This is a genomic window from Pseudomonas sp. TE3895, from assembly GCF_056278855.1.
In genome coordinates, this window is sequence record NZ_JBWBQE010000001.1 from 1791389 (window position 1) to 1849059 (window position 57671).

General features: G+C 63.8%; 27 protein-coding genes and 2 pseudogenes (2 of these 29 running past the window's edge). 17 read left to right on the plus strand and 12 right to left on the minus strand.

The features are described from left to right. Positions 1-1123 (plus strand): IS3 family transposase gene (locus ACZ889_RS08130; RefSeq protein WP_085983016.1). Its coding sequence is split into 2 segments (ribosomal slippage): positions 1-242 and positions 245-1123, totalling 1353 coding nucleotides; it begins 232 nt to the left of the window's first position; the frame shifts between segments, so codons are not numbered across the junction. 92 nt (positions 1124-1215) lie between these two features. Here ACZ889_RS08130 and ACZ889_RS08135 read toward each other — a convergent pair. Further along, positions 1216-1437, minus strand: a complete 222-nt coding sequence (locus tag ACZ889_RS08135) for a DUF3820 family protein (protein WP_003247308.1) — start codon at positions 1435-1437, stop codon at positions 1216-1218. Positions 1438-1638: 201 nt separating this feature from the next. Here ACZ889_RS08135 and ACZ889_RS08140 point away from each other — a divergent pair, with 201 nt between their 5' ends. Next, positions 1639-2115: a ferritin-like domain-containing protein gene (locus ACZ889_RS08140; RefSeq protein ID WP_003247307.1), complete on the plus strand. Its 477-nt coding sequence runs from the start codon at positions 1639-1641 to the stop codon at positions 2113-2115. Here ACZ889_RS08140 and ACZ889_RS08145 read toward each other — a convergent pair. The 11 genes and pseudogenes from ACZ889_RS08145 to norR all read right to left on the minus strand — a co-directional run bounded on the left by ACZ889_RS08145 (position 2112) and on the right by norR (position 41149). Then, a complete protein-coding gene (locus tag ACZ889_RS08145) occupies positions 2112-3602 on the minus strand; it encodes a sensor domain-containing diguanylate cyclase (RefSeq protein WP_476257303.1) in 1491 nt (496 codons plus the stop codon). The genes ACZ889_RS08140 and ACZ889_RS08145 overlap by 4 nt on opposite strands. A 200-nt stretch (positions 3603-3802) precedes the next feature. Next, positions 3803-5137 carry an OprD family porin gene (locus tag ACZ889_RS08150; protein WP_064492570.1) on the minus strand — a complete coding sequence of 445 codons (1335 nt, stop codon included), beginning with the start codon at positions 5135-5137 and terminating at the stop codon, positions 3803-3805. A gap of 205 nt (positions 5138-5342) precedes the next feature. Continuing rightward, positions 5343-5567 carry a hypothetical protein gene (locus tag ACZ889_RS08155; protein ID WP_180688834.1) on the minus strand — a complete coding sequence of 75 codons (225 nt, stop codon included), beginning with the start codon at positions 5565-5567 and terminating at the stop codon, positions 5343-5345. Positions 5568-5767: 200 nt separating this feature from the next. Then, positions 5768-6502: a YkgJ family cysteine cluster protein gene (locus ACZ889_RS08160; RefSeq protein WP_121782872.1), complete on the minus strand. Its 735-nt coding sequence runs from the start codon at positions 6500-6502 to the stop codon at positions 5768-5770. Then, complete coding sequence (locus tag ACZ889_RS08165; protein WP_003247302.1) at positions 6499-6810, minus strand: hypothetical protein; 312 nt, start codon at positions 6808-6810, stop codon at positions 6499-6501. The genes ACZ889_RS08160 and ACZ889_RS08165 overlap by 4 nt, the downstream gene beginning before the upstream one ends. 88 nt (positions 6811-6898) lie before the next feature. After that, positions 6899-7798, minus strand: coding sequence for a chemotaxis protein (locus ACZ889_RS08170; protein ID WP_003247301.1), 900 nt, complete (start codon positions 7796-7798; stop codon positions 6899-6901). A 92-nt stretch (positions 7799-7890) separates the two neighbouring features. Then, positions 7891-9076, minus strand: a pseudogene (locus ACZ889_RS08175) (HlyD family type I secretion periplasmic adaptor subunit). Next, a pseudogene (locus ACZ889_RS08180) lies at positions 9073-11242 on the minus strand (type I secretion system permease/ATPase). The pseudogenes ACZ889_RS08175 and ACZ889_RS08180 overlap by 4 nt, the downstream one beginning before the upstream one ends. Further along, positions 11239-12675: a TolC family outer membrane protein gene (locus tag ACZ889_RS08185; protein ID WP_047605356.1), complete on the minus strand. Its 1437-nt coding sequence runs from the start codon at positions 12673-12675 to the stop codon at positions 11239-11241. Before ACZ889_RS08185 ends, ACZ889_RS08180 begins: the two are co-directional and overlap by 4 nt. Positions 12676-12738: 63 nt before the next feature. After that, positions 12739-39402 (minus strand): BapA/Bap/LapF family large adhesin, encoded by a 26664-nt coding sequence (locus tag ACZ889_RS08190; protein WP_476257304.1) that lies wholly within the window; start codon positions 39400-39402, stop codon positions 12739-12741. Positions 39403-39592: 190 nt separating this feature from the next. Next, a complete protein-coding gene (norR, locus tag ACZ889_RS08195) occupies positions 39593-41149 on the minus strand; it encodes a nitric oxide reductase transcriptional regulator NorR (RefSeq protein ID WP_476257305.1) in 1557 nt (518 codons plus the stop codon). Positions 41150-41303: 154 nt separating this feature from the next. Here norR and hmpA point away from each other — a divergent pair, with 154 nt between their 5' ends. The 15 genes from hmpA to ACZ889_RS08270 form a co-directional block, all read left to right on the plus strand. Continuing rightward, positions 41304-42482, plus strand: coding sequence for an NO-inducible flavohemoprotein (gene hmpA, locus ACZ889_RS08200; RefSeq protein WP_012051223.1), 1179 nt, complete (start codon positions 41304-41306; stop codon positions 42480-42482). A gap of 456 nt (positions 42483-42938) precedes the next feature. Then, positions 42939-43445: a disulfide bond formation protein B gene (locus tag ACZ889_RS08205; RefSeq protein ID WP_003248609.1), complete on the plus strand. Its 507-nt coding sequence runs from the start codon at positions 42939-42941 to the stop codon at positions 43443-43445. 559 nt (positions 43446-44004) lie between these two features. Beyond that, positions 44005-44946, plus strand: coding sequence for a ubiquinol oxidase subunit II (gene cyoA, locus ACZ889_RS08210; protein ID WP_003248605.1), 942 nt, complete (start codon positions 44005-44007; stop codon positions 44944-44946). Positions 44947-44949: 3 nt separating this feature from the next. Continuing rightward, positions 44950-46968, plus strand: a complete 2019-nt coding sequence (cyoB, locus tag ACZ889_RS08215; RefSeq protein ID WP_003248603.1) for a cytochrome o ubiquinol oxidase subunit I — start codon at positions 44950-44952, stop codon at positions 46966-46968. Positions 46969-46971: 3 nt separating this feature from the next. Beyond that, positions 46972-47598 (plus strand): cytochrome o ubiquinol oxidase subunit III, encoded by a 627-nt coding sequence (gene cyoC, locus ACZ889_RS08220; protein ID WP_012051225.1) that lies wholly within the window; start codon positions 46972-46974, stop codon positions 47596-47598. Then, positions 47598-47930 carry a cytochrome o ubiquinol oxidase subunit IV gene (cyoD, locus tag ACZ889_RS08225; RefSeq protein ID WP_003248599.1) on the plus strand — a complete coding sequence of 111 codons (333 nt, stop codon included), beginning with the start codon at positions 47598-47600 and terminating at the stop codon, positions 47928-47930. Before cyoC ends, cyoD begins: the two co-directional genes overlap by 1 nt. A gap of 11 nt (positions 47931-47941) precedes the next feature. Continuing rightward, entirely contained in the window at positions 47942-48829 is an 888-nt protein-coding gene (gene cyoE / locus ACZ889_RS08230) for a heme o synthase (RefSeq protein ID WP_003248596.1), read from the plus strand. 309 nt (positions 48830-49138) lie between these two features. Next, the gene (gene alaC, locus ACZ889_RS08235; protein WP_014861452.1) at positions 49139-50347 is read left to right on the plus strand and encodes an alanine transaminase; all 1209 of its coding nucleotides are present in this window, start codon (positions 49139-49141) and stop codon (positions 50345-50347) included. Between the two features lie 114 nt (positions 50348-50461). Continuing rightward, on the plus strand, positions 50462-51589 hold the full coding sequence (locus ACZ889_RS08240) for a PH domain-containing protein (RefSeq protein WP_230064862.1): 1128 nt from the start codon (positions 50462-50464) through the stop codon (positions 51587-51589). Positions 51590-51749: 160 nt separating this feature from the next. After that, positions 51750-52133 carry a YkgJ family cysteine cluster protein gene (locus ACZ889_RS08245; protein WP_180688831.1) on the plus strand — a complete coding sequence of 128 codons (384 nt, stop codon included), beginning with the start codon at positions 51750-51752 and terminating at the stop codon, positions 52131-52133. Positions 52134-52398: 265 nt separating this feature from the next. After that, positions 52399-52962, plus strand: a complete 564-nt coding sequence (locus ACZ889_RS08250; RefSeq protein WP_003248588.1) for a GNAT family N-acetyltransferase — start codon at positions 52399-52401, stop codon at positions 52960-52962. A 56-nt stretch (positions 52963-53018) separates the two neighbouring features. Next, the gene (locus tag ACZ889_RS08255; protein WP_180688830.1) at positions 53019-53546 is read left to right on the plus strand and encodes a sigma-70 family RNA polymerase sigma factor; all 528 of its coding nucleotides are present in this window, start codon (positions 53019-53021) and stop codon (positions 53544-53546) included. After that, a complete protein-coding gene (locus ACZ889_RS08260; protein WP_476257306.1) occupies positions 53543-54514 on the plus strand; it encodes a FecR family protein in 972 nt (323 codons plus the stop codon). The genes ACZ889_RS08255 and ACZ889_RS08260 overlap by 4 nt, the downstream gene beginning before the upstream one ends. Positions 54515-54590: 76 nt before the next feature. After that, entirely contained in the window at positions 54591-57116 is a 2526-nt protein-coding gene (locus ACZ889_RS08265) for a TonB-dependent siderophore receptor (protein WP_476257307.1), read from the plus strand. A 67-nt stretch (positions 57117-57183) separates the two neighbouring features. Then, positions 57184-57671, plus strand: the 5' portion of a protein-coding gene (locus ACZ889_RS08270) for a hypothetical protein (RefSeq protein WP_047603271.1). Its footprint extends 52 nt past the window's final position; the window shows 488 of its 540 coding nt (coding positions 1-488); the start codon lies at positions 57184-57186; its stop codon lies beyond the right edge, outside the window.

The window sequence follows — 57671 nt, forward strand, 5'->3', positions numbered from 1 at the left end:
TGCGCCAGACCGCTGCCCACTTTGGTCTTGGGCAGTCCTCTCAGATAGGCATTTGGCAGCGGCAGTACTACAGTGGCAGTCCTGCACCCTCTACTGCCATCAAGCCAAGAAAGCCAATCGACGTGTCGAAGAAGATCAAGCCTGCCAAACCCACCGATACCAATGATGATCAGAAGTCTCGAGATCAGCTGATGGCTGAACTTGAGTACCTGCGCATGGAGAATGCTGTCCTAAAGGAGCTCAAGGCTCTGCGCGAGGAAAAGGAACGAACACGCGGGAAAAAGTCCTGATCGTTTCCAAACTCAAGCGCAGATTTCCTTTGCCTGACCTCCTTCAACTGGTCGAGCTGGCGCGCAGCACCTTCTACTACCAGCTCAAAGCTCAGCAGAAGCCAGATCGGCATGCTGAGCTCAAGGCATTGGTGCATCGCGTCTACCACGAGCAGAAAGGGCTTTATGGTTATCGCCGTATCGCACTCGTAATCAGGAAGGAAAAGCGGGTGAACAAGAAGGTCATTGAACGGCTGATGGCTGAGCAGGGATTGAAATCAGTAGTGCGCCCCAAGAAATATCGCTCCTATCGAGGTACCGTCGGTAAAGTGGCAGCGAATGTACTGGAGCGAAATTTTATCGCTCAACGCCCAAACCAAAAGTGGGTGACTGACGTAACCGAGTTCAAAGTAGCTCAACAGAAGCTCTATCTGTCGCCCGTGATGGATTTGTACAACGGCGAAATCGTGGCCTACGAAATGGCCAGCCGCCCGTGCTATAGCCTGGTTGGGAACATGCTTGGCAAAGCGCTCGATTGCCTGGGAGAGAAACCGAAGCTCGTGCTGCATTCGGATCAGGGATGGCATTACCAGCAGGCGCAATACCGCCGTAAGCTAAGCGAATGTGGGGTAAAGCAGAGCATGTCTCGAAAAGGCAATTGCCTGGACAACGCGGCCATGGAAAGCTTCTTCGGCACGCTCAAGTCTGAGTTTTTCTACCTGAAGCGTTTCGAGAGCATTGATGAGCTGAGAGCGGGTCTGGATGAGTACATTCACTACTACAACCATGATCGCATCAAGCTGAGGCTCAATGGCCTGAGCCCTGTGGAGTACAGGGCTCAGGCTGCAGCTTAAAACTGTCCAACTTTTGGGGGGCAGTCCACGGATCGCGCCAGCTTTCAGAAATTGAGCAAGACAGTTGCTCCCACAGAGCCCTTGTTGGCCTTTCAACGGCGATGCTTCTGCCGCAACGGCACCAGTAGATCACCCAGCCCGTTGTGATCGATCTCATGCATCAACGCCAGCAACCCGCCCAGTTCCCCTGCCGGGAAGCCCTTGCGCGCAAACCACGCCAGGTAGTCCCCGGGCAGGTCGGCAATGATCCTTCCCTGGTACTTGCCGAACGGCATGCTGCGGGTCACCAGTAGTTCGAGGGTTTCCGGCTTCATCTGCGCGCACCTGGCTGTGGAAAGGCGCCGACCATACTGCAATCTGCACGAAGCCCCAAGCGGCAATCATGCAGAACGCCGTAACCAGCAGTCGCCAATCTATACATAAGTTATTGAATAGTAAGTAATTTGTGTTTTTTAAAAGCGTGGCACGAACACTGCAACTCTCTAGAGGACTATCACCTGCCAAGGAGTTCGACCATGAGCAACCCCAACAAAGACGTGATCGACGTACTCAACGACCTGATCGAGTACAGCAAGGATGGCGAGAAAGGTTTCAAGGCCTCGGCCGATGATGTAAAGAACCCCGAACTGAAAGCGTTCTTCGTCCAGCGTGCGGGCGAGTGCGCCAACGCTGCCAGTGAATTGCAGGGCGAAGTGCGCCGCCTGGGCGGTGATCCGGAAACCTCTACCAGCATCAGTGGCGACCTGCACCGCGGCTGGGTCAACCTCAAGTCGATGGTCACCGGCAAGGACGAAGAAGCCGTGCTGAACGAGGTGGAGCGTGGCGAGGACCACGCCCTCAAGGCCTACAAGGAAGCCCGCGAAAAGCTGGTGAAACTGGGCCGCACTGCCAGCGACATGACCTACAGCCTGGTGGAAAAGCAGCTGCAAGGCGTGCAGCGCAACCATGACCAGGTCAAGGCCCTGCGCAACGCTGCCCGCGCCCGCTCCTAATCGAGCGGGCCCTCTACCCGATTTCGGCCATTGGCCTTGGCGCGGTAGAGCGCTTCGTCCGCAGCACCCAGCACCCTGCCAAGGTCGTGCTGGGTGCCGGACAGACCGATACCGATGCTCACGGTCACTGCGTGGGCGTCATCCGCAAACGGTGCCAGCGCCTCGACGCTGGCGCGGATGCGTTCAGCCAGTAGCTGGGCCCCGGCCAGATCGGTTTCCGGCAGCACTACCTGAAACTCCTCCCCACCATAGCGCGCAGCCAGGTCTGCCGGGCGACGAATGCAGGCTTCGATGGCCTTCGCCACTTCGCGCAAGGCATGGTCGCCACCGGCATGGCCATGGCGCTGGTTGAATGCCTTGAAGTGGTCCACGTCCACCATCAGTATCGCCAACGGCTTACGGCTGCGTTGTGCGCGGGCCCATTCCTGGCGCAGCACATGGTCCAGCCTGCGGCGGTTAGCCAGGCCAGTCAGGCTATCGGTGGAAGCGAGCATCGCCAGGTTTTCTTCGGCTTCGTGGCGGCGGCGCAGTTCGCGGCCAAGCAGCAACGTCAGCCACAGAATGCCCACGCACAGACCGCCGGTGGCGACGCTGACCAGAATGGCGGTGCGGCGCCAGGACTGAAACACCTCGTCGGCCGAATGCACCACCAGTACGATCAGGGGCAATTGCGCGACCCGGGCGAAGGTGAATATGCGCGGCTTGCCGCTGCTGTGGGAGCGGGCGGTGAAGCTACCGCTCTGTTCACTGAGGATGCGCTTGAAATTGGGCCGTTCGGTGTAGTAAGTGCCAATCAGCGGGTCTTGCGCGGGGGAGGGCTGGCGGACGAGCAACTGCCCGTCGGTATTGAACAGGTTGATGCTGCTGTCGTGGCCAATGTCCAGGCGCTGGAACAACTTATTGAAGTACGACAGGCGCAGCGCACCCGCTGCCAACCCGGCGAACTCGCCATTGGGGCCCGAGATGCGTCGGCTGAAACTGATACACCAGTCCAGGTCGCCAAGCTTGGCCTTGAACGGGGGGCCCACCAGCAAGCCGAGGTTGGCATTGTGCTGGTGGGCCTTGAACACCCCGGTGTCGCCGAAGTTGGCCTTGCGTGGCACGTTGCTGGTGGAGTCGCCGACGACATTGCCTTGCTTGTCCAGCCACAGCACGTCACCGCGCTTGCGGTCGACGAAGGCTTCATTGAACAGCAGGCGCTGGCGTATCGGGCCGGGAATTTCCGGCAGTTCCTTGCGCCCGACGGCCCAGATCAGGCCTTGCAGTGATTGGTCGTAGAGTTCGACGTTGCGCAGAATGTCGCTTTCGATCAGCTGGACGATGTTGTTCGACGAGCGCACCGCCGACTGCTCGACACTTTCGCGCTCGCGGGCAAGCAGGTAGCTGACGATGGCCACGATGGCGAGCACGGCAAGGCAACTGCCCAGATTGAGGATCAGCTCGGGGTGCGACCTGTAGATTGCGAAACGCGGGGATTGGGTGGGCATGCTCGCTACTGCGTGGGCAGGGCCATTCGCGGCGGCGGTATTCTAGGGAAGCAGGGATTGTCGGACAAGATTTGTCCGACGGAAGCACGGTGTACTGTTCTTTTCGATTTGCCGTGTACCCCTGTAGGAGCGGGTTTACCCGCGAAAACCGGCGAAGCCTTCTTCGCGGGTGAACCCGCTCCTACACTGGCAGCAAAAGATCAGAACACGTTCAGTGGGTAATCGACGATTACCCGCAGTTCATCGTTGTCGCTGTTGCTGTCGATCGACGCATAACCCTGGCTGCCGCGGTGGGTGGCATAGCGTACCAGCACCGACAGGTCCTTGAGGTCACCTTCCTGGAACACGTATTTCACGTCCAGGTCACGCTCCCAGTGCATGGCGTTCTTGCCATCTTCACGGTAGTAGTCGTAGTGAGTAGTGTCCTGAGTGGCCTTGGTCAGGTCAGCCTCGCCGCGCGAGTAGGACAGCGAGGTGGTCAAACCAGGCACGCCGACACCGGCGAAGTCATAGCCGTACTGCAGTTTCCACGAACGCTCGTTCGGCGCGTTGAAGTCCGAGTACATGCGCGAGTTGTCCAGGTACACGCTGTCGCCCAGGTTGATGTAGTCGAATGGCGTGTTGCCGTTCACTCGCTGGTAGGCGGCGGTGACGCTGTGGAAGCCAGCGTTGACGGTGAAGTGCACGCTGTAGGTGTTGTTGTCGATCTTGCCTAGCAGGGCCTGACCGGTGTCCTGGGTGTGATAGAAGTGCACGCCTGGGTTCAGGCTGACCAGGTCATTGACCACATAGGTGTAGTCGAAGTCCGCGTAGTACTGGTTCCAGATGTCCTTCAGCTCGGCGGCGTACAGGTTGGCGGTGATGTGCTCGGTACCGCTCCACGACGCGCCGGCCCAGTTCAGGTGCTTGCTCTTGTCGTGCTCGTCCAGTGACCCGTAGTAGGTGTCGATGCGGCGGTGGCCGCTCTGGTTGTACGGGTGGGTGAAGCTGACCTGGCCGCCTTCGAGCAACAGGCCATCAATGCTGGTGTTGGTCAGGCTTACACCGCGGAAAGTTTGCGGCAGCATGCGCGTTTCACCGCCGGCGATCACCGGGTTGGTGAGGAACAGGTCACCGGCTTTCAGTTCGGTGTCGAAGGCTTTCAGCTTGACCGCAGCACCGGCAGTGGAGAACGAATGCGGGGCAGCGCCCAGTTCGCCGTCGTCCTTGATGTGTTCGGGCAGGATGCTGGTGCCGGCATGGCCGCCACCGCCGTCGAGTTTCAGGCCCAGCATGGCATGAGCATCCAGGCCAAAGCCGACCACACCTGGGGTGTAGCCCGACTCGAAACGCGCTACCGCGCCTTGGCCCCACTCGCGGGTGTCGCGCACGCCGGCGTTGTGGTTGTCGCGGTTGAAGTAGGCATTACGAAAATGCAGGTTGAAGGACGAACCTTCGATGAAGCCATCAGCCTTGTCTTCATCTGCCTGGGCGGCGAAAGGGATCGTTGCAGTCAACGCAATGAAAAGCGGGGTAAAACGAAACGCGGAAGGCACCGGTACTAGCTCCTTTGGTCTGACGGTGGGGCAGTTTTTATATTTGAATGTGCGTCTTTTTTATAGGTACACGTTACAGCCGGGCTGAGCGTTAAAGCACATAAAAAAAGCCGCTGATCGGCAGCGGCTTTAAAAGGCTAACATATCGGCACCGGAGGTGCCCATGGCGTAGCCAAGGGAAAGAGGGAACAGCGACAGCGTTTGATCAGCTGTCGGCATTGGCATCGACGGTCACTTTGGAAGCTGTCTGTTTCGCGTCTTTTGCGGTATCTGCCTTGTTTGCGGCTACAGCGTCACGGGCCTCTTGATGGACAGCCGCGATCTCTGCATTACGGGCAACGAATGCCGGGGATTCTTCGGCCATGGCCAGGGGCGACAACAACAGGGAAGACAGGACGAAGACGCTGGCAATACCCATACTGTTGGACATTTGAAACTACCTTCTTGCGGTGCAAGTGCTAATGAGGACAGGGGTAAAGTTAGTCCTTTCAGTGCACTCGAAACAGAGCGAAGTGCGATAAGCACTGTTGCGCAAAAGGTAACGATCCTTGCGGAAATCAATAGGACTTTCGGCGAAAGTCCCGTGCTAGAGCACCTGCACAGGGCGCCGCCTTGGGCAAAATGGTCAGGCTAGAAACCGATAAAGGCGTAATAAACCGGGGTTTCATGGGTTGTGCGCAAACCCAGTGCCTGCAAGCTTGCCGTCAGTGCTTCATCCTGCACATGCAAGGTCCACTGCGCCCCTTCATTCCCCTGTACCTGCGCCAGCGCCGCAGCAAACGCCCCCATATCCGGCAAGTAGGCGGTAAAACCGTTACCCTTGAGCGCACTGGTCGTCATGCCCAACGCCTGGCACACCGCCACCTTGGCGGCAATGTCATCGCGGTCGGCCTGGCGCGAAGCCTGTACCAGTGCCTGCAGTTCCACATCGACCAGTTGCGCGCCATGAATCAGCTCCGGCCCCTGTTGCCAGGCCTCAGGCGGGCAGTCTTTGCTGTCTGGCCGCAGCGGGATATGCGGGTTGATTTCTACCGGATAGATGCGACACACCAGCGGGCGCTGCTCATAGATGGTGCAGAGGTCGTTGGTGTCGAGGTTACGGCAACGTCCGGGGTTGAATGCAGCAAAGGTCACCGAGACGCGTGCCTCGCCCTCGCCGCAATCCACTGGATGGGAGCGTCGCAGCACATGGTCACGCTGCTCCAGCGGCATCCCGGGGCCGTCCACGACGAAGGCCTCGATCAGTACCACCACCTGGCCGGCATCGTCCGCCCAGCGACGCGCTTCGGCCAGCGTCAGTGGCACATGGTGGCCGGTGCAGCATTTGCCGCAGCCGGTACAGCCGAAACGTAAGCGGTCGGTCACTTGGCTTCCGGGCTCCATTCACTGACGAAAGCACGCTGGTGCTGGCGGTCGTACAGGCACAATTCGGTGCCGGTGCGCTGCTGCATGTGCTTCTGTGGGTAGACGCCTTCGATCAGCAGGGCACTCATGCCGACCTGGTCATCAAACTCGGCGGGCTTGCCGCGGGCATGGGCGTCCTTGAACTGGCTGGCGGTCAGGCAAGCCTTGAGCATCTGCTGGCGCTGCTCGTTCCAGGCCTGGCTACTGGAGGCCTGGGCAATACCGCTGAAGAGGGCGCAGCTGATCAAGATAGAGCTGAGAAGCTTCATACGCGATTCCGGCAATTTTCTTGCGAGGGGCGCGAATTATGCCCGAGTCACCCCCGGCGGCAAGCCGGGGAGTTTGTCGCTGAATATATCAGTGCTCGGCGAACACCACGGTACGCGCAGCCACCACCAGGCAATCGGTCAGCTCTGGCGAGGAGAACTTGGTAAGGATGGCATTGGCCCCGGCCTGGGTCGCCTTTTCACTGCTCATGGCACTGTCCAGCGAGGTGTGCAGCAGCACGTACAGGTGCTGGAAGTCGGGGGTTTCACGCAGCGTGCGGGTGAAGGCGTAGCCGTCCATTTCGCTCATTTCGATGTCGGAGACGATGATGTTGATCTCCTGCGCGGTGCCTTGCAGCTCCAGCAGCACGTTGATGGCGTCTTTGGCGCTGCGCGCGGTGTGGCATTCGATACCGAGGTTGCGCAGGGTGTGCACTGACTGCTGCAGGGCCACCTGGCTGTCGTCCACCACCAGGATGTTGGCGGCGGCCAGCAGGCTGGCGTCTTCTTCGTTCAAGGTGCCGTGCGCTGGCTCGGCGACGGGCGGGGCGATGGCGTGTATGACTTTTTCGATGTCCAGCACCTGCACCAGGGTGTTGTCCACGCGCGTCACACCGGTAATGAACGAGCGGGTGCCCGAGGCGTAGGGCGGTGGTTTGATGTCGGTGCTCAGGCAATGCACGATGCGGCTGACTGCCTGTACATGCAGGCCTTGGCGCGAGCGGCTGATCTCGGTAACGATCAGGCAGCCACCCTGCGGGTCGACCAGTGGCTGTTCGCCAATGGCGCGGGACAGGTCAATGACCGACAGCGAGTGGCCGCGCAGGGTTGCCACACCTTTTACGTGGGGGTGCGACTCGGGCAGCTTGGTCAGCGGCGGGCAGGGGATGATCTCGCTGACCTTGAGCAGGTTGATTGCCATCAGCTTGCCGCTGCGCAGGGTGAACAGCAGCAGGGATAGCGAATCCGCGCGGGCATTTTGCGTGGCCATGGTGACCTTCGGTGAGGAGCAGGGGATAACCGGTTATCGGCCTGTTTGGGTCGGGCTTTAGGCATTTTGCACAGAACCCAGGAATGCCTGGATCAGCGTTCACGCAGGGCCTCCTTGGCTCGGTTCAGCGGCTTGATCAGGTAATCGAGGATGGTTTTCTCGCCCGTTCGGATATCCACCGTGGCAATCATCCCTGGCACGATCGCAAAACGCTTGCCGGCCTTGTTTTGCAAGCTGTCCTGTTCGGTGCGGATGAACACGCGGTAGTAGTAGATTTCCGGTTTGACCTCGTCCTGCAGGGTGTCCGGCGAAATGCCCACCACCTTGCCGTCCAGCCCGCCGTACACCGAGTAGTCATAGGCACTGATCTTGACCTTGGCCGCCTGGTCGGGGTGAATGAAGGCGATGTCCCGTGGCGCGATGCGGGTTTCGATCAGCAGGCGTTCGTCCATCGGCACGATCTTCATCACCTGGCCACCGGGCTGCACCACGCCACCCAGGGTGTTGACCTCGATGTCCTTCACGATGCCGCGCACCGGCGAGCGCAGGGTCAGGCGGGTGAGCGAGTCGCTGCGCCCGCGGATCACTTCCGACAGGGCGTCCGCTTCGGCGCTGGCCTTGGCCAGTTCTTCCCGGGCGCGCACCAGATAGTCTGAGCGCGCCTCGTTGGCCTTGAGTTCCAGCTCGGAACGCTGGCGGTTCAGGCGGATCACTTCAACCCGGCTGGAGGCACCCATCTTTGCCAGGTTCTCGGTGATTTTCAGCTCGCTGCGCACCAGCTGCAACGAGTCCTGAATACCCGCCAGGGTCTGTTCCAGGCCGCGGCGGCGGGGTCTGGTACAACGCGGTTTCGGCATCGATCAGGTCGGGAGAGTCGCGCAGGCTCGCCGGGAAGGTCAGGGGCTTGCCGGTCACCTCTGCCTGCAGGCGAGCCTGACTGGCTTTGGCAGCCCGGTACTTGGCCTCGCTTTCACCCACGCTGGAAGCCGTCTTGGTCGGATCGAGCTGGGCCAGCACTTGGCCGCGCTCGACCAGGTCGCCTTCGGCCACGCTCATCTGCGCGACGATACCGCCCTCGAACGACTGAATGACCTGCTCTCGCGAACTTGGGATGACCTTGCCTGTGCCGGTGGACACCTCGGTCACCTCGAACCAGGCCGCCCAGGCCAGGAACGCCGCCAGCATCAGCGCGCAGAGGGTGATGATGCGGCCGGCGCGGAATACCGCCTGGTCGTCCTGCCCGTCCAGGTAGGAGGCCGGGAGTTCATGGTTGCTCATGCCTGGGCTCCTTGCAGTTTGGCCAGCGCGGCGTCGCGCGCGTCATCGATGACGTATACGCCCGGCGTCCAGCACCAGGATGCGGTCGACCCGCTGCAGAACACTCAGGCGATGGGTTGCGATCACCAGTGTACGGCCCTGACAGAAGCGCTCCAGGTTATCCAGCAGCTTGCGCTCGGTCATGTCGTCCAGCGACGCGGTCGGCTCGTCCAGCAGCATTACTTGCGGCTGGCGTACCAGCAGGCGCGACAGCACCAGGGCTTGGCGCTGGCCGCCAGACAAGCCCAGGCCTCCTTCGAGGATCAAGTGGTCCATGCCCTTGGGCAGGCGGCGGACGAAGTCCAGTGCGCCAGTGGCGGCCAGCGCGGCCACCAGTTCCTGGTCGCTGGCCTGGCCGGCACCGAGGGTGAGGTTTTCCCGCAGGGTGCCGTGGAACAGCCTCGCGTACTGCGGCAGCAGGCCGACGTCACGGCGCAGGTCAGCAGGGTCGAGGTGGGCCATGGCGATGCCGTCCAGGCTGATCTCGCCCTGTACCAGGTCCATGGCCCCACCCAGCGCCTGCAGCAAGGTTGATTTGCCGGCGCCGTTGCGGCCCAGCACGGCAATGCGCTCGCCCGGCTGGATGTCCAGCCGGCCAATGTTCAGCACTGGCGGGTAGTCTTCGCTGTAGCGGAAGTTGGCCTGGCGCAGGCGGTACTCGCCGTGAATGGCTGGCAGGTGCACGCGGGCTTCGCCTTCGGGGTGGTCGACTGGTGACTGCATCAGCTTGTCCAGGCCTTGCAGCGCGACCTTGGCCTGCTGCCAGCGGGTCAGCACATGGGTCAGCTGGGCGAGCGGTGCCATCATCCGCGACGAAAGCATGGATGCCGCCACCAGGCTACCCGTGGTGAGGTCGCCGGCGATGACCATGGGTGCGCCGATCACGATGACCACGGCAAACACGGCACCCTGCACGTTCTGCGTCCAGGTCACCAGGCCGTTGGTGAGGGTGCGCAGGCGCAGGTTGGTGTGCGCGCAGGCCGCGTTGTACTGGTTCCACTGCCGTTCGAAGCGAGCCTCCGCCTGCAGTGCCTTGATCTCGTCCAGGCCTTGGATACTTTCCACCAGCATGGCGTTGCGCAGCGCCGACTCACGCATCGAGGCATTGGCCAACCGTGCCAGGCGCCGTTGTGCAAGCAACCCGGGCAACACCATGGCCAGCAGCGCGACCAGCGGGATGAACACCAGTACGCCGCCGATCAGCCAGAACACGAACAGGAACAGCAGGAAGAACGGCAGGTCGGCCAGCACCGTGGCGGTGCTGGACGTGATCAGGTCGCGGATCGACTCCAGCTCGCGCAACTGCGAGATGAACGAGCCGGTGGACTTCGGCCGCACCGAGTTGCGCAGGCGCAGGGCATGGCCGTAGACCAGGTCGCTCACCCGCAGGTCGGCGCGCTTGCCGAGCAGGTCGGTCACCTTTAGCCGCAGCAGGCGCATGCTGAAGTCGAACACCAGTGCCAACACCACACCGCCAAACAGGACGTAGAGGGTGGGCAGGGATTCAGCCGGTATCACTCGGTCGTACACCTGCATCGAGAACAGCACGCCGGCCAGCGCCAGCACGTTGGCCACCAGTGAAGCGACCATCACCTGCCCATAAGGGCGCAGGTCACGCAGTACGATGCGGGCGAACCAGTGGCGGTCGTAAGGCGCGGTGTAGTCGTCGGTGCGCACATCGCGCAGTGGCCGGGCCGGGCGCAGCAGGGCCACGCGGTTGATACGGCCTTTCAGGGTGTCGCGGGGCAGACGCGAAGTCAGGCCCTGGTCACCGGCGAACACCACTGCCAGGTCGTCCTCTTCGGTCACCGACTCGACCACCGCCAGCTGCCCATCGTCCAGCTCCAGCACCAGCGGCGTGCGCCATTGCCGCAGGCCCTTGGCATCGAAGTGCACGAAGCGCAATGCCAGCCCCGCCTGACGTGCCATGTGGCGGAGGATTTCATTCAACGGGCGGGCATCCTCCGCAGCGGCCAGGCGAATACGCTGGGGTGATACGTCCAGGCGGTAGTGGTGTGCCACCTGCAACATCACCTCAAGCCAGGGGCCAAGGTCTGGCCGGTGGGCGGCGGCCTGCTCCGGCGCGGGCGCCTGGTTGGGCAGGGTCACATCGATCGAATCACTCATGGCTGGATCTCCACACCTTGCAGGTTGCGCCCCTCAAGGCCAAAGGCCGTGCGCAGGGCGCCGGTGTTGTACAGGCAGTCGACATCCAGGCGCAGCAGATCGGAGCGGGTGCCGGCAAGTTCGAAGCGTGACTGGTAGATCTCCTGCTCGGCGTTGAGCAGGTCGAGCAGTGGCCGTGTGCCCAGGTCCAGGTACTGACGCCCGTAGAGCATGCGTGCCTCCTGGATGCTGACCTGGCGTGCTTCCAGCGAGGTTAGCCGGCGGCCCAGCCCGGAGGTTTGCGCCATGGCCTCGGCCAGGCCTCGACGCGCTTGCAGGCGTGCGGCGTCTTCGGCGGAGTCGGCGGCGGTCAGCGCGTGGCCGGCGGCGCGGGTACGGGCGCTGATGGAGCCCCCTTGGTAGATGGGGACTTCGACGTTCAGGTAGATGCCCGCCTGGGTGCGGTCCAGCCGTGCGTTATCGCGGTTGTAGTCGTCGTCCAGGTAATGATTGACCTGCGGTTGCAACGACAGGGTAGGGTAGGCCTCCGCCTTTGCCTGGGCCAGCTCGGCCTGGCCCTGTGCGCGCTGGGCCAGGGCCATCAGCACGGCGGGCAGGCGGTCATCACCCTGTGCAGGGCGCTTGCAGGCCTGGTTCAGCTCGGCGGGTGAGCCTTCGGCCAGTGCCGGTGGGGTAACGCGGCCCATCAGCGCCGCCAGGGTCGAGCGCCAGCGCTCGTACTGCGACTGGTACTCCTCCAGGGTGGCACGGGCGCTTTCCACGCGGGACTCGGCCTGCACCACATCGGAACGGGTACTGGCGCCCATGTCGCTGCGCTGGCGCGCCATGCCGGCAATGTCGCCCACGCCGCGAATCTGGTCGCGGGCAATCGTCATCAGTTGCTCGTAGCGGCGGGTTTCGATCCAGGCATAGGCTGTGTCGCGGGCCAGGTCGTCGACCACCAGCAGGATATTGGCCTGGGCGCGGGCGGCGGCCGCCTGGGCCGCGTTGACGGCGCTGTCGACCTTGCCGAAGTCATAGAGCATTTGCTTGAGCGACAGGTTCAGGGCCTGGCTATTGCGGTCGCCGCCATAGCCGGTGTCATAACCGGTGCGCAGGCCACCGGAAATCTGTGGGTAATAGCCCGCACGGGCGACGTTGATGCCTTCGCCCTGCTTGTAAAGGTTGCCGATGGCCTCAGCGATGCTCGGGTGCCATTGCGCTGCCTGCAGCACCGCGTCGGTAAGGCTCAGCCGTTCGCCACTGGCGACCGGGGCCATGCCGATGGGGGGGCGGGCGGGCACCGCTTCGGGCGCATCGCGTAGCAGCGACGGCCCGATCTGGCGCAGGTGGGGGTCTATATCATCGGCTGCCTGGGCAACCGGGTGCAAGTTCAGGGCCAGGAGCCCGAAGGCTCCCAGCAACAGCGGTGACAGCGGACTGCTTCGCTTCACATAGTTCCCTTACTGCTGGTCGTCCATGCCGCCGGGTATTCACCCGACGGGTTTACAGCGGCCTCAAACCACATGGATACCGTTCTGTACCCACAGGTGATGGCTTGGATCCTCCTGGGCCGTGTACTGGTTATAGTCGATGCCGTCGGCAGTTTGGTTCCCGACCAGCGTCCAGTTGTCCGTCATGTGAACCGAGTCTTTGTCGTCCCCCTTGATGATCAGTGTGTCGGTACCGGTTTCGGTGATGGCCACCACATCCGCCAGGTTGAGGGTGAGCGCCACCGAACTGGTGTCGTTGAGGTCGAGGATTTCGATGTCGTGTACGCGCCCGGCCAGGTTGCCCAGGTCAATGCTGGCATCACCGCCGCCCCACAGCAGGGTGTCGGTTCCCGAGCCACCGTCGACGCTGGCGAAGTTCTGGTCGACCACCACCAGTGTGTCGTCACCCGCACCACCCTGCAGGGTGATGTGGCCACCCTGGCTGCCATCGAGGTGGTCGTTGCCGTCAGTGCCGGCGATCACATCGGTGGCCGCTGCCAGGCTGGCGAGTGCCGCGGATTCGTTGCCAGTATCGGCCAGCAGCGATGTGGTGGCGGTGAGGCCGGCGGCGCTGTCCACGTTGATGGTGAGGGTTGCGGTGTCGGTAGTGCCGTTCGGGTGGCTTAGCTCGTAGGTGAAGGTGTCGTGCTGGCCCACCACCGCCGAGGTGAGCCCTGCGTTCAGGGTGTAGGTGTAGCTGCCGTCGGCATGCACCAGCAACGTGCCGTAGGTGCCGGCCACGCTTACCCCGTTGTAGCCCGGGATGGTGTAGGTGTTGGCCGCTGTCAGCACGCTCAGCACGGTCAAGGCCGAACCGACATTGTCGTCAGCCAGCAGGTTGCCGGTGGCGGCTGTCGCGCCACTGACCACGAACTCGGTCAGGTACGTTGTAGTGGTGTTCAGGCTGGTGGTGATGGAGCTGAGCAAGCCGATGCCGCCGGCGGTGACACGTACGTGGTAGGTACCGGCGCCCTGGTTCTCGAAGGTATACCCGGCGCCGCCGCCCAGTATGCTGACCAGCGAACCACCTGGCACCGACTGCACCAGCACGTACTGGCCGGTGGCCGGGTTGAGCTTGAGCAGCTCGATGGTGGTGCCGTTGAGCAGGCTCAACAGGTTGGTGGAGTTGACCACCACCTGCAGGTCGGCCGTGGTATTGGCGGCAACCGTGGTGGTGTAGGTGGCCTGGCGGGTACCGATCACTGGCAGGTTCAGCGAGCCCAGCGTACTGCTGCTGGAGTCCACGCGGTTGTCCAGGGTGACCTGGCTGGTACCAACGTCGTTGACTGCGTCGACCACCGTGGCCGGTGCACCGTAGTTGGTGTCGCTCCAGACCTCCGTGGCTTGCGGGCTGTCGATGCGCACGTACAGGTTGGCGGCATCGGACAGGCCGTTAGGGTGCACCAGTTGATAGCTGAACACGTCCACCTTGCCGACACTGTTCGGGCTACCGTTCGGCGTGTAGGTGTAGCTGCCGTCCGCACGGATCACCAGGGTGCCGTACTGACCCTGAACCGTCGTGGCGGTCCCGGCCGAGACGTAGCTGCCGTCTTTGAGCACTTGCAGCACGGCGGCGCTGTCCGGGCCACGGGCATCCACTGCGCCATCGGTACCCACGTCGGTAATGACGTTGCCAGAGGTGGCAATGCCGGTGCCGGTGAATTGGGTCAGGCTGGTGGAGACGATGTCCAGCGTGGTGCTCACTTCGGTGATCAGGCCGATGCCGCCACTGCCCACGGTCAGTCGGTAATCACCGGCTTGCAGCACGCCGATGTCCACCTGCAAGCCGATTGGCAACACGATCAGGTCGAGCAGGCCCTGAGTGTTACCGGTGGCGATGGTCACCCAGGTGCCGCTGGCGTCTTTCACCTGCAGGGTGAAGCTGGTGTTGTTGAGCAATGCCAGCACGCTGTTGGTGGTCAGTGTGAGGGTAGGGTCAGCCGTGGTGCCTGCTGCCACCGTCCAGGTGTAGGTCTTGGAGAACCCCGACAGTAGCGTGGTGAAGCTGTCGGTGTAGGTCTTCGTGGCGCTGACCGCTGCCAGGTTGACCGTGGCCGTGGCCAGGTTGTCGCTGGCGATGACCGGCGCGTTGGCATCCACATCCGGTGCAGTGACGTTGACGTTGCCCGACACGTTGCCGCGCGGGTCGCTGAGGGTCACCGAAAGGATCTGGCCGTTGTCCTGAGGCGGGCTCAGGGTCACGGTGAAGGTGCCGTCCGCCTGCACCGTCGCGGTCTGCAGCACGGTACCGCCGGCGCTGCGTACGGTGACGGTGGCACCCACTTCGCCAGTACCGGTGAGGGTACTGCCGTCGGCACTGAACAGCAGGTTGCCGGCAGCCGCAGGCGGGGTCAGGTCCGGTGCGGTCAGCGCAGTGCCTGTGGACACGTTACCGGCGCTGTCGGTGAGGGTGACGCTGAGCGCCTGGTTGTCGATCTGCGCCGCAGCCAGGCTGACCACGAACAGGCCGTTGCTGCCCACCGTTGCGGTACCCAGTACGGTACCGGCGCTGTTGCGCACGGTGACCGTGCTGCCGACCTGGCCAGCACCACTGACCGAGGTGCCGTTGGCGTTGATGGTGGCCAGCGGAGCGGCTGGCGGGGTGGTGTCCGGCGCAGTCAGGCTGGTGCTGGCGGACAGGTTGCCGGCAGCATCGGCCTGGCGTACCACCAGCAGTTGCCCGTCGTTCTGTGGCGAGGTCAAAGTAATGCTGAAGGTGCCGTTGGCTTGTACCACACCGGTACCCACCTGGCCGTTCGGGCCTTGGACGGTAATGGTAGCGCCCGCCTCACCGCTACCGGTAAGCACGGTACCGGTGCCGTTGATGGCGACGTTGGTGGGGGCAGCAGGTGGCTGCAGGTCTGCGGCGGTGTAGCTTGTGCTGCCGGACACATTGCCTGCAGTGTCAGCCTGGCTCACGCCCAGTACCTGGCCGTTGAGCTGCGCGGCGTTCAGGTTGACGGTGAACACGCCACCGCCATTCACCACCGCCGTGCCGAGCACGTTGTTGCCGGCATCACGCACTGTCACCGTGGCACCGGCTTCACCCGTGCCGGTCAGCACCAGGCCATTGACAGACAGGCTGGTGACCACCGGGTTGGTCGGTGGCGTGATGTCGGCCGCTTGCAGGAAGGTCGGCTGCGATTCGCCGCCTATCAGCGCCACCGCTGTCACCGAAATGTGTTCGCCATTGAGCTGAGCTGCGTCCAGCGTCAGGGTGAAGGAGCCGTTCAGGCTTGCGACCCCTGTACCGATCAGGTTGCCTGCAGCGTCGTACACGCGAATGCCCACACCGCTGGGTGCACTGCCTGTCAGGGTCAGGCCGTCGCTGCCCAAGGTCACGTCGGTGGGCGGCACGGGTGGTGCGATCAAGGGTGTGAGGTAGGTCGCGACCGCAGACGTATTGATGCCGTCGGACTGTGTCACTTCCAGGGTTGCGAGCGAGCCCGCCGCCGGCACCAGCGTTATCTGGAAGTTGCCAGCGGCATCCACCACGCCGGTACCGATCACGTCTCCGTCGAGGCTGACGGTAACCGTGGCATTGGCTTCGCCCTTGCCGGTCAGCACGTTGAAGGTGTTGTTGATCGCCAGGTTGGTCACCAGGTCGGGTGGCGAGGTGTCGTTGGTCTGGTAAGGGACAGCCACCGAAGCGTTGCCGGCATCATCGGTGGACACCACCGTCAGCAACTGGCCGTTGTTCTGTGCCGGGCTGATCGGCACAGTGAACTGGCCGTTCTCACCCACTTCCACCGTGCCCACGATGTTGTTGTTCGGGCCGCGCACCGTGATCGTGCTGCCGGCTTCGGCCGTACCCGTCATCGACGTACCGGCTGCGTTGAGCAGCAGGTCGGTCGGCTGCACCGGTGGCGTCAGGTCTGGCGCAGTCACTGCCAGCGGTACCGACGGGTTGCCAGTGGCGTCCTGGGCGATGATGGTCAGCGTTTCGCCGTTGATTTGCGGGCGGTTCAGGTCAAGGACGAAGGTGCCGTCCGGCTCCACCGTTACCTGGCCCAGCAGGTCGCCGTTGTTGTTGACCACCGTGACGCGGGTGCCGGCTTCGGCAGTACCGATCACCTGGGTACCGCTGTCGTTGATGATGGCGACCACGGCGGCCGGTGGTGTGGTGTCCACCGCCGTGACCGAACTGATTGGCGAGATGTTGCCAGCTGCATCGGTCAGGGTGACCTGCAGCACCTGGCCATCGAGCTGCGCTGCATCCAGCTCGACGATGAAGGTCCCGTCGACGCCCACTGTGCCGGTACCCACCTGCGTGATACCGACGTACACGCGCACGGTGGCGCCCACTTCGCCGACACCGCCCAACTCGTCACCTGCCGCATTGAGCCGCAGCTCGGTTGCTGCCGCTGGCGGCGTGAGGTCCGGCGCTTGCACGTTGACCGGCAGGCTGACGTTGCCGGGTGGATCGGCCTGCAGTACCGACAGTGTCTGGTTGTTGATTTGTGCGGGTGACAGTTCGACGCTGAAGCTGCCATCAGCCAGTACGATACCCGTGCCCAGTACGGTACCGGCCGCGTTACTGACGATTACCGTGGCGCCGGCCTCGCCCAGGCCGCTGACCACACTGCCGTCGGCGTTGATCACCACTTGGGTGAGTGGATCGGGCGGGGTGAAGTCCGGGGTTTGCAGGGTTGCCACTGCCGACACGTTACCGGCCGCATCGGCCTGGGTGAAGCTGAGCAGCTCGGCGTTGCCAAGTGCCGGGCTCAGCGTGATGGTGAAGTGGCCACTGGCATCGACGGTGGCGCTGCCGATTTCCTCGCCTGCCGGGTTGGTCACGGTCACCCGCGCGCCCACTTCGCCGCGGCCGGTGAGGGTGACACCATCACCGGAAACGGCCAGTTCGCCGGGTGCCGCTGGCGGTGTGGTATCGGGTGCGGTGATGGCGCTGGCGGCAGACTGGTTGCCGGCCGCATCGGTCAGTACCACCTGTACCTGTTGGCCGTTGGCCTGGGGCGATGCGAGGTTGACCTGGAAAGTCCCGTCGGCGCGCACCGTGGCGCTGCCCAGCACCGAACCATCGGCGGCGAGCACACGCACGGCGGCACCCGCTTCGCCGGTACCGTTCAACAAGCTGCCACCCCCGACGAAGGCCAGGTTGCCGGCAGCATCCGGCGCGACGCGGTCAGGGGCTGTCAGGCTGACGCTGTTGGACTCGTTGCCGGCCACATCGGACTGGCTGGCGCTGAGCTGTTCGCCGTTAATCTGCGCAGTGTTCAGGTTGACGTTGAAGTTGCCATTGGCATCGACCACGGCAGTGCCCAGGTCGATACCGCCTTCGCCAAGCACGGTAACGGTGGCTCCTGCTTCACCGCGGCCACTGAGTACCAGGCCGTCGCTGGACAACGCCAGGTTGGTCAGTGGTTGCGGTGCCGTGGTGTCGGGTGCCAGCAGGGTAGCGGGTAGCGATACGCTGCCATCGGGGCCCGTTGCGCTGACCTGCAGCACTTCGCCATTGGCCTGCGCACTGCCGAGATTGACAGTGAACGTGCCGTCGTTGGCGACCGGGCTGCTGCCCAGCAATACGCCGTTGGGGCCGTACACTTTGATTGTGCTACCCGCCTCGGCGGTGCCGGTCACCGACAGGCCGTCGGCGGCCAGTATCAGGTTGTCCGGCGTGGCCGGTGCCAGCGCGCCTGGCGCCGTCACGCTCTGTGCAGGGGAGACGTTCTGTGCGGCATCGGCCTGGACCACGCTCAGGCTTTCACCCGTGATCGCTGCCGGCGACAGGGATACGCTGAAGTGACCGTCGGCGGCCACTTCAGCGTTGCCCAGCACGGTACCGTCCGGCGCCCGTACGGTCACGGTTGCGCCTGCTTCGCCATCGCCTGTCAGGGTGGCGCCATTGGCGGAGACAGCCAGGTTGGTCACGGCGGCCGGCGGCGTGGTGTCGGCTGCAGTATAAGGTGCGGCCGGCGACACGTTGCCGGCTGCGTCGGTGGCGGTCACCTGCAGCATCTGGCCATTGGTCTGGGCACTGTTCAGGGTGACCTGGAAGGTGCCGTTGCTGCCGGCTACCGCTGTGCCCAGCACGTTACCGCTGGCATCGCGCACGGTCACGGTGCTGCCGGCTTCGGCGTTACCGGTCAGTTGCAGGCCGGTACCGGACAGCACGAGTGCTGTCGGTGCCGTAGGCGGGGTGAAGTCCGGCGCGGTGACCGTCACGGCGGGGGAGGTGTTGTTGCCCGCGTCGGTCTGCGTAATGCTCAGGTGCTGGGCGTTGAGCTGGGCGCTGTTCAGGGTGAGGGTAAAGCTGCCATTGGCCGCTACCAGGCCGGTGCCGATGATGGTCCCGTCCTGGCCGTGAACGGTGACCGTGGCACCGGCTTCGCCCAGGCCGGTCAGGGTCAGGCCGTTGTTGTTCAGCACCACGTTGGTCAGCGGTGCGGGTGGAGTCAGGTCCGGGGTTGTCACATTGATTGCCGGTGAGGTGTTGCTGGCGGCATCCACTTGCGTCACGCCGATGACCTGGCCGTTGGTTTGCGGTGTGTCGAATGTCACCGTGAAGCGACCGTCAGCGCCCACCGTGGCGGAGCCGAGCAAGGCACCGGCGGCGTTGCGTACCTGTACCGTGGCGCCCGCTTCACCGCTGCCGGAAAGCTGCCGGCCGTCCTGGCTCAACACCGGGTTACTGATGGCCGCTGGCGGCGTGTGGTCTGGCGTGGCCAGGCTGGCCGGGCCGGACACATTGCCCGCGGCATCACTGAGGGTGACCTGTAGCGGGCTACCGGTCACCTGCGCGCTGGGCAGGGTGATCTGGAACTGGCCGCTCTGGTTGACGGTGCCGGTGGCCAGGATGGCGCCGCTGGCGTCGCGCACGGTGACGCTGGCACCGGCTTCGCCCTGGCCGCTGAGCACGGTGGCTGCGCTGTTGAGGCTGAGGTTACTGGCCGCCAGCGGTGCCTGCAGGTCAGGCGCTTGCAGGGTGGCCGCGAGCGAAACGTTACCTGCAGCATCAGCCTGGGTGACGATCAGGTTCTGCCCATTGGCCACGGCCGGCGAGAAGCTGACGCTGAACAGGCCATTGCTGTCGACGGTTGCAGTCCCCAGCAAGGTGCCTTGTACGTCTGTCACGCGCACGGTTGCACCCACCTCGCCCTGGCCGGTCAGCGTACTGCCGGTGGCGTTGAGGTTTACCTGTGTCGGCGCGTCCGGTGCCGTGGTGTCATTGGCCACGATAATGGCCGGCACCGAAGGCTGGCCATCGACGGTAGCCTTGGCACTGACCTGCAAGATCTGGGCGTTGAGCTGGGCGTTCTGGAGGAACACCCGGAAGGTGCCGTCGCTGCCGACCGTGGCGCTGCCCAGCGTGGTGCCCCCGGAGGTCACGGTAATCAGCGAGCCGACCGTACCCTGGCCGGTCAGCAGGAAACCGTCGGCGCTGATGGCAAGGGCCGAAGGCGTGGCCACTTCGGTACCGGTCGGGCCAGCCAGCGGTATTTCAGGCGATTCGTTGCCGGCAGGGTCGATCACCACCACATCGACGGTTTCGCCTGATGCCAGCGGTGGGGCGACCGGTATCACGAAGGTGCCGTCCGGCCCTGCAGTTACAGTGCCGCGCACGGTGTCATCCGGGTTGCGGACTTCCACTGTGCTGCCAGGCTCGGCTGTGCCGCCGACCGTGCTGCCGTCCGGGCTTACGGTAAGCCCGGTCGCCGGTTCCGGGTTGGTCGTGTCCGGCGCGGTGACAGAGACCGGCACCGAGTCGTTGCCGGCTGCGTCGGTCACTACCACGGTTACGGTCTGGCCGTTGTTCTGCGGTGTATCCAGCGGCACGCTGAAACTGCCATCCGGGTTGACCGCAACAGTGATCACATTGCCGGCCCCATCGCTCACGGTCACCGAACTGGCGCCAGGTGCGTTACCGGTCACAGCCGTGCCATCGCTGCTGACTGCAACGTCGGTGGGCAGTGCCGGTGGCGTGATGTCAGGCGCAAGGATCTGGCTGGGCTGCGAAATGTTGCCGGCCGCATCGGTCAGCGTCACATCCAGAGCCTGGCCGTCCAACTGGGCGGGCGATAGTGGGACCGTGAAGCTGCCGCCTGCGGGCACGACGACGGTGCCTACCAACGTGCCGTCGGCAAGCTTCACTTCCACCGTGGCGCCAGCTTCACCGGTACCCTGGATGGCACTGCCGCCCGGGGTGATCGTGAGGCCGGCAGGCGCAGCTGGCGCGGTACTGTCGTCAGCGGTGAAAGTGGCCGACGGCGAGGCATTGCCGCCGCCATCGATCAGCACCACCGACAGCACTTCACCGTTGGTCTGGGCCGGGGAGAGTGCCACTTCGAACGTACCGTCTGCATTCACCGGGATGGTGCCTAGCAGGTTGCCTGCGGCATCACGTACTTCTACGGTGCTGCCTGCCTCGCCCTGCCCGCTGAGCAGTGTGCCGGTAGGATCAAGGCCCAGCCCTTGCGCCGGCAGCGGTGCCTCGAAGTCAGGTGCGGTCACGGTGCCTGCGGGCGAGCCGTTGCCGCTGTTGTCCGCCTGAGTGACAGACAGCGTCTGGCCATTGAGCTGTGGCGGGTCGATGGCCACCTGGAAGGAGCCATCGGGCTGGACCGTTGCGGTGCCCAGTACTGTGCCGCCAGTGCCGGTCACGGTCACCTGCGCACCCGGCTCGCCGCTGCCGCTCAGGCTGCTGCCGTCGCCAGCCAGGACCAGACCGGTGGGGCTATCGGGTGCCTGGGTATCCGGTGCCGACACGTCGACTGCCGCCGACAGGTTGCCGGCCGCGTCGCGTTGCTCCACGGTCAGTGCCTGGCCGTTGGTTTGCGGCGTGTCGAGGGTGATTTCGAAAGCGCCACCCGCGCCGACCACCGTGCTACCCAGCACGCTGCCATCCGGCCCGCGCACGGTCACGGTGGCGCCCGGTTCGCCGTTGCCGGTGATCGTGGTACCGGTGCCGTCGATGGCCGGGTTGGTGACCACTTGCGGTGGGGTGGAGTCGGGTGCAGTGAAGTCCACGGGCCCTGCGCTGTTGCCCAGGTTGTCGGTCGCTTCGACGGTCAGGCTTTCGCCATTGCGTTGTGGCGCGTTGAGGGTGACGTCGAAACGGCCGTCGCCGCCCACGGTGGCAGTGCCCAGCACATTGCCGTCGGCGTCACGCACGGTGACGATGGAGCCGCTTTGACCCTGGCCGGTAAGGTGAATGCCAGCGGTATCGATAGCCAGCCCGGAGGGTTGCAGCGGGCCGTCGGTATCGGGCGCGACGATGTTGGCGGTCGAGGTGTTGCCAGCGGGGTCGCGCAGGACCACGTCCAGTTCCTGGCCGTCGGTCTGCGCTGGGTTCAGGACCACGCTGATCACACCGTCGGCACCGACCTGGGCGTTGCCCAGCACAGTGCCGTCGGCGCTGATGACCTGCACGGTGTTGCCCGGTTCGCCGCGACCGGTGAGCAGGCCGCCATCGGCACTCAGTTGCAGTTCACTGGCTTCATTGGGCGGGGTGATATCGGGCGCGGTGATCTGGGTCGGCAGCGAACTGTTGCCAGCTTCGTCGACCGCGACGACATCCAGTGCTTCCCCGTTGGCCTGTGCCGGGGTCAGGCCGATGGTGAAGCTGCCATCCGGGCCGGCCTGGGTGCTGCCTAGGACATTGCCCTGCGCGTCACGCACTTGCACCTGCGTATCTGCCGGTGCGGTACCGGAAACACTGGAGCCGTCACCGGCCACCACCACGCCGCTCGGGCTTTCGGGCAGCGGTGTATCGGCAACGGTCACGCTGACCCCTGCCGAGGTATTGCCAGCGGCATCGGTCTGCACCAGCACGAGGTTCTCACCTGCGGCCAGCGGTGCCTCCAGGTCAATCACGAAGGTGCCATTTGGCGCCACGGTGCCAGTACCGATGACTGCGCCTTGGGCATCACGCACTTCGACTGTGGCACCAGGCTCACCACGGCCAGACACGGCCAGGCTGCCATCGCCTGCCAGCACGTCAGTGACGATCGCCGGTGCGGTAATGTCCGGGGCCACGTAACTCAGCGGCACCGAGGTATTGCCTGCCGCATCGGTCACGGTGATGGACAAGGTTTCGCCATTGGCCTGGGGCGGGTCGAGGGTCAGGCTGAAGCTGCCATCCGGCTCGGCAATGACGCTACCGATCAGGTTGCCCGAGGCATCTTTGACCTCAATCCGTGCGCCCCCTTCTGCAGTACCGACCAGGCTGTCACCATTACTCAGCACCAGGTCGGTTGGTTGCAGCGGTGCTACCTGGTCGGGCGCCGTCAGCGGGCTAGGTGTAGAGACGTTGCCGGCGGCATCGGTCAGGGTCACTTGCAGGGACGAGCCATCCACCACCGGGGTTGGCAGTTGCACATTGAAGCTGCCATCGGGCTGAACGGTGCCGCTCACCAGCACCTGCCCCTGATCGTTGCGCACCTCCACGGTGGCGCCCGCTTCGCCGCGCCCGGAGACTGTGCGGCCATCGTTACTGATGGCCAGCTCGGTAGCGGGCTCCGGCGGTGTGGTGTCGCCGCCGTTGTCCACGATCGGTGCGGTGACGCTGCCGGCCGTGGAGGCGTTGCCTGCGACATCGGTGGCCGTCACCTGCAACTGCTCGCCTGCCACTTGTGGCGGGGTGAGGCCGATGCTGAAGGCACCGCTGGCCCCCACCACGACACTGCCCAGTACAGTGGTGCCATCGGCGGCCAGCACACGGACGGTGCTGCCTGCTTCGGCGCGGCCGCTGACAACGGTACCGTCGCCACTGATTGCCAGATCGCTTGGCGCCACAGGCGCGGTGATGTCTGGTGCGGCGACCTGCACCGGCAACGACGAGGTGCCGTTGTTGTCGATCGCCACCACGTCCAGCAACTCGCCATTGGCCTGGGCCGGTATAAGCACCACGGTGAAGGTGCCCTCGGCACCCACCACGATGCTACCGACCAGCGTGCCGTTGGCATCATGCACTTCCACGCGGCTACCAGCAGGAGCAGAACCGCTGATGCTGCTGCCATCGGCGGCGACGACCAGTTCGCTCGGGCTGGTCGGGGTGACCACCAGTGGCACGTCGTAGGTCAGCGCTTCAGAGGCGTTGCCGCTCGGGTCGGTCTGTACCAGGCTCAGGCGTTCACCCGGCAGCGCAGCCGGGTCGAGGTCGATCAGGAAAGTACCGTTCGCGGTCACTGTGCCGGTACCGATCAGCGTGCCATTGACATCGCGCACCTCGACGGTAGCACCGGCTTCGCCGCGACCGCCCAAGGTCAGGCCGTCGGCGCCGACGACAATGTTGCTGACTACGGCAGGCACGGTGATGTCCGGGGCCTCGAACTGCAGGGGTGAAGAGACATTGCCGGCGGCATCGATCAGACGGATGTCGAGGATTTCGCCATTGGCCTGGGCCGGCGACAGGGTGATGCTGAAACTGCCGGTTTCAGTGACCAGGCCGGTGCCGAGCAAGTTGCCCAAGGCATCGCGTACCTGCACGGTCGCGCCTGGCTCGCCGTTGCCGCTCAGGGTCACGCCGTCGGCCAAGGCCACGCCGCTCGGTTGGGCCGGGGCCTGCAAGTCCGGGGTAACCACCGACGCCGGGGCAGAAGCATTGCCGCTGGCATCGGTCAGCACCACTTGCAGGTTGCTGCCATCTTTCACCGGTGGGTCAAGGGTGATCTGGAAGGTGCCGTCCGGGTTGACCGAGCCGTTGGCCAGTACATTGCCCTGGGCATCGCGCACCTGCACGCTGGCCCCGGCTTCGCCGCGGCCATTGAGCTGGGCGCCGGCCAGGCCGACTACCAAGTTGGTTGCGGCATCCGGTGGTGTGGTGTCGCCACCGTCGATGTCCGGCGCGGTGATGTCGCCGGCCGTGGAGGTGTTGCCGGCGGCGTCGGTGGCGGTGACTTGTAGTACCTCTCCACTCACCTGCGGCGGGTCGAGGGTGATGCTGAAACTGCCAGTGGCGTCGACCACCACACTACCCAGCACGGTGGTGCCATCGGCGGCCAGCACACGCACGGTGCTGCCCACTTCGGCGCGGCCGGTGACCTCGCTGCCGTTGGCACTGATCGCCAGCTCGCTCGGGGTGACCGGCGGGGTGATGTCTGGCGCAGCGATTTGCACCGGCAGGGACGAAGCGCCGGTGCCATCGATGGCCACCACGTCCAGCAGTTCGCCGTTGGCCTGGGCCGGGTTGAGGATGACGGTGAAGGTGCCACCGGCACCTACCACCACACTGCCGACCAGTGTGCCGTTGGCATCGTGTACTTCCACACGGCTGCCCGTCGGGGCTGTACCAGTGATGCTGGCGCCGTTCGCAGCCACCACCAGGTCGCTTGGGCTGGCTGGGGTCGTGGTTGCCGGGACTTCATATTGCAGGGCTTCAGAGGCGTTGCCGCTCGCATCGGTCTGCACCAGGCTCAATTGCTCGCCCGGTTGCGCGGCTGGGGTGAGGTCGACCAAGAAGGTTCCGTTGGCGCCGACTGTGGCGGTGCCTATGACAGAGCCGTTGGCATCACGTACCTGTACGGTAGCACCGGCCTCGCCACGGCCACTGAGCACCAGGCCATCGGCGCCCACCACGACGTTGCTGACGGCAGCTGGCGGCGTGACGTCCGGTGCAGTGAACGCCAGCGGCGTTGAACTGTTGCCGGCGGCGTCTACCACGCGAATGTCCAGGGCCTCACCATTGGCCTGGGCGGGGAACAGCGTGACGCTGAAGGTGCCGTCTTCGTTGACCAAGCCAGTGCCGATCAGGCTGCCGGTGGCATTGCGCACCTGTACGGTGGCACCGGGCTCGCCGCGGCCGGTAAAGGTCACGCCATCAACCAAGGCCAGCTCGGTTGGCTGCGCTGGGGCCAGCAGGTCTGGCGCGGCGACCGAACCGGGTTGCGAGACATTGCCGGCAGTGTCGGTCAGGGTCACTTGCAGGGTACTGCCATCGGTGATGGCCGGGTTCAAGGTGATGGCGAAGGTACCATCGGGATTGACTGTGCCCGTGGCAACCACGGTGCCTGCGTCATCGCGCACCTGAACGCTGGTACCGGCTTCGCCACGACCGCTGAGTTGGCTGCCGGCAGCACTGATCACCAGGTTGGTCGGGGTCTGCGGTGGCGTTGTGTCGCCGCCATCGATGTCCGGCGCGGTAAGGTTACTGGCGGTGGAGGCGTTGCCTGCCGCATCGGTGGCCGTCACTTGCAGCACTTCGCCGTCTACCTGTGGCGGGTCGAGGGTGATGCTGAAGCTACCGGTAGCGCCAACTACCACGCTACCCAGCACAGTGGTGCCGTCGGCGGCCAGCACGCGTACGGTGTTGCCCGGTTCGGCACGGCCGGTGACCACGCTGCCGTCGGCATTGATCACCAGTTCGGTCGGTGCGGCAGGGGCGGTGATATCCGGTGCGGTGATTTGGGCGGGCAGCGAGGAAACGCCGCTGTCATCAATGGCGACCACGTCCAGCAGTTCGCCATTGGACTGGGCCGGGTCAAGGGTGACGGTGAAGCTGCCGTCGGGGCCCGCCACCACAGTGCCAATCAGCGTGCCGTTGGCGTCATGCACTTCCACACGGGTGCCGGCAGGTGCGGTACCGGTGAGGGTGGTGCCATCAGCATCGATGGCCAGATTGCTCGGGCTGTCGGGCGCGGTGGTCAGTGGTACGTCGTACTCGGTAGCCACCGAAGCATTGCCGCTTGGGTCGGTCTGTACCAGGCTCAACTGCTCGCCCGGCTGTGCGGCTGGGGCAAGGTCGATCAGGAAGGTGCCGTTGGCACCCACGACACCCGTGCCGATCACAGTGCCATTGGCATCGCGCACTTCGACAGTGGCACCTGGTTCGCCGCGACCGCTTAGGGCTAGGCCGTCAGCACCAACTGTAATATTGGTTACTGCGTCAGGCGGTGTGATGTCCGGCGCATCGAATTGCAATGGGGCAGAGCTGTTGCCGGCGGCATCCACCAGACGCACGTCGAGTGCTTCACCATTGGTCTGGGCAGGCGACAGGGTGAGGCTGAACAGGCCGTCGGCACCGACGACGCCGGTGCCAATTAGGTTGCCGGCAGCATCGCGCACTTGCACGGTAGCGCCGGGCTCGCCGCGACCGGTGAAGGTGACGCCATCGGCCAAGGCCAGGTCAGTCGGTTGTGCGGGCGGCAGCAAGTCAGCCGAGGTGACCGAGCCCGGCTGGGATATGTTGCCGGCGACATCGGTGAGGGTGACTTGCAAGGTGCTGCCGTCGTTCACGGCAGGATCCAGGGTGACGGTGAAGGTGCCATCCGCGGCGACGGTGCCGGTCGCGAGGATGTTGCCTGCCGCGTCACGCACCTGCACGGCAGTGCCGGCTTCGCCTCGACCGCTGAGCTGGCTACCGGCAACGCCGATCACCAGATTGGTCGGTGTTTCAGGCGGGGTGGTATCGCCGCCATCAATGTCCGGCGCGGTGACCGAGTTGGCAACGGAAGTGTTGCCAGCCGCATCGGTTGCGGTGGCCTGCAGCACTTCGCCGTCAACTTGTGGCGGATTGAGGTTGAGGCTGAACACGCCGGTCGGGCCGACCAAGGCAGTGCCCAGTTCGCTACCGTCGGCAGCCACGATGCGCACGGTGCTGCCCGGTTCGGCACGGCCGGTGACAACGCTGCCGTCCGCGCTCACGGCCAGTTCGGTCGGTGCGGCAGGGGCGGTGATATCAGGTGCGGTGATCTGGGTAGGCAGCGAGGAAAGGCCGCCGTCATCGATGGCGACCACGTCCAGCAGTTCGCCATTGGACTGGGCCGGGTCAAGGGTGACGGCGAAGCTGCCGTCGGGGCCAGCCACCACAGTGCCAATCAACGTGCCGTTGGCGTCATGCACTTCCACACGGGTGCCGGCAGGTGCGGTACCGCTGATGCTGCTGCCGTCTTCGGCGAACACCAGGTTGCTGGGGCTGGCAGGCGCAGTGGTGACCGGGACTTCGAATTGCAGTGCCGAGGAAGCGTTGCCGCTTGGGTCGGTCTGCACCAGGCTCAACTGCTCGCCTGGCTGTGCGGACGGACTCAGGTCGATCAGGAAGGTGCCGTTGGCACCGACCACACCTGTGCCGATCACAGTGCCATTGGCATCACGCACTTCCACAGTGGCACCTGGTTCGCCGCGACCGCTCAGGGCCAGGCCGTCAGCACCAACTGTAATATTGGTTACTGCCTCAGGTGGGGTGATGTCCGGCGCATCGAATTGCAGTGGCGCAGAAGCGTTGCCGGCGGCATCCACCACGCGAATGTCCAAGGCTTCACCATTGGCCTGGGCGGGGAGCAGCGTGACGCGGAAGGTGCCGTCTTCGTTGACCAAGCCAGTGCCAATCAGGTTGCCGCCGGCATCGCGCACCTGCACGGTAGCACCAGGCTCGCCGCGACCGGTGAAGGTGACGCCATCGGCCAGGGCCAGGTCAGTCGGTTGTGCGGGCGGCAGCAAGTCGGCCGAAGTGACCGAGCCCGGTTGGGATACGTTGCCAGCGGCGTCGGTGAGGGTGACTTGCAGCGTACTGCCATCGGTGATGGCCGGGTTCAAGGTGATCGCGAAGGTACCATCCGGATTGACCGTGCCCGTGGCAACTACGGTGCCTGCGTCATCGCGTACCTGAACGCTGGTACCGGCTTCGCCACGACCGCTGAGTTGGCTGCCGGCAGCACTGATCAACAGGTTGGTCGGGGTCTCCGGTGGCGTTGTGTCGCCGCCATCGATGTCCGGCGCGGTAAGGTTGCTGGCGGTGGAGGCGTTGCCTGCCGCATCGGTGGCCGTCACTTGCAGCACTTCGCCGTCTACCTGTGGCGGGTCGAGGGTGATGCTGAAGCTACCGGTAGCGCCAACTACCACGCTACCCAGCACAGTGGTGCCGTCGGCGGCCAGCACGCGTACGGTGTTGCCCGGTTCGGCACGGCCGGTGACCACGCTGCCGTCGGCATTGATCACCAGTTCGGTCGGTGCGGCAGGGGCGGTGATATCCGGTGCGGTGATTTGGGCGGGCAGCGAGGAAACGCCGCTGTCATCAATGGCGACCACGTCCAGCAGTTCGCCGTTGGCCTGGGCCGGGTCGAGGGTGACGGTGAAGCTACCGTCGGGGCCCGCCACCACAGTGCCAATCAGCGTGCCGTTGGCGTCATGCACTTCCACACGGGTGCCGGCAGGTGCGGTACCGCTGATGCTGCTGCCGTCTTCGGCGAATACCAGGTCGCTGGGGCTGGCAGGCGCAGTGGTGACCGGGACTTCGAATTGCAGTGCCGAGGAAGCGTTGCCGCTTGGGTCGGTCTGCACCAGGCTCAACTGCTCGCCCGGCTGCGCGGCTGGGGCGAGGTCGATCAGGAAGGTGCCGTTGGCACCGACCACACCCGTGCCGATCACGGTGCCATTGGCATCGCGCACTTCCACAGTGGCACCCGGCTCGCCGCGACCGCTCAGGGCCAGGCCGTCAGCACCAACCGTAATATTGGTTACTGCCTCAGGTGGGGTGATGTCCGGCGCATCGAATTGCAGCGGCGCAGAGGCGTTGCCGTCAGCATCCACCAAGCGTACGTCGAGGGCTTCGCCGTTGGCCTGGGCAGGTGACAGGGTGAGGCTGAACAGGCCATCGGCACCGACGACACCGGTGCCAATCAGGTTGCCGGCAGCATCGCGCACTTGCACGGTGGCACCGGGCTCGCCGCGACCGGTGAAGGTGACGCCATCGGCCAAGGCCAGGTCAGTCGGTTGCGCGGGCGGCAGCAGGTCAGCCGAGGTGACCGAGCCCGGCTGGGATACGTTGCCGGCGACATCGGTGAGGGTGACTTGCAAGGTGCTGCCGTCGTTCACGGCAGGATCCAGGGTGACGGTGAAGGTGCCATCCGCGGCGACGGTGCCGGTCACGAGGATGTTGCCTGCCGCGTCACGCACCTGCACGGCAGTGCCGGCTTCGCCTCGACCGCTGAGCTGGCTACCGGCAACGCCGATCACCAGATTGGTCGGTGCTTCAGGCGGGGTGGTATCGCCGCCATCAATGTCCGGCGCGGTGACCGAGTTGGCAACGGAAGTGTTGCCAGCCGCATCGGTTGCGGTGGCCTGCAGCACTTCGCCGTCAACTTGTGGCGGATTGAGGTTGAGGCTGAACACGCCGGTCGGGCCGACCACGGCAGTGCCCAGTTCGGTGCCGTCGGCAGCCACGATGCGCACGGTGCTACCCGGTTCGGCACGGCCGGTGATCACGCTGCCGTCCGCGCTCACGGCCAGTTCGGTTGGTGCGGCAGGGGCGGTGATGTCGGGTGCGGTGATCTGTGCGGGCAGCGAGGAAACGCCGCCGTCATCAATGGCGATCACGTCCAGCAGTTCGCCGTTGGCCTGGGGCGGGTCGAGGGTGACGGTGAAGCTGCCGTCGGGGCCAGCCACCACACTGCCAATCAGGGTGCCGTTGGCGTCATGTACTTCCACACGGGTGCCGGCAGGTGCGGTACCGGTGAGGGTGGTGCCATCAGCATTGATGGCCAGATTGCTCGGGCTATCGGGCGCGGTGGTCAATGGTACGTCGTACTCGGTAGCCACCGAAGCATTGCCGCTTGGGTCGGTCTGCACCAGGCTCAACTGCTCGCCCGGCTGTGCGGCTGGGGCGAGGTCGATCAGGAAGGTGCCGTTGGCACCCACGACACCCGTGCCGATCACGGTGCCATTGGCATCACGCACGTCCACTGTGGCCCCCGGCTCGCCACGACCGCTCAGGGCCAGGCCGTCAGCACCAACTGTAATATTGGTTACTGCCTCAGGTGGGGTGATGTCCGGCGCATCGAATTGCAGTGGCGCCGAGACGTTGCCGGCGGCATCCACCAAGCGCACGTCGAGTGCTTCGCCGTTGGCTTGGGCCGGCGACAGGGTGAGGCTGAACAGGCCGTCGGCACCTACGACACCAGTACCGATGACAGTACCGCCGGCATCGCGCACCTGCACGGTGGCACCGGGCTCGCCGCGACCGGTGAAGGTGACGCCATCGGCCAGGGCCAGGTCAGTCGGTTGTGCTGGCGGCAGCAAGTCGGCCGAGGTGACCGAGCCCGGTTGGGATATGTTGCCGGCGGCATCGGTGAGGGTGACTTGCAAGGTGCTGCCGTCGTTCACGGCAGGGTCCAGGGTGACGGTGAAGGTGCCATCTGCAGCGACGTTGCCAGTCGCGAGGATGTTGCCTGCCGCGTCACGTACCTGCACGGTAGAGCCGGCTTCGCCTCGACCACTGAGCTGGCTGCCGGCAAGGCCGATCACCAAGTCAGTCGGGGCTGCCGGTGGCGTGGTATCGATCCCGTCGATATCCGGTGCGGTGACTGCGCTGCTTGGCGATGTGTTGCCAGCGGCATCGGTCGCCGTGGCCTGCAGCACTTCGCCGTCAACTTGTGGCGGGTTGAGGTTGAGGCTGAACACGCCGGTCGGGCCGACCACGGCAGTGCCCAGTTCGGTGCCGTCGGCAGCCACGATGCGCACGGTGCTGCCCGGTTCGGCGCGGCCGGTGACAACGCTGCCATCCGCGCTGACCGCCAGTTCGGTTGGGGCGGCAGGGGCGGTGATGTCGGGCGCGGTGATCTGGGCGGGCAGCGAGGAAATGCCGCCGTCATCGATGGCGACCACGTCCAGCAGTTCGCCGTTGGCTTGTGCGGGATTCAGCTCGATGCTGAAGCTGCCATCGGCGTTGGCAATGGCACTGCCAATCAGGGTGCCGTTGGCATCATGCACTTCCACACGGGTGCCGGCAGGTGCGGTACCGCTGATGCTGCTGCCGTCTTCGGCGAACACCAGGTTGCTGGGGCTGGCAGGCGCAGTGGTGACCGGGACTTCGAATTGCAGTGCCGAGGAAGCGTTGCCGCTTGGGTCGGTCTGTACCAGGCTCAATTGTTCGCCCGGCTGAGCGGCCGGACTCAGGTCGATCAGGAAGGTGCCGTTGGCACCGACCACACCCGTGCCGATCACGGTGTCACTGGCATCACGCACTTCCACAGTAGCACCGGGTTCGCCGCGACCGCTCAGGGCCAGGCCGTCAGCACCAACTGTAATATTGGTTACTGCCTCAGGTGGGGTGATGTCCGGCGCATCGAATTGCAGTGGCGCCGAGACGTTGCCGGCGGCATCCACCAAGCGCACGTCGAGTGCTTCGCCGTTGGCTTGGGCCGGCGACAGGGTGAGGCTGAACAGGCCGTCGGCACCTACGACACCAGTACCGATGACAGTACCGCCGGCATCGCGCACCTGCACGGTGGCACCGGGCTCGCCGCGACCGGTGAAGGTGACGCCATCGGCCAGGGCCAGGTCAGTCGGTTGTGCTGGCGGCAGCAAGTCGGCCGAGGTGACCGAGCCCGGTTGGGATATGTTGCCGGCGGCATCGGTGAGGGTGACTTGCAAGGTGCTGCCGTCGTTCACGGCAGGGTCCAGGGTGACGGTGAAGGTGCCATCTGCAGCGACGGTGCCAGTCGCGAGGATGTTGCCGGCCGCGTCACGTACCTGCACGGTGGAGCCGGCTTCGCCTCGACCACTGAGCTGGCTGCCGGCAAGGCCGATCACCAAGTCAGTCGGGGCTGCCGGTGGCGTGGTATCGATCCCGTCGATATCCGGTGCGGTGACTGCGCTGCTTGGCGATGTGTTGCCAGCGGCATCGGTCGCCGTGGCCTGCAGCACTTCGCCGTCAACTTGTGGCGGGTTGAGGTTGAGGCTGAACACGCCGGTCGGGCCGACCACGGCAGTGCCCAGTTCGGTGCCGTCGGCAGCCACGATGCGCACGGTGCTGCCCGGTTCGGCGCGGCCGGTGACAACGCTGCCATCCGCGCTGACCGCCAGTTCGGTTGGGGCGGCAGGGGCGGTGATGTCGGGCGCGGTGATCTGGGCGGGCAGCGAGGAAATGCCGCCGTCATCGATGGCGACCACGTCCAGCAGTTCGCCGTTGGCTTGTGCGGGATTCAGCTCGATGCTGAAGCTGCCATCGGCGTTGGCAATGGCACTGCCAATCAGGGTGCCGTTGGCATCATGCACTTCCACACGGGTGCCGGCAGGTGCGGTACCGCTGATGCTGCTGCCGTCTTCGGCGAACACCAGGTTGCTGGGGCTGGCAGGCGCAGTGGTGACCGGGACTTCGAATTGCAGTGCCGAGGAAGCGTTGCCGCTTGGGTCGGTCTGTACCAGGCTCAATTGTTCGCCCGGCTGAGCGGCCGGACTCAGGTCGATCAGGAAGGTGCCGTTGGCACCGACCACACCCGTGCCGATCACGGTGTCACTGGCATCACGCACTTCCACAGTAGCACCGGGTTCGCCGCGACCGCTCAGGGCCAGGCCGTCAGCACCAACTGTAATATTGGTTACTGCCTCAGGTGGGGTGATGTCCGGCGCATCGAATTGCAGTGGCGCCGAGACGTTGCCGGCGGCATCCACCAAGCGCACGTCGAGTGCTTCGCCGTTGGCTTGGGCCGGCGACAGGGTGAGGCTGAACAGGCCGTCGGCACCTACGACACCAGTACCGATGACAGTACCGCCGGCATCGCGCACCTGCACGGTGGCACCGGGCTCGCCGCGACCGGTGAAGGTGACGCCATCGGCCAGGGCCAGGTCAGTCGGTTGTGCTGGCGGCAGCAAGTCGGCCGAGGTGACCGAGCCCGGTTGGGATATGTTGCCGGCGGCATCGGTGAGGGTGACTTGCAAGGTGCTGCCGTCGTTCACGGCAGGGTCCAGGGTGACGGTGAAGGTGCCATCTGCAGCGACGGTGCCAGTCGCGAGGATGTTGCCGGCCGCGTCACGTACCTGCACGGTGGAGCCGGCTTCGCCTCGACCGCTGAGCTGGCTGCCGGCAAGGCCGATCACCAGATTGGTCGGTGCTTCAGGCGGGGTGGTATCGCCGCCATCGATGTCCGGTGCGGTGACCGAGCTGGTAACGGAAGTGTTGCCAGCGGCATCGGTTGCGGTGGCCTGCAGCACTTCGCCGTCAACTTGTGGCGGATTGAGGTTGAGGCTGAACACGCCGGTCGGGCCGACCACGGCAGTGCCCAGTTCGGTGCCGTCGGCAGCCACGATGCGCACGGTGCTGCCCGGCTCGGCGCGGCCGGTGATAACGCTGCCGTCCGCGCTCACGGCCAGTTCGGTTGGTGCGGCAGGGGCGGTGATGTCGGGTGCGGTGATCTGTGCGGGCAGCGAGGAAACGCCGCTGTCATCAATGGCGACCACGTCCAGCAGTTCGCCGTTGGCCTGGGCCGGGTCGAGGGTAACGGTGAAGCTGCCGTCGGGGCCCGCCACCACACTGCCAATCAGCGTGCCGTTGGCGTCATGCACTTCCACACGGGTGCCGGCAGGTGCGGTACCGCTGATGCTGCTGCCGTCTTCGGCGAATACCAGGTCGCTGGGGCTGGCAGGCGCAGTGGTGACCGGGACTTCGAATTGCAGTGCCGAGGAAGCGTTGCCGCTTGGGTCGGTCTGTACCAGGCTCAACTGCTCGCCCGGCTGCGCGGCTGGGGCGAGGTCGATCAGGAAGGTGCCGTTGGCACCGACCACACCCGTGCCGATCACGGTGCCATTGGCATCGCGCACTTCGACAGTGGCACCCGGCTCGCCGCGACCGCTCAGGGCCAGGCCGTCAGCACCAACCGTAATATTGGTTACTGCCTCAGGTGGGGTGATGTCCGGCGCATCGAATTGCAGTGGCGCCGAGGCGTTGCCGGCGGCATCCACCAGACGCACATCGAGCGCTTCACCATTGGCCTGGGCAGGCGACAAGGTGAGGCTGAACAGGCCGTCGGCACCGACGACACCGGTGCCAATCAGGTTGCCGGCAGCATCGCGCACTTGCACGGTGGCACCGGGCTCACCTCGACCGGTGAAGGTGACACCATCGGTCAGTGCCAGGTCAGTCGGTTGTGCTGGCGGCAGCAAGTCGGCCGAAGTGACCGAGCCCGGCTGGGATACGTTGCCGGCGGCATCGGTGAGGGTGACTTGCAAGGTGCTGCCGTCGTTCACGGCAGGGGCCAGGGCGATGACGAAGGTGCCATCTGCAGCGACGGTGCCAGTCGCGAGGATGTTGCCGGCCGCGTCACGTACCTGCACGGTGGAGCCGGCTTCGCCTCGACCGCTGAGCTGGCTGCCGGCAAGGCCGATCACCAGATTGGTCGGTGCTTCAGGCGGGGTGGTATCGCCGCCATCGATGTCCGGTGCGGTGACCGAGCTGGTAACGGAAGTGTTGCCAGCGGCATCGGTCGCCGTGGCCTGCAGCACTTCGCCGTCAACTTGTGGCGGATTGAGGTTGAGGCTGAACACGCCGGTCGGGCCGACCACGGTAGAGCCCAATTCGGTGCCGTCGGCAGCCACGATGCGCACGGTACTGCCCGGTTCGGCACGGCCGGTGATAACGCTGCCGTCCGCGCTCACCGCCAGTTCGGTTGGGGCGGCAGGGGCGGTGATGTCGGGGGCGGTGATCTGTGCGGGCAGCGAGGAAACGCCGCCGTCATCGATGGCGACCACGTCCAGCAGTTCGCCGTTGGCTTGTGCGGGATTCAGTTCGATGCTGAAGCTGCCATCGGCGTTGGCAATGGCACTGCCAATCAGCGTGCCGTTGGCGTCATGCACTTCCACACGGGTGCCGGCAGGTGCGGTACCGGTGAGGGTGGTGCCATCAGCATTGATGGCCAGATTGCTCGGGCTGTCGGGCGCGGTGGTCAGTGGTACGTCGTACTCGGTAGCCACCGAAGCATTACCGCTTGGGTCGGTCTGCACCAGGCTCAACTGCTCGCCTGGCTGAGCGGCCGGATTCAGGTCAATCAGGAAGGTGCCGTTGGCACCCACGACACCCGTGCCGATCACGGTGCCATTGGCATCACGCACTTCGACAGTGGCACCCGGTTCGCCGCGACCGCTCAGGGCCGTGCCACCTGGGCCGACCAGAATGTCGGTGACCGCCTCGGGCGGTGTGATATCCGGGGCTGTGAACTCCAGCGGTATCGAACTGTTGCCGGCGGCATCCACCAGACGCACGTCGAGTGCTTCACCATTTGTCTGGGCAGGCGACAGGGTGAGGCTGAACAGGCCGTCGGCACCGACGACACCGGTGCCAATCAGGTTGCCGGCAGCATCGCGCACTTGCACGGTAGCGCCGGGCTCGCCGCGACCGGTGAAGGTGACGCCATCGGCCAAGGCCAGGTCAGTCGGTTGTGCAGGCGGCAGCAAGTCGGCCGAGGTGACCGAGCCCGGTTGGGATACGTTGCCGGCGGCATCGGTGAGGGTGACTTGCAAGGTGCTGCCGTCGTTCACGGCAGGGTCCAGGGTGACGGTGAAGGTGCCATCTGCAGCGACAGTGCCGGTCGCGAGGATGTTGCCTGCCGCGTCACGTACCTGCACGGTGGAGCCGGCTTCGCCTCGACCGCTGAGCTGGCTACCGGCAAGACCGATTACCAAGTCAGTCGGGGCTGCGGGTGGCGTGGTATCGATCCCGTCGATATCCGGTGCGGTGACTGCGCTGCTTGGCGATGTGTTGCCAGCGGCATCGGTCGCGGTGGCCTGCAGCACTTCGCCGTCAACTTGTGGCGGGTTGAGGTTGAGGCTGAACACGCCGGTCGGGCCGACCACGGCAGTGCCCAGTTCGGTGCCGTCGGCAGCCACGATGCGCACGGTGCTGCCCGGCTCGGCGCGGCCGGTGATAACGCTGCCGTCCGCGCTCACGGCCAGTTCGGTCGGTGCGGCAGGGGCGGTGACATCCGGTGCGGTGATCTGTGCGGGCAGCGAGGAAACGCCGCCGTCATCGATGGCCACCACGTCCAGCAGTTCGCCGTTGGCTTGTGCGGGATTCAGTTCGATGCTGAAGCTGCCATCGGCGCTGGCAATGGCACTGCCAATCAACGTGCCGTTGGCATCATGCACTTCCACACGGGTGCCGGCAGGTGCGGTACCGGTGAGGGTGGTGCCATCAGCATTGATGGCCAGATTGCTCGGGCTGTCGGGCGCGGTGGTCAGTGGTACGTCGTACTCGGTAGCCACCGAAGCATTACCGCTTGGGTCGGTCTGCACCAGGCTCAACTGCTCGCCTGGCTGTGCGGCCGGATTCAGGTCGATCAGGAAGGTGCCGTTGGCACCGACCACACCTGTGCCGATCACAGTGCCATTGGCATCACGCACTTCCACAGTGGCACCTGGTTCGCCGCGACCGCTCAGGGCCAGGCCGTCAGCACCAACTGAAATATTGGTTACTGCCTCAGGCGGTGTGATGTCCGGCGCATCGAATTGCAGTGGCGCCGAGGCGTTGCCGGCGGCATCCACCACGCGAATGTCCAGGGCTTCACCATTGGCCTGGGCGGGTAGCAGCGTGACGCTGAAGGTGCCGTCTTCGTTGACCAAGCCAGTGCCAATCAGGTTGCCGGCAGCATCGCGCACCTGCACGGTAGCACCAGGCTCACCGCGACCGGTGAAGGTGACGCCATCGGCCAAGGCTAGGTCAGTCGGTTGCGCGGGCGGCAGCAAGTCGGCCGAGGTGACCGAGCCCGGTTGGGATACGTTGCCGGCAGCGTCGGTGAGGGTGACTTGCAAGGTGCTGCCGTCGTTCACGGCAGGGTCCAGGGCGATGACGAAGGTGCCATCTGCAGCGACGGTGCCAGTCGCGAGGATGTTGCCTGCCGCGTCACGTACCTGCACGGTAGAGCCGGCTTCGCCTCGACCGCTGAGCTGGCTACCGGCAAGACCGATTACCAAGTCAGTCGGGGCTGCGGGTGGCGTGGTATCGATCCCGTCGATATCCGGTGCGGTGACTGCGCTGCTTGGCGATGTGTTGCCAGCGGCATCGGTCGCGGTGGCCTGCAGCACTTCGCCGTCAACTTGTGGCGGGTTGAGGTTGAGGCTGAACACGCCGGTCGGGCCGACCACGGCAGTGCCCAGTTCGGTGCCATCGGCAGCCACGATGCGCACGGTGCTGCCCGGTTCGGCACGGCCGGTGACAACGCTGCCGTCCGCGCTCACGGCCAGTTCGGTCGGTGCGGCAGGGGCGGTGACATCCGGTGCGGTGATCTGTGCGGGCAGCGAGGAAACGCCGCCGTCATCGATGGCCACCACGTCCAGCAGTTCGCCGTTGGCTTGTGCGGGATTCAGTTCGATGCTGAAGCTGCCATCTGCGTTGGCAATGGCACTGCCAATCAGCGTGCCGTTGGCGTCATGCACCTCCACACGGGTGCCGGCCGGTGCGGTACCGGTGAGGGTGGTGCCATCAGCATTGATGGCCAGATTGCTCGGGCTGTCGGGCGCGGTGGTCAGTGGTACGTCGTACTCGGTAGCCACCGAAGCATTACCGCTTGGGTCGGTCTGCACCAGGCTCAACTGCTCGCCTGGCTGTGCGGCCGGATTCAGGTCGATCAGGAAGGTGCCGTTGGCACCGACCACACCTGTGCCGATCACAGTGCCATTGGCATCACGCACTTCCACAGTGGCACCTGGTTCGCCGCGACCGCTCAGGGCCGTGCCACCTGGGCCGACCAGAATGTCGGTGACCGCCTCGGGCGGTGTGATATCCGGGGCTGTGAACTCCAGCGGTATCGAACTGTTGCCGGCGGCATCCACCAGACGCACGTCGAGTGCTTCACCATTTGTCTGGGCAGGCGACAGGGTGAGGCTGAACAGGCCGTCGGCACCGACGACACCGGTGCCAATCAGGTTGCCGGCAGCATCGTGCACCTGCACGGTAGCACCAGGCTCACCGCGTCCGGTGAAAGTGACGCCATCGGCCAAGGCCAGGTCAGTCGGTTGTTCAGGGGCTGTGGTATCTGGGTTGTCGACGTCCGGCGCCGTGATGCTAGCAACTGGCGAGATATTGCCAGCCGCGTCTGCGGCGCTGATCTCCAGGGCCTGGCCGTCGATTTGTGGCGGTTGCAGAGTGATGCTGAACTGGCCGTCCGCACCGGCCACCGCAGTGCCCAGCAATACGCCACCTGCGCCTCGCACGGAAACCGTCGAGCCGGGCTCGGCACGACCGGTGAGGGTGTTACCTTGCTCATTGATAGCCAGGTCGGTCGGCGCCAGTGGTGCAGTTGCGTCCGGCGCAGTGACAGTGCCAGGCGCCGAGACATTACCGGCGGCGTCGGTCAGGGTGACATCAAGGTTTTCGCTGTTGATCTGCGGCGCATTCAGCGTCACGTTGAAACTGCCGTCGGCACCCACTGTGCCGCTGCCGATCAGGTTGCCGGCGGCGTCGCGGATGTTCACCGTGGTGCCTGCTTCGCCACGGCCGGTCAGACGCAAGCCATCCGGTGAAACCAGCAGGTCGATCGGCGTGGCCGGTGCGCTGGTGTCGGGGTCGGAACCGCCGCTGCTGCTGCTGCTGCTGCCGCCGCCGTTGTTCGCCGCCGCCGCTGCGCCGCCCACGCCGAGCAGGCTGAGCCCGGCTATCGCCCACGTTGGCATGGCGCTACCGGCGGTGCCAATACCTGCGACCAGTTCGTCCAACGAGGCCACGTCTTCAAAGGTGAAGCCGGTGAACGCTGCTGCATCGTACTGGGCATGCCACAGGGTGCCATCGTCGCCAACGAAGACCATATCGCTGCCGACCCCGGCCTGGTCTACGGCGAAGAAGTTACCGATGGTGACCTTTTCGCCTGACTTCAGGGTGATGATCAGGTCCTGCCCGCGCTGGGTGACCGTGGCCACTTTGTCTGGAGATACCGGTACCTGCACGACGCTTGGTGCTTTGAGATTGATATTGCCCCAGGCGCTCTGAGTGGCGACTTCGGATTGCTTATCGGCGACGACGATGTTGTCCATGGATGCTCCCTGCTGATATCCGGATCCCCCAGCCCGAGTGTTCGGGCCACAACCGGCGTAACAGAGCCCTTTCAGGGGTTTTACGCACAGCTTCGACCAGGCAGTCGACAAACGGGTGGTTAGGGAGATATAGCAGCCGGTGGGGAAGCAACCAGATGGCTTTCTGGGTTAATCCTTTGGTAGAAAAGCCTCAGCGAAGCCCTAGCCTGCGGGCCAAACGGCTCAGGTTTGCGCGGTCCAGACCGAGTTCGCGGGCCGCTGCTGCCCAGTTGTCCTGATGCCGCTGCAGGCAGGCTTCGATCACCTGTCGCTGGTAAATATCGACGGCTTCACGCAAGCCGCCTTCAGGCGTGGTGACCACTTGCAGCGGTGCAGCAGGGGAGGGCAGCGTGCCTGGCGTGGTTGCCGACACACGCAGGTCCAGGTCGATGGCTTCGAGGGTGAGGATACGTGGCCGATCAGGGTGCTGGCCCAGCGCCTTGAGTGCCGAGCGGCCGATCAGGTGTTCCAGTTCGCGCACGTTGCCTGGCCAGTCGTAGGCGATCAACGCGGCTTGGGCCTCATGGCTCAGGCGCAGGCTGTTCAGGCCCAGCCGTGAACGGTTCTGTTCGAGGAAGTAGCCCGCCAATAGCAGCACGTCTCGCCCACGTTCGCGCAAAGGTGGCACGTGCAGCGGGTAAACGCTGAGGCGGTGATAGAAGTCGGCGCGAAAGTTGCCCGTACGCACCTCGGCAGCGAGGTCGCGGTTGGTAGCGGCGATCAGGCGCACGTCCACCCGGTGCTCGCGGTCCGAACCCAGGCGCTGCAGCTGACCGCTTTGCAGCACGCGTAGCAGTTTCGCCTGCACTGTCAGCGGCAGTTCGCCCACTTCGTCGAGGAACAGCGTGCCGCCGTTGGCCAGTTCGAACTTGCCGCGGCGCTCGCCATGCGCGCCGGTGAAGGCGCCGCGCACATGACCGAACAGTTCGCTTTCCACCAAGGTGTCGGGCAGGGCGGCGCAGTTGAGGCTGACCAGCGGCTTGTCGGCGCGGTTACTGGCCTGGTGCAGGGCCTGGGCAACCAGCTCCTTGCCAACCCCGGTTTCGCCGGTGATCAGCACGGTCAGGTCGCTGCTGCCGACCAGACGAATTTCCTCCACCAGGCGTTTGTGCGCGGGGCTCTGGCCAATCAGCTCTCTATCCTGGCCGCTGGCCTGACGGTAGAGCTCGGCGCGATGGTGTTCGTCTTCGGCGCGCAGGGCCAGGTGCTCGATACGCTCGGCCACGGTAACGGTGGCGGCAGCCAGGCTGGCAAAGGCCTGCAGGGCATCCAGCTCCAGGCTCTGGAACTGCCCGGGGGTGAGGGCGTCGAGGGTGACCAGGCCCCATGGGCGCTCATCGACCATCAACGGGCAGCCCATGCAGTCGTGCACTTCAAGGTCGGCATCGGGGGCATTGACCAAACCATCGTAGGGGTCGGGTAGTTCGGAGTCGCTGGCGAAACGGGTGGGTTCCGGGCGGCTGAGCAGTATCTGGAAACGCGGGTGCTCGCTGACCCGAAAGCGCCGGCCGAGGGTGTCGGGGCTAAGGCCATCCACTGCCAGCGGCACCAGCCATTCACCATCCAGTCGCAGCAGTGCTGCAGCATCGCACGGCAGCAGGCCGCGCATGGCTTGCAACAGGCGGCGGTAGCGTTCCTGGTCGGGCAAATCGCGGGACAGGTCGCTGACCAGAGGCAGCAGGGTGGTGAGCAGTGGTTTTGTAGTCATATAGACTCCTATGGGTCGATATGACTATACGCAGGGGTGGGTCGTTTTGACATGACCTGCATCAAACCCCTGATTTTGCTGGCGATAAAAGTTGGCACGATTGCTGTAATGGCAGGGGCAGTCATTTGAAGCCACAGGCTCAGGAGTCGTTGCAATGCTCAATGCCGAACAACGTGCAATCATCAAGGCCACTGTACCTCTGCTGGAAAGCGGCGGCGAAGCGCTGACCACCCACTTCTACAAGATGATGCTCAGCGAATACCCCGAGGTACGGCCGCTGTTCAACCAGGCCCACCAGGCCAGTGGCGATCAGCCGCGTGCGCTGGCTAACGGCGTGTTGATGTATGCCCGCCATATCGACCAGCTGGAGCAACTGGGCGGCCTGGTCGGGCAGATCATCAACAAGCATGTTGCCCTGCAGATTCTGCCGGAGCACTACCCGATTGTCGGAAGCTGCCTGCTGCGCGCCATCGAGGAAGTGCTGGGCAAGGACATTGCCACCCCTGCGGTGATCGACGCGTGGGGCGCGGCCTATGGCCAGCTGGCCGACATTCTGATTGGCGCTGAAGAAAACCTCTATAAAGAGAAGGAAGAGGCCGAGGGTGGCTGGCGCGGTACCCGTGAATTCCGCCTGGTACGCCGCGAGCAGGAAAGCAGCGAGATCGTTTCGTTCTACTTCGCCCCGGTGGATGGCATGCCGGTGCTCAAGGCAGAACCTGGCCAGTACATCGGTCTGAAACTTGACATTGACGGTGCCGAGCAGCGCCGCAACTATTCCCTGTCGGCGCTGTGCGACGGCAAGGAATACCGCATTAGCGTCAAGCGCGAGGCGGGCGGCAAGGTCTCCAACTACCTGCACGATGAGCTGGTGGTGGGCGATACCCTGAAACTGTTCCCGCCTGCGGGTGACTTCACCCTGGCAGCCAGCGACAAGCCGCTGGTGCTGATCAGCGGAGGGGTGGGCATTACCCCGACCCTGGCGATGCTGCAGGCAGCACTGCAAACCCGGCGCGAGGTGCATTTCATCCACTGTGCGCGTAACGGCGCGGTGCATGCCTTCCGGGACTGGATCGATGGCCTGGCGGCGCGCCATCCACAGCTCAAGCGCTTCTACTGCTATGCCGAGCCGGAAGGTGGCGCTGCGGCCGACGCCGTGGGTTTGCTCAGTGAAGACCTGCTTGCCGAGTGGCTGCCGCAGGAGCGTGACGTGGACGCCTACTTCCTCGGGCCCAAGGGCTTCATGGCGGCGGTCAAACGCCAGCTGAAGGGCCTGGGGGTGCCGGAGCAGCAGAGCCGCTACGAGTTCTTCGGGCCGGCGGCAGCGCTGGAGTGATATAGCGCCTGTGCCGGCCTCTTCGCGGGCACGCCCGCTCCCACAGGTATTGCACCGGTCTTGAATGGGGTGCCGTCTCTGTAGGAGCGGGTTTACCCGCGAAGGGGCCGGTACAGGCTTATAAAGTACTCGTCCCCCCGCTGCAGCACACCTTTCTGCCTATATATAAAGGAAAGATGAAACCGGGCGCTGCGCTTTCATCCTTAATCATCCTTTAATCACGGTATCCTTCACTCCCGGGTGTCGAGGGGCTTGCCCCTGCGCGGCACCTGGGCAGCCGTTTTTTTGCCGCCCGGCGTTGAACCGACGTCGTTGCGGCCGGTCTCAGTCACACTGGATAGCCCTGCGCAGTGCTTCCGCGACGCTCCCTCGGCATGCTCACAGGCCATGCCCAGCGTGTAGACTTGCGCCCAGGCAGGCGGACCACGCTGCCACTATCCATCGAAGGAACCGGCAATGAACGAACAAACATCGCGCCTGAATCGGGAACGGCGCTTTCTGGTGCTGTTGGGGCTGATCTGCCTTTCACTGATCGGCGGCGCCCTCTACATGCAGGTGGTGCTAGGCGAGGCACCTTGCCCGTTGTGCATCCTGCAGCGTTATGCGTTGCTGTTCATTGCCGTGTTTGCCTTCATCGCTGCGGCGATGCCTGGGCGCCGCAGCCTGACCTTCTTCGAGGCATTGGTGGTGCTCAGTGCAATTGGCGGAATCGTTGCGGCTGGCAACCATGTGTATATACTCGCCAACCCCATGGTCAGTTGCGGTATCGATACCCTGCAGCCGATCGTGGATGACCTGCCACTGGCAAAGCTGTGGCCACTGGCGTTTCAGGTCGACGGCTTCTGCAGCACGCCGTATCCGCCGATCCTCGGCCTGTCGCTGGCGCAATGGGCACTTGTGGCGTTCGTGCTGACCGCCGTCCTCGTCCCGCTCGGTATCTACCGCAATCGACGCCAGGCTTAGACAAAAGTCCCGAATTGCATGGGGTCTTTTGCACCGCATGAGAAGAGGGAAAAGTTGCGCACCGCTTGATCCAGATCAACCCACAGGCCTTGCAGAATGCGGCTTTGAGGCCTAGCAAGCGGGGTGCGACAAACTGTCGCGAAGTTGAATTATTGAGCAGCATTGTTACGGATTCTGTAAAAGACTGTTGCTCAATAAGTCATAGTCAAGGGTTGGCGACCTATCTACAATCGCCCCCAATTTCCGTTCGGCACTGCTTGCGAGTCGCAGGATTGAAGGAAGCCCCAGCGCTCCTTTTTGCTGACTTCGTCAAGTTTCGCCCAACGGCGATACCGGGCGGACACCCCTCCGCGTTTTCCCGCACCAAATGGACTTGGTCTGAAGTACAGGCCTGTTGCCTACGAAACCATAAGCACCGCTAACCCGCTTGAAGCCAAGGTCCTGCAGTCGGACCCCAGGCAGGAGCGAGTACGGGCGCGAAATGCCTCACTTGGCAGGACGAAGTGTTGGCTACCAAAACACAAATTGCATTGAAGCAAGCTGATCTAGAGGTCGTGAGATGAGTAAAAAGCGTTACCCCAGACTGTTTGGCATATTGCCCTTTTTAGGCATGCTTTTACTCAGTGGGTGCAACTGGACCCTGCTCGACCCGAAGGGCCAGGTCGGCATTGAGCAAAAGAACCTGATCCTGATCGCTACCGGCCTGATGCTGCTGGTGGTAATCCCTGTGATCATCATGACCCTGGCGTTCGCCTGGAAGTACCGTGCTTCCAACAAGGCAGCCACTTACACCCCTGACTGGTCGCACTCGACCAAGATCGAGGCCGCGGTATGGATCATCCCGATCCTGATCATCATCGCCCTGGGTTACGTCACCTACCACTCCACCCACAAGCTGGACCCTTATCGTCCGCTGGATTCGGACGTTAAGCCGATTCAGATCGACGTGGTCGCGCTGGACTGGAAGTGGCTGTTCATCTACCCGGAGCAGGGCATTGCCACGGTCAACAAGATCGTCTTCCCGGCTAACACTCCGGTCAACTTCCGCGTCACTTCCGACGCCGTGATGAACTCGTTCTTCATCCCGGGCCTGGGCGGCCAGATCTACGCCATGGCCGGCATGACCACCAAGCTGCACCTGATCGCCAACGAAAATGGCGAGTTCGACGGTATCAGCGCCAACTACAGCGGTGCTGGCTTCACCGGCATGAAATTCAAGGCTACTGCCACCTCTCAGGAAGACTTCGACAAGTGGGTCGCTGAGGTCAAGCAGTCGCCGAAGAAGCTGGACAAGGCCGAATACGACGCCTTGGCCAAACCAAGCGAAAACAACCCGGTCGCGCTGTATAGCGAGGCTTCGCCTGAGCAGTTCCAGCTGATCGTCGACAAGTACGAAGGCATGAACCGCGGTCGTAGCCACGAAGAAGCAGGCAGCAAAGATCTGGCCACAACCAAGGGTGTGGAATCGAGTATGCAACCAGCTGCCGGTGCAGAGGAGTAAGAGATGTTCGGTAAATTAAGCCTGGAGGCGATACCCTATCACGAGCCGATAGTCATGGTGACGCTTGCCATGATCGCGCTCGGCGGTATCGCTGTCGTCGGTCTTATCACCTATTTCCGCAAGTGGACCTACTTGTGGAGCGAGTGGCTGACTACTGTCGACCACAAAAAGATCGGCGTGATGTACATCATCGTCGCGATGGTCATGCTGCTGCGTGGCTTTGCCGACGCCATCATGATGCGTACCCAGCTGGCTGCCGCAACCGGCGGCTCCGAAGGCTATCTGCCGCCTGAACACTATGACCAGATCTTCACCGCTCACGGTGTGATCATGATCATCTTCATGGCGATGCCGTTCTTCACCGGCCTGATGAACCTGGCGGTTCCTCTGCAGATCGGTGCACGTGACGTTGCCTTCCCGTTCCTGAACTCCCTGAGCTTCTACCTGCTGCTGGCAGGCGTGCTGCTGGTCAACATCTCGCTGGGCGTTGGTGAATTCGCCAAGACCGGCTGGGTTGCCTATCCGCCGCTCGCGGGCATTCAGTACAGCCCTGGGGTGGGTGTCGACTACTACATCTGGGCGCTACAGCTATCCGGATTGGGTACGACGCTTACCGGCGTGAACTTCCTCGTCACCGTGATGAAGATGCGCGCACCTGGCATGAAACTGATGGACATGCCGATCTTCACCTGGACCTGCACCTGGGCCAACGTACTGATCGTCGCTTCGTTCCCGATCCTGACTGCTGCACTCGCTCTGCTGACTGTTGACCGTTATCTGGACTTCCACATCTTCACCAACGAGCTTGGTGGGAACCCGATGATGTACGTCAACCTGTTCTGGGCGTGGGGTCACCCTGAGGTTTACATCCTGATCCTGCCGGCCTTCGGCGTGTTCTCGGAAGTCACTTCGACGTTCTCTGGCAAACGCCTGTTCGGCCACCACTCGATGATTTACGCATCGGGCGCGATCGCCATCCTCGGCTTTGCTGTATGGCTGCACCACTTCTTCACCATGGGTGCCGGCGCCAGCGTCAACACCTTCTTCGGCCTGGCGACGATGCTGATCTCCATTCCGACCGGTGTGAAGCTGTTCAACTGGCTGTTCACCATGTACCAAGGCCGTGTGCGCTTCACCGCACCGATGCTCTGGACCCTGGGCTTCATGGTCACCTTCTCCATCGGTGGCATGACCGGCGTACTGCTGGCCGTTCCGGGTGCTGACTTCGTCCTGCACAACAGCCTGTTCGTAATTGCGCACTTCCACAACGTGATCATCGGTGGCGCGGTATTCGGCTACATCGCCGGTTTCGCCTTCTGGTTCCCGAAAGCCTTCGGCTTCACCCTGAACGAGAAGTGGGGCAAAGCTGCCTTCTGGTTCTGGCTGTCGGGCTTCTACGTTGCGTTCATGCCGCTGTACGCCCTGGGCTTCATGGGCATGACCCGTCGTCTGAACCACTCCGACAACCCACTGTGGGAACCCTACCTGTACGTAGCCGTTGTCGGCGCCGTGCTGATCCTGTTCGGTATCGCTTGCCAGCTGATCCAGATCTTCGTTTCGGTCCGCGACCGCAACCAGAACCTGGACGTGACCGGCGACCCATGGGGCGGCCGTACCCTGGAATGGTCGACTTCTTCGCCACCTCCGTTCTACAACTTCGCTCACATGCCTGAGAAAGTTGGCCTGGACTGCTGGCACGAAGCCAAGGAAGCGGGCGTTGCGTACAAGGCCCCGGCCAAGTACGAAGCCATCCACATGCCGAGCAACACTGCTACCGGTCTGTTCATGGGCCTGTTCCTGACCGTCTTCGGCTTCGCCTTCATCTGGCACATCTGGTGGCTGGTGGGCGCGAGCCTGGTTGCAACCATCGCTGTCTTCGTTCGCCACGCTGCACGTGACGACCAGGGCTACATGGTTCCGGCCGAAGAAGTGGCGCGCATCGAAGGCGAGCGTATGAAAGCGCTGGCCAAAGCAGGTGCTCTGCCTGCCGGCGCACGTGTCGAATCGTTTGAGCGGGTGTAATCAATGTCCAGTCAAGTAATGCACGGCGGCGCTGCTCATGGTCACGACCATGGGCATGACGACCACCACCACGACTCGGGCCAGATGACCGTACTGGGCTTCTGGCTGTACCTGATGACCGACTGCATCCTGTTTGCGTCGCTCTTCGCCACCTACGCGGTGCTGTCCGGCAGTTTTGCCGGCGGCCCGTCGGGTCATGACATCTTCCAGCTCGATTTCGTAGCTGTTGAAACGCTGTTCCTGCTGCTGTCCTCGATCACCTTCGGCTTCGCCATGCTGAAGATGTTCGATGGCAAGAAAGCGGGCGTACTGGGCTGGTTGGCTGTGACCTTCCTGTTCGGTGCAGGCTTCATCGCGATGGAAATCTATGAGTTCCATCACCTGATCAGCGAGGGCTTCGGCCCGCAGCGCAGTGGCTTCCTGTCGGGCTTCTTCGCCCTGGTAGGTACCCACGGTCTGCACGTGACTGCTGGTCTGATCTGGATGGCAATCATGATGTACCAGATCAACAAGCACGGCATCACGCCGACCGCCAAGACCCGCATGAGCTGCCTGAGCCTGTTCTGGCACTTCCTGGACGTGGTCTGGATCTGCGTATTCACCGTCGTTTACCTGCTGGGGGTTCTGTAATGGCTAACGCACACGACACTCATCACGAAGGTAATCACGGCAGCGTCAAGTCGTACATGATCGGTTTTGTACTGTCGATCATCCTGACTGCGATCCCGTTCGGCCTGGCCATGACTGCCAGCCTGCCGAAGAACCTGACCGTTCTGATCATTGTTGCCATGGCCGTGATCCAGGTAGTTGTTCACCTGGTTTACTTCCTGCACATGGACCGCTCGAAAGAGCAACGCAACAACGTTTCGACGTTCCTGTTCACCACCCTGGTGATCGCTCTGCTTGTCGGCCTGTCGCTGTGGATCATGTTCAGCATCCACTTCGAAATGTTGGCCAAGTGAGGTAAGACTGCATGTCCGTTAAGCACTTTATCCAAATCACCAAACCGGGGATCATTTTCGGTAACGTGCTTTCCGTGGCAGGCGGTTTCTTCCTTGCCTCGAAGGGCCATGTGGATTTCGCCCTGTTCCTGGCGGTGGTGATCGGTACTTCGCTGGTGGTTGCGTCCGGATGCGTGTTCAACAACTGCATCGACCGTGACATCGACCATAAGATGGAGCGCACCAAGAACCGTGTCATGGTTCAGGGCGGCATGTCGCTGCCCCTCGCGCTGATCTACGCCACCCTGCTCGGGGTGGCGGGTTTCAGCCTGCTGTATGTCCAGGCCAACCCGCTGTCTGCGTTCTGCGCACTGATTGGCTTTGTCGTCTACGTCGGCTTCTACAGCCTGTGGCTGAAGCGTAAATCGGTGCACGGCACCTTGGTCGGCAGCCTGTCGGGTGCCATGCCTCCGGTGATCGGCTACTGCGCCGTGAGCAACAGCTTCGACCTGGCTGCGGTAACCCTGCTGGTGATGTTCAGCCTTTGGCAGATGCCGCACAGCTTTGCCATCGCGATCTTCCGCTTCAAGGATTACAGCGCTGCCAACATTCCGGTCCTGCCGGTGGCACGTGGCATCCTCGCGGCGAAAAAGCAGATCGTGCTGTACGTGCTGGCCTTCGTGCTCGCCACCCTGATGCTTACCCTCGGCGGTTACGCCGGCCTCGGCTACCTGGCCGTGGCTGCTGCCATGGGCCTGTACTGGCTGTACATGGCCTGGGGTGGTTACAAGGCCGAGGACGACAGCAAGTGGGCCCGCAAGGTGTTCGGCTTCTCCATCCTCACCGTCACTGCCCTGAGCGTGATGATGGGTGTGGACAGCCAGACTGCTGCGGATGTGCTGATGACCTACGCACGCTGAAACTGCTGCCTGTTTCACGAAAGCCCCGGCCTCTGTGCCGGGGTTTTTTTTGGGTATTTTTCCTGTGCCGGCCTCTTCGCGGGTAAACCCGCTCCTGCAAGGTTCCTGTAGGAGCGGGTTTACCCGCGAAGAGGCCGGCACAGGAAAATATAAATCTCTGATTTTCAAACAATAGATCTGAAAAGTTCTAACAAAACAGGAAATTATCCTTTACAAGGATCCTGTTCCGGCACTATCTTCTGATCCAGGCCGCCGCATCGGCCAACGTCGCTCGGACGGTTCCGGGCGCTTACGTACTCAGAGGAAGCCATGGCCAACCCAGGTTCGCCGCGCCGCTTTGCGCGCATCGATCGTCTCCCCCCCTACGTCTTCAACATCACCGCCGAGCTCAAGATGGCTGCCCGCCGTCGTGGCGAGGACATCATCGACCTGAGCATGGGCAACCCCGATGGCGCCACCCCGCCGCACATCGTCGAGAAGCTGGTACAGGTCGCCCAGCGTGAAGACACCCACGGCTACTCCACCTCGCGCGGCATCCCGCGCCTGCGCCGGGCCATCTCCAACTGGTACAAGGACCGCTACGAGGTCGACATCGACCCGGAAAGCGAAGCCATCGTTACCATCGGCTCGAAAGAGGGCCTGGCCCACCTGATGCTGGCCACCCTCGACCAGGGCGATACGGTGCTGGTGCCCAACCCCAGCTACCCGATCCACATCTACGGCGCAGTGATCGCCGGTGCCCAGGTGCGTTCGGTGCCGCTGGTGCCGGGTGTGGACTTCTTCAACGAGCTTGAGCGGGCCATTCGCGAGTCCATCCCCAAGCCGAAGATGATGATCCTGGGCTTCCCGTCCAACCCGACCGCGCAGTGCGTGGAGCTGGACTTCTTCGAGCGCGTGGTGGCCCTGGCCAAGCAGTACAACGTACTGGTGGTGCATGACCTGGCCTATGCCGATATCGTTTACGACGGCTGGAAAGCCCCGTCGATCATGCAGGTGCCGGGTGCCAAGGACATTGCGGTGGAGTTCTTCACCCTGTCCAAGAGCTACAACATGGCCGGCTGGCGCATCGGCTTCATGGTCGGCAACCCCGAGCTGGTCAACGCCCTTGCGCGGATCAAGAGCTACCACGACTATGGCACCTTCACCCCGCTACAGGTTGCAGCCATTGCCGCGCTGGAAGGCGACCAACAGTGCGTGCGCGACATTGCCGAGCAGTATCGCCAGCGTCGCAACCTGCTGGTCAAAGGGCTGCACGAACTGGGCTGGATGGTCGAGAACCCCAAGGCGTCGATGTACGTGTGGGCAAAGATCCCGCCGGAGTATGCGCACCTGGGTTCGCTGGAGTTCTCCAAGAAGCTGTTGGCCGAGGCCAAGGTCTGCGTGTCGCCGGGGATCGGTTTTGGTGACTATGGGGACGACCATGTGCGCTTTGCGTTGATCGAGAACCAGGACCGTATTCGCCAGGCCATCCGCGGGATCCGGCAAATGTTCCGGGCTGATGGCTTGGCTCGCAAGTAAGCCCATTGGGGCTGCGAAGCAGCCCCAACTGCCTCTTGGGTGAGCTTTCCGCCTGCCTTCTGGTTACCCCTACGCCTACCGTCAGCACTCATTTCTCACCAAAGAGATCCCCCCATGAGTGTCTTCACCGCCTACTTCTGCGGCACTGGCTCGCACCGTTTCGACGACGCCAATCCCAACTTCTGGAATGGCGAGCTGGTCTCGACCCTGGCCAGCAACGACCAGAGCCGGGAATTTGCCCACTGGATCGCCGTCGACGGCCCAGGCAGCGGCAACCTTCAGGATGACAACCTGTTCGTCGAACCCGGCGGCTATTTCAACTGGACCGGCCAGCTGTTTGGTCGCGGCTGGGAGGAGAACGTCAACCATGTGCTGCAGGTCATCAAAGGCGAAAGCAGTTGGCGGCGCACCAAACTCAGTGAGCAAGAATACGAGCGGCTGAAAGCTGCCGGCGTGCCCATTCCGGACGTGTCTTCCTCCGCCTCATGGTTATGGCGAACCTACGACTATGGCGATCGCCACCCGACCCCGCAGGAACTGCAGGAGCGCATCATCAGCATGTTCCGCAAACCGCGCCTGCCAACCCAGGTCAACCTGGTGGGCTGGAGCAGGGGAGGGATCAGCTGCCACATGCTGGCCAATGCCATGGCGCAAGACCCGGTATTGCGGGGCATACCGGTGAACATATTTGCCATCGACCCGGTGCCTGGCGTCGGTAACGTGCAAGCCGAACGCGTAACGCTGGCGGATAACGTCAAAGAGTACGTAGGCTTCTACTCGAGGGATGAACGCTCCAAAGGTTTTGCCTGCGTGATCCCTTCGGTCGCCAAAGGGACACGGATATGCGTTTACCCGATGCCGGGCCGCCATGCCACGCTGGTGGGCAACGCCTCGGCTGATGGCGCAGGCGATGGCAAGGTGCTGATCGAACCTGGGCTGATCGTTCGCCACTTTGCCGAGGTTTGCCTGACCCGCTGGGGCGTGCGCCTGGACAAACGTCTGGCCTTGAGCAGCAGCCAGTTGATGAAGTATCACCAGGTCATGGCGGCTGCCGACAGGCAGTATCAGGCCATGCGCAGTAAGTCCTACACGGTAGTCACCGAGGGCGATAAGAATGATCGTCTGGTGCATTGTGGGGAGGTGCATACGCAGTTCAGCAAGGTACAGGGAGGTAACTACAAGCCGAGCGCAGGCCTGGGTTTACAACGCTGGGACGCTGAAACCTACCAGCCCATCTGCTAGCTGAAAGGGGGCGGCCGGTGAAGGCACTGGTCGCCCTTGTTCAGTGGCCGGATCAGCGGCAATTTTTTTTGCATTCCCCCTCTATCCAGCGGCCCCTGGTTGGATTAAAAATGGCGCCGCGGGCCAGCCCCGATAACAACCACCTTCCCTCCGTGACATCATGTCTGAATATAACCCTTGCCTTGACTGCGGCGCCTGCTGCGGGTACTTCCGTGTGTCCTTCTTCTGGGGCGAATGCCAGTCTGCCGGGGGCGTAGTGCCGGACGACCTGGTGGTACAGATCAACCCCACGCGCGTTGCCATGATCGGCACCGATGCCAAGCCCTGCCGCTGCGTCAGCCTTGAGGGCGAGATCGGTAAAGAGGTGGCTTGTACGATTTACGCCAACCGTTCCAGCCCGTGCCGCGAGTTTGATGCGTCGTGGGAGGGTGGGGTGCATAACCCGAGCTGTGATGATGCGCGGGCGGCGTATGGTTTGCCGCCGCTGACCCCGCCAGAGGCCAACGAGCCGCATTGGCCGGATGATGGGGCTGAGGTGGCCTGAGGTATCAATCAGCCTGACTCGGTCGATGTGGAGCCTTGCGTCGCGAAAGGGCCGCACAGCGGCCCCAGGCATCAGCGGCACCGCGAGAATTGCCAGGGCTGCTTTGCAGCCCTTTCGCGACGCAAGGCCGCTCCCACAGGTAGCGTGCAAGGCTCCTGGCCTGTGGTGAACCTGCCGGCGACGGGCTGCAAAGCAGCCCGAGATGCCTGAACCCTGCACTTGACGTTAAACTGTCATCTCCCCAGCAATGGACAGGAGATCCGGCGTGACCCCACCCCGCAGTTTCCCCAGTGACCTCTGCCTCGACAGCCCACGCCTGCAACTGCGCCCCATGCGCCATGCCGATGCCGCGCAGTGGCTGGCGATCATGGCCGACCCCGAGGTCATGCGCTATTGGCACCATGCACCCTGGCAAGACCTGGCCGAGGCCGAAAGCGCTCTGGCCGCCGACCGCGAAGCCTATGCCAATGGCGACCAACTCAAGCTCGGCATGTACCGCCGCGACAACGGCGAACTGATCGGCATGGTCCAGCTGTTCAACATCGACGACATTTCCCGCCGTGGCGAAATCGGCTACTGCCTGGCTAGCGCCGTGCAGGGCAGGGGCTACATGGACGAAGCACTCACCTGCTTCATCGACTACCTCGCCCACACCCTGCACATGCGCCGTCTGGAAGGCGAAATCGATCCGCGCAACCAAGGCTCGGCACGCACCCTGGAGCGCCAGGGTTTTGTGCTGGAAGGCACCTTGCGGGCGCGCTGGTGCGTGGCGGGTGAGCTGTCCGACTCTGGCATCTACGGCTTGTTGCTCGAACCACCTGTTGCATAGTCTTACGGCGAATAGCTACTATTCGGGAACAATTCTCACTTGTGTCCCGGTGCCCCATGCCCGTAGCCGACTCACCGAGCCCGTACCCGCTTGAACAGCTGTACAGCGAGCACCATGGCTGGCTTTTCAGCTGGCTACGTCGCAAGCTGCGTTGTTCGCACAGCGCAGCCGATCTGGCCCAGGACACCTTCGTGCGCATTCTGGCCTCGCGTGATGCCTTGCTGGGCATGCGCGAGCCACGCGCCTACCTCAGTACCACTGCACGCCGCCTGTTGATCGACCGGGTGCGCCGACAGCAAATCGAAGAGGCCTACCTCAGCGAACTTGCCTTGGCTGCCGAGGTGCTGGAGGGGCACCAGTCGCCCGAAAGCATCCTCATCACCCTCGAAGCGCTGGAGCAGATCGCTTTTCTGCTGGAAGGCCTGCACGTGAATGCCCGCGAGGCCTTCGTCGGTTACTACCTGGACGACCTGACCCAGCCTCAGATTGCCAAACGCCTGCACATTTCCCCGCGGATGGTGCGCAAGTACCTGGCCCAGGCCCTGATCCATTGCCACCGCACGCTGGACATTGCCGAACCGTGAATCCCTCGCGTATCGAACAGGAAGCTGCCGAATGGGCCCTGTGCCTGGGCGAGGGTGAACTGGATGCCGACGAGGCGCGTGAGTTCGACGCCTGGCTGCAGGCCGACCCACGCCACGGCGCCACCTTGCGCCGCATGCAAGGGGTGATCAGCCAGGTGCAGGCACTGCGCGAGCAACGCGGGCCGGTGGGCGCGGGGCTGCGCGCCGGCGTACAGGTTTCGGCTCCAGGCTCGGGCGCACGGCGCACTTTGCTCGGTTTGGCCCTGGCAATCTCCTTGCTGGGCACACTGAGCCTTTCCGGTGGAACGCCGCGCGACTGGCTGGCCGACTTGCATACCGCGCCGGCGGAGTGGCGCAGCCAAACCCTGGCAGATGGCTCGCAGCTGACCTTGGCCGGCAACTCTGCAGTGGATGTCGAGTTCAGCACTGGCGAGCGGCGCATCCGCCTGCTGCATGGCCAGGTGCTGGTGGATGTCAGCCATGACCCAACGCGACCCTTCGTGATACAGACCGACGAAGGCAGCTTCAAGGCCCTGGGTACGCGCTTCGTGGTCAGCCAAGGCCACGCTCGCAGCGAGCTGACCATGCTTGAGTCCCGGGTCGAGGCGCGCACTGCCGTGTCCGGCGATCAGTTGGTCGTGGGCCCGGGCGAGCGGGCATGGGTGGCGCGTGACGGGCTTGGCCCGTTGCCGGCCATCGACCCGGCGCGGGTCGATCGGGCCTGGCAGCATCACCAGTTGGTGGCCAACGGCGTACCGCTCGACCAGGTGCTCGATGCCTTGGCCGAGCAACGCCGTGGCGTGCTGCGCTTCGACCGCCAGGCAATGCAGGCGATCAAGGTGTCGGCGGTACTGCCGCTGGATGACAGCGAAAGAGCCCTGCGCCTGCTGGCCGAGGCGCTGCCGATTCGTATCGGCGGCGTTGGCCGCTGGTGGACCACGGTCGAGCCCGTCTCACGAGAAAATTGATCCAGGTGGTTCCGCTTCTGCGCAGTGGCCCGTCAGAGAAGAGGCCAACCGATCAAGAACAAGGAGCCGATCCACCATGCGCCGATTCCCTGGCCACCCCGTCCTCAGCCCGCTAGCCCTGGCCTTGCGCCTGTCCTGCGCCGGGCTGGCCCTATCCGTTGCGGCCCTGCCGGCCGTCGCCGAGGAGGCCGCCCGCCGTAGCTTCGACGTGCCCGCCGGCAACCTGGCCCAGGCGCTTGGTAGCTATGCCCAGCAAGCCGCCGTGTCGCTGGCCTTCACCCCTGAAGCACTGGCCGGCCTGCAAAGCAACGGCCTGCATGGCCTGTATTCGGTGGACAGCGGTTTCGCCGTGCTGCTGGCCGGCAGTGGCTACCGGGTAGAGCGTAGCGATAACGGCTACCGGCTGGTGGCCGAGCCGCAAGCGGCGGTGAGCAGTGAGGCGATGGAACTTGGCGTGACCACAGTAGCCGGGCAGGGCATGGGCCAGAGTACCGAGAACACCGGCTCCTACGCACCGGGCCTGATCAGCGTTGGCTCCAAGACCCCGACCAGCTTGCGCCAGACGCCGCAATCGGTGTCGACCGTGACTCGCCAGCTGATTGAAGACCAGCAACTGACCGACATCAACCAGGCGATGAAAGTGACGCCGGGCATCGTCACCCAGAGCACCACCTTCCGCACCCAGGACTTCCTCTCGCGTGGTTTCAGTATCCAGAACCTGCAGATCGACGGCGCCGCACCGCAGGCGCTGGGCACCGCCATGGGTTCGTTCTATTCGTCGAACATCTTCGAACTGGCCGAGTTCGACCACATCGAGGTACTGCGTGGTACTGCTGCGTTGTATGGTGGCTCGGGTGACCCGGGTGGCATCATCAACATGGTGCGCAAGCGGCCGACTTCCTTTAACCAGCTGAAGCTGACCCTGTCGGCCGGTAGCTGGGACAACTATCGCCAGGAGTTCGACCTGTCCGGCCCGCTGGGCTGGGATGGCCGCGTGCGCGGTCGCCTGGTGATGTCCAACACCGATCGCCAGTATTTCACCGACAACCGCGCCACCGAGCGGCCGTTGGTGTATGGCGTGCTGGAGGCGGACGTTACGGACGACACCATGCTCACCTTCGGCGCTCGCTACAACAAATCCCACGAAACTGGCAGCAACAGTGCGGTGCCGCGCTACAGCAATGGTGCTGACCTGAACCTGCCACGGCATACCGGCCTGACCAAGAATTGGGCCTACCTCGACGCCACCGCGCGCGAGTACTTCGCCAAGGTGGACCACCGATTCAACGACGACTGGAAGCTCAACCTCAGCTACACCAACACTTGGGACCTTGGGCTGTTCAAGACGGCGACCACCCTGAATGCAGTAGACCCGGTGACCAATACCGGGGCGACCTGGTACGGCACCTCGACCCGCCAGGAGAACGAGCAGCACCTGTATGACGGTAACGTCTCTGGCAACTTCCAGGCCTTTGGTCTGGACCATGAAGTGGTCGTCGGTGCCGACTACCAGAAGATCGACAGCCGGTGGCTGGGCACTGCGCCTTATGCCGCCTCGGGCGCGCCGGCCAACGTGTTCGACCCCGACAGCTCGGCGTTCGACGACCCCGGCAACGGGCGTGACTACAAGCGCGACTACAGCCCCAACTCGCAACGCCAGTACGGCCTGTACGGCAGCCTGCGTTTGCAGCTGGCCGAACCCCTGCACCTGATTGTCGGGGCGCGTGCACAGCGTTTCCACTTTTGGCAGACCTACACCAACAACCTGACCTCGCCAGCAAGTATCTCCAGCCCGGAGCAGCGTATAGGCACGAAGGTCACCCCGTTCGGTGGCCTGGTCTACGACCTTGACGATCAATGGTCGACATACGCCAGCTATTCGGAAATCTACAAACCGCAGTCCAGCCGAATCAGCGGCCCTGCGCAAAGCGGTTCGCCGCTTGAGCCCATGACCGGCAAAACCTACGAAACCGGCCTCAAGGGTGAGTTGTTCAACGGCGCACTCAACGCCAGCGTGGCGCTGTACTACAGCACCCGCGAAAACGAAGCGGTGCAAGACCCGAACTTCCTGGCCACCAACGCCGGCTTCTCGGGCAGCTGCTGCTATGTGTCCAACGGTAAGGTGGTGAGCAAGGGCATCGACATGGAGCTGTCTGGCGAGCTGCTGCCGGACTGGATGCTGGTGGGGGGCTACACCTTCAACCTGAACCGTAACCGCAGCGCCGATGCACCGCTGAGCACGGTGATGCCAAAGCACCTGTTCAAGCTGTACAGCACCTACCAGCTGCCGGGTATCCTCAGCGACTTCAAGGTCGGCGGCGGCGTGCAGGTGCAAAGCGCCACGTACATGAGCGGTACAGTGAATCGCTACGACAGCAGCGGCGCGCTGGTTGAGCGAAACGTACCGTTCGACTTCGACCAGAGCGGCTATGCGATCTGGAACGCGTTGGTCGAATACCGTGTCGATGATCACTGGAACGTCACGCTCAACGGCAACAACCTGTTCGACAAGAAGTACTACGAAACTGTGGGTACTTCGACCTATGGCAACTACTATGGTGAACCACGCAACTTCATGGTGACCCTGCGCGGCACCTATTGAGGGTTTGGAAGCGGGGCAGGGCCTGGGTTAAGGTCGTAGGCTGTCCCGTTTCTCTCAGGAATCCCCTTTGCCCGCTTTCTACCTGAGTATCAGCCTGCTGCTGTATTTGCTCGCCCTGTTCTTCGATGGTGCGCTGATGAGCGGCGAGCGTCATATGCCGGCCCTGCAGATGCTGCTGTACGGGCCATGGGGCATGCCGTTCGGCTTGTACCAATGGTTTGCCAATCCGCTGCTGGCACTGGCCATCCTGGCTCATCGGCGGTTTCGCTGGCTGGCCTTGCTGGCCGGGCTTGGTGCGGCGTATCTGGCTGCCAGCAGTTTTGGCATCGACCGCTTGCCGGATAACCGCAGCTATGAGTTTCATGACCTTACCGGTTTTGGTGCTGGCTTCTACCTGTGGCTGGTAGCGATGGTGGTGTTTTGCCTGGGGCAAGCCTGGTTTTGCTGGAAGGCGCGAAGGGCTGACGACATGCCAGGCTGGAACTGGCTTGATGTCGCCTTGATTGCCGCCCTGGGGGTAACGTTGTATGCAGCGACGCAAATGCCCTCGCTGCG

Coding starts and splice junctions, on each gene's coding strand:
- ACZ889_RS08135 (WP_003247308.1), bottom strand. CDS start 1,437: ATGAAGCCGGAAACCCTCGAACTACTGGTGACCCGCAGCATGCCGTTC.
- ACZ889_RS08140 (WP_003247307.1), top strand. CDS start 1,639: ATGAGCAACCCCAACAAAGACGTGATCGACGTACTCAACGACCTGATC.
- ACZ889_RS08145 (WP_476257303.1), bottom strand. CDS start 3,602: ATGCCCACCCAATCCCCGCGTTTCGCAATCTACAGGTCGCACCCCGAG.
- ACZ889_RS08155 (WP_180688834.1), bottom strand. CDS start 5,567: ATGTCCAACAGTATGGGTATTGCCAGCGTCTTCGTCCTGTCTTCCCTG.
- ACZ889_RS08165 (WP_003247302.1), bottom strand. CDS start 6,810: ATGAAGCTTCTCAGCTCTATCTTGATCAGCTGCGCCCTCTTCAGCGGT.
- ACZ889_RS08170 (WP_003247301.1), bottom strand. CDS start 7,798: ATGGCCACGCAAAATGCCCGCGCGGATTCGCTATCCCTGCTGCTGTTC.
- ACZ889_RS08190 (WP_476257304.1), bottom strand. CDS start 39,402: ATGGACAACATCGTCGTCGCCGATAAGCAATCCGAAGTCGCCACTCAG.
- norR (WP_476257305.1), bottom strand. CDS start 41,149: ATGACTACAAAACCACTGCTCACCACCCTGCTGCCTCTGGTCAGCGAC.
- hmpA (WP_012051223.1), top strand. CDS start 41,304: ATGCTCAATGCCGAACAACGTGCAATCATCAAGGCCACTGTACCTCTG.
- ACZ889_RS08205 (WP_003248609.1), top strand. CDS start 42,939: ATGAACGAACAAACATCGCGCCTGAATCGGGAACGGCGCTTTCTGGTG.
- cyoA (WP_003248605.1), top strand. CDS start 44,005: ATGAGTAAAAAGCGTTACCCCAGACTGTTTGGCATATTGCCCTTTTTA.
- cyoB (WP_003248603.1), top strand. CDS start 44,950: ATGTTCGGTAAATTAAGCCTGGAGGCGATACCCTATCACGAGCCGATA.
- cyoC (WP_012051225.1), top strand. CDS start 46,972: ATGTCCAGTCAAGTAATGCACGGCGGCGCTGCTCATGGTCACGACCAT.
- cyoD (WP_003248599.1), top strand. CDS start 47,598: ATGGCTAACGCACACGACACTCATCACGAAGGTAATCACGGCAGCGTC.
- cyoE (WP_003248596.1), top strand. CDS start 47,942: ATGTCCGTTAAGCACTTTATCCAAATCACCAAACCGGGGATCATTTTC.
- alaC (WP_014861452.1), top strand. CDS start 49,139: ATGGCCAACCCAGGTTCGCCGCGCCGCTTTGCGCGCATCGATCGTCTC.
- ACZ889_RS08240 (WP_230064862.1), top strand. CDS start 50,462: ATGAGTGTCTTCACCGCCTACTTCTGCGGCACTGGCTCGCACCGTTTC.
- ACZ889_RS08245 (WP_180688831.1), top strand. CDS start 51,750: ATGTCTGAATATAACCCTTGCCTTGACTGCGGCGCCTGCTGCGGGTAC.
- ACZ889_RS08255 (WP_180688830.1), top strand. CDS start 53,019: ATGCCCGTAGCCGACTCACCGAGCCCGTACCCGCTTGAACAGCTGTAC.
- ACZ889_RS08265 (WP_476257307.1), top strand. CDS start 54,591: ATGCGCCGATTCCCTGGCCACCCCGTCCTCAGCCCGCTAGCCCTGGCC.